Source organism: Acinetobacter sp. MF4640 (assembly GCF_002018895.1).
GTDB classification, from domain to species: Bacteria; Pseudomonadota; Gammaproteobacteria; order Pseudomonadales; family Moraxellaceae; genus Acinetobacter; species Acinetobacter johnsonii.
Genome location: NZ_MVOM01000013.1, coordinates 1 through 57671 on the forward strand (window position 1 = coordinate 1; position 57671 = coordinate 57671).

Annotated in this window: 56 protein-coding genes, 1 rRNA gene and 1 pseudogene (1 of these 58 running past the window's edge); 25 read left to right on the plus strand and 33 right to left on the minus strand. The window is 41.3% G+C overall.

Annotation, left to right across the window (positions count from 1 at the left end):
* The first annotated feature begins 303 nt into the window (after positions 1 to 303).
* Positions 304 to 418, plus strand: a 5S ribosomal RNA gene (rrf, locus tag MF4640_RS06065).
* Positions 419 to 587: 169 nt separating this feature from the next.
* Here rrf and MF4640_RS06070 read toward each other — a convergent pair.
* The 7 genes and pseudogenes from MF4640_RS06070 to MF4640_RS06100 all read right to left on the minus strand — a co-directional run bounded on the left by MF4640_RS06070 (position 588) and on the right by MF4640_RS06100 (position 5143).
* Positions 588 to 995, minus strand: a pseudogene (locus MF4640_RS06070) (roadblock/LC7 domain-containing protein).
* An 18-nt stretch (positions 996 to 1013) separates the two neighbouring features.
* Entirely contained in the window at positions 1014 to 1562 is a 549-nt protein-coding gene (locus MF4640_RS06075; RefSeq protein ID WP_005400223.1) for a GTP-binding protein, read from the minus strand.
* 53 nt (positions 1563 to 1615) lie between these two features.
* The gene (locus MF4640_RS06080; RefSeq protein ID WP_101495471.1) at positions 1616 to 2536 is read right to left on the minus strand and encodes a hypothetical protein; all 921 of its coding nucleotides are present in this window, start codon (positions 2534 to 2536) and stop codon (positions 1616 to 1618) included.
* A gap of 82 nt (positions 2537 to 2618) precedes the next feature.
* Positions 2619 to 2978 carry a hypothetical protein gene (locus MF4640_RS06085; RefSeq protein WP_004695079.1) on the minus strand — a complete coding sequence of 120 codons (360 nt, stop codon included), beginning with the start codon at positions 2976 to 2978 and terminating at the stop codon, positions 2619 to 2621.
* Between the two features lie 394 nt (positions 2979 to 3372).
* Positions 3373 to 4032: a hypothetical protein gene (locus MF4640_RS06090; protein WP_078389015.1), complete on the minus strand. Its 660-nt coding sequence runs from the start codon at positions 4030 to 4032 to the stop codon at positions 3373 to 3375.
* Between the two features lie 17 nt (positions 4033 to 4049).
* The gene (locus MF4640_RS06095) at positions 4050 to 4481 is read right to left on the minus strand and encodes a ClpXP protease specificity-enhancing factor (protein ID WP_004695084.1); all 432 of its coding nucleotides are present in this window, start codon (positions 4479 to 4481) and stop codon (positions 4050 to 4052) included.
* Between the two features lie 8 nt (positions 4482 to 4489).
* Positions 4490 to 5143, minus strand: a complete 654-nt coding sequence (locus MF4640_RS06100) for a glutathione S-transferase N-terminal domain-containing protein (RefSeq protein ID WP_004695093.1) — start codon at positions 5141 to 5143, stop codon at positions 4490 to 4492.
* A gap of 123 nt (positions 5144 to 5266) precedes the next feature.
* Here MF4640_RS06100 and MF4640_RS06105 point away from each other — a divergent pair, with 123 nt between their 5' ends.
* The gene (locus MF4640_RS06105; RefSeq protein ID WP_004695094.1) at positions 5267 to 5701 is read left to right on the plus strand and encodes a hypothetical protein; all 435 of its coding nucleotides are present in this window, start codon (positions 5267 to 5269) and stop codon (positions 5699 to 5701) included.
* Positions 5702 to 5824: 123 nt separating this feature from the next.
* Here the strand turns inward: MF4640_RS06105 and rpsI are convergent, their stop codons facing one another.
* A complete protein-coding gene (rpsI, locus tag MF4640_RS06110) occupies positions 5825 to 6211 on the minus strand; it encodes a 30S ribosomal protein S9 (protein WP_004695095.1) in 387 nt (128 codons plus the stop codon).
* Between the two features lie 12 nt (positions 6212 to 6223).
* On the minus strand, positions 6224 to 6652 hold the full coding sequence (gene rplM, locus MF4640_RS06115) for a 50S ribosomal protein L13 (protein WP_004695096.1): 429 nt from the start codon (positions 6650 to 6652) through the stop codon (positions 6224 to 6226).
* 491 nt (positions 6653 to 7143) lie between these two features.
* On the opposite strand from rplM, the gene pdxA reads away from it, so the two are divergent.
* Genes pdxA through MF4640_RS06130 form a run of 3 tightly spaced genes read left to right on the plus strand, consistent with a single transcriptional unit; the run spans position 7144 to position 9807 of the window.
* Positions 7144 to 8112 (plus strand): 4-hydroxythreonine-4-phosphate dehydrogenase PdxA, encoded by a 969-nt coding sequence (gene pdxA, locus MF4640_RS06120; protein WP_039889961.1) that lies wholly within the window; start codon positions 7144 to 7146, stop codon positions 8110 to 8112.
* A gap of 32 nt (positions 8113 to 8144) precedes the next feature.
* Positions 8145 to 8957, plus strand: coding sequence for a 16S rRNA (adenine(1518)-N(6)/adenine(1519)-N(6))-dimethyltransferase RsmA (rsmA, locus tag MF4640_RS06125; protein WP_078389016.1), 813 nt, complete (start codon positions 8145 to 8147; stop codon positions 8955 to 8957).
* Between the two features lies 1 nt (position 8958).
* Positions 8959 to 9807 (plus strand): symmetrical bis(5'-nucleosyl)-tetraphosphatase, encoded by an 849-nt coding sequence (locus MF4640_RS06130; protein ID WP_078389017.1) that lies wholly within the window; start codon positions 8959 to 8961, stop codon positions 9805 to 9807.
* A gap of 42 nt (positions 9808 to 9849) precedes the next feature.
* Here the strand turns inward: MF4640_RS06130 and MF4640_RS06135 are convergent, their stop codons facing one another.
* The 5 genes from MF4640_RS06135 to hflX form a co-directional block, all read right to left on the minus strand.
* The gene (locus MF4640_RS06135; protein WP_004695101.1) at positions 9850 to 10299 is read right to left on the minus strand and encodes a DUF2147 domain-containing protein; all 450 of its coding nucleotides are present in this window, start codon (positions 10297 to 10299) and stop codon (positions 9850 to 9852) included.
* 278 nt (positions 10300 to 10577) lie between these two features.
* A complete protein-coding gene (locus MF4640_RS06140) occupies positions 10578 to 11021 on the minus strand; it encodes a DUF2147 domain-containing protein (RefSeq protein WP_078389018.1) in 444 nt (147 codons plus the stop codon).
* Between the two features lie 87 nt (positions 11022 to 11108).
* Positions 11109 to 11783 (minus strand): LrgB family protein, encoded by a 675-nt coding sequence (locus MF4640_RS06145; RefSeq protein ID WP_004695104.1) that lies wholly within the window; start codon positions 11781 to 11783, stop codon positions 11109 to 11111.
* A 10-nt stretch (positions 11784 to 11793) separates the two neighbouring features.
* Entirely contained in the window at positions 11794 to 12165 is a 372-nt protein-coding gene (locus MF4640_RS06150) for a hypothetical protein (protein WP_004695106.1), read from the minus strand.
* Between the two features lie 43 nt (positions 12166 to 12208).
* Entirely contained in the window at positions 12209 to 13540 is a 1332-nt protein-coding gene (gene hflX, locus MF4640_RS06155) for a ribosome rescue GTPase HflX (protein WP_078389019.1), read from the minus strand.
* 387 nt (positions 13541 to 13927) lie between these two features.
* Here hflX and MF4640_RS06160 point away from each other — a divergent pair, with 387 nt between their 5' ends.
* The gene (locus MF4640_RS06160) at positions 13928 to 14752 is read left to right on the plus strand and encodes a lysophospholipid acyltransferase family protein (RefSeq protein WP_026056514.1); all 825 of its coding nucleotides are present in this window, start codon (positions 13928 to 13930) and stop codon (positions 14750 to 14752) included.
* 4 nt (positions 14753 to 14756) lie between these two features.
* Here the strand turns inward: MF4640_RS06160 and MF4640_RS06165 are convergent, their stop codons facing one another.
* Positions 14757 to 16298, minus strand: a complete 1542-nt coding sequence (locus MF4640_RS06165; protein ID WP_413772691.1) for a phospholipase D family protein — start codon at positions 16296 to 16298, stop codon at positions 14757 to 14759.
* 188 nt (positions 16299 to 16486) lie between these two features.
* Here MF4640_RS06165 and MF4640_RS06170 point away from each other — a divergent pair, with 188 nt between their 5' ends.
* A complete protein-coding gene (locus tag MF4640_RS06170) occupies positions 16487 to 17497 on the plus strand; it encodes a metallophosphoesterase (RefSeq protein ID WP_078389021.1) in 1011 nt (336 codons plus the stop codon).
* A 7-nt stretch (positions 17498 to 17504) separates the two neighbouring features.
* Here the strand turns inward: MF4640_RS06170 and MF4640_RS06175 are convergent, their stop codons facing one another.
* The 3 genes from MF4640_RS06175 to trhA form a co-directional block, all read right to left on the minus strand.
* Complete coding sequence (locus tag MF4640_RS06175; protein ID WP_078389022.1) at positions 17505 to 17927, minus strand: hypothetical protein; 423 nt, start codon at positions 17925 to 17927, stop codon at positions 17505 to 17507.
* 142 nt (positions 17928 to 18069) lie between these two features.
* Complete coding sequence (locus MF4640_RS06180; protein ID WP_078389023.1) at positions 18070 to 19386, minus strand: MFS transporter; 1317 nt, start codon at positions 19384 to 19386, stop codon at positions 18070 to 18072.
* A gap of 143 nt (positions 19387 to 19529) precedes the next feature.
* Positions 19530 to 20171, minus strand: a complete 642-nt coding sequence (gene trhA, locus MF4640_RS06185) for a PAQR family membrane homeostasis protein TrhA (protein WP_078389024.1) — start codon at positions 20169 to 20171, stop codon at positions 19530 to 19532.
* Between the two features lie 107 nt (positions 20172 to 20278).
* Between trhA and MF4640_RS06190 the strand changes: the two genes are divergently transcribed.
* The gene (locus MF4640_RS06190; RefSeq protein ID WP_005400237.1) at positions 20279 to 21493 is read left to right on the plus strand and encodes a class I SAM-dependent methyltransferase; all 1215 of its coding nucleotides are present in this window, start codon (positions 20279 to 20281) and stop codon (positions 21491 to 21493) included.
* Between the two features lie 59 nt (positions 21494 to 21552).
* Positions 21553 to 21987 carry a GNAT family N-acetyltransferase gene (locus MF4640_RS06195; protein WP_078389025.1) on the plus strand — a complete coding sequence of 145 codons (435 nt, stop codon included), beginning with the start codon at positions 21553 to 21555 and terminating at the stop codon, positions 21985 to 21987.
* A gap of 33 nt (positions 21988 to 22020) precedes the next feature.
* Here MF4640_RS06195 and MF4640_RS06200 read toward each other — a convergent pair whose 3' ends face one another.
* The 4 genes from MF4640_RS06200 to MF4640_RS06215 all read right to left on the minus strand — a co-directional run bounded on the left by MF4640_RS06200 (position 22021) and on the right by MF4640_RS06215 (position 27374).
* Positions 22021 to 22362 (minus strand): hypothetical protein, encoded by a 342-nt coding sequence (locus tag MF4640_RS06200; RefSeq protein WP_078389026.1) that lies wholly within the window; start codon positions 22360 to 22362, stop codon positions 22021 to 22023.
* A gap of 188 nt (positions 22363 to 22550) precedes the next feature.
* A complete protein-coding gene (locus MF4640_RS06205; protein WP_078389027.1) occupies positions 22551 to 24683 on the minus strand; it encodes a 3-hydroxyacyl-CoA dehydrogenase NAD-binding domain-containing protein in 2133 nt (710 codons plus the stop codon).
* Positions 24684 to 24966: 283 nt separating this feature from the next.
* Complete coding sequence (locus MF4640_RS06210; RefSeq protein WP_005400241.1) at positions 24967 to 26172, minus strand: acetyl-CoA C-acetyltransferase; 1206 nt, start codon at positions 26170 to 26172, stop codon at positions 24967 to 24969.
* 191 nt (positions 26173 to 26363) lie between these two features.
* Positions 26364 to 27374 carry an AraC family transcriptional regulator gene (locus MF4640_RS06215; RefSeq protein WP_004695134.1) on the minus strand — a complete coding sequence of 337 codons (1011 nt, stop codon included), beginning with the start codon at positions 27372 to 27374 and terminating at the stop codon, positions 26364 to 26366.
* A gap of 209 nt (positions 27375 to 27583) precedes the next feature.
* Here MF4640_RS06215 and MF4640_RS06220 point away from each other — a divergent pair, with 209 nt between their 5' ends.
* The 6 genes from MF4640_RS06220 (at position 27584) to MF4640_RS06245 (ending at position 35642) form a co-directional block, all read left to right on the plus strand.
* The gene (locus tag MF4640_RS06220) at positions 27584 to 28702 is read left to right on the plus strand and encodes a CaiB/BaiF CoA transferase family protein (protein ID WP_078389028.1); all 1119 of its coding nucleotides are present in this window, start codon (positions 27584 to 27586) and stop codon (positions 28700 to 28702) included.
* Between the two features lie 119 nt (positions 28703 to 28821).
* On the plus strand, positions 28822 to 30096 hold the full coding sequence (locus MF4640_RS06225) for a carbohydrate porin (protein ID WP_078389029.1): 1275 nt from the start codon (positions 28822 to 28824) through the stop codon (positions 30094 to 30096).
* Between the two features lie 184 nt (positions 30097 to 30280).
* Positions 30281 to 32683 (plus strand): glucose/quinate/shikimate family membrane-bound PQQ-dependent dehydrogenase, encoded by a 2403-nt coding sequence (locus MF4640_RS06230; RefSeq protein ID WP_078389030.1) that lies wholly within the window; start codon positions 30281 to 30283, stop codon positions 32681 to 32683.
* Positions 32684 to 33063: 380 nt separating this feature from the next.
* The gene (locus MF4640_RS06235) at positions 33064 to 34707 is read left to right on the plus strand and encodes a nitrite/sulfite reductase (RefSeq protein ID WP_078389031.1); all 1644 of its coding nucleotides are present in this window, start codon (positions 33064 to 33066) and stop codon (positions 34705 to 34707) included.
* Positions 34700 to 35185 (plus strand): DUF934 domain-containing protein, encoded by a 486-nt coding sequence (locus MF4640_RS06240; protein WP_078389032.1) that lies wholly within the window; start codon positions 34700 to 34702, stop codon positions 35183 to 35185. The genes MF4640_RS06235 and MF4640_RS06240 overlap by 8 nt, the downstream gene beginning before the upstream one ends.
* A gap of 103 nt (positions 35186 to 35288) precedes the next feature.
* Positions 35289 to 35642 (plus strand): DMT family transporter, encoded by a 354-nt coding sequence (locus MF4640_RS06245; protein WP_010327442.1) that lies wholly within the window; start codon positions 35289 to 35291, stop codon positions 35640 to 35642.
* Positions 35643 to 35656: 14 nt separating this feature from the next.
* On the opposite strand, the gene MF4640_RS06250 is transcribed toward MF4640_RS06245, so the two are convergent.
* From MF4640_RS06250 to MF4640_RS06260, 3 genes are all read right to left on the minus strand, one after another.
* Positions 35657 to 36109: a VOC family protein gene (locus MF4640_RS06250; protein WP_078389033.1), complete on the minus strand. Its 453-nt coding sequence runs from the start codon at positions 36107 to 36109 to the stop codon at positions 35657 to 35659.
* 183 nt (positions 36110 to 36292) lie between these two features.
* Complete coding sequence (locus tag MF4640_RS06255; RefSeq protein WP_078389034.1) at positions 36293 to 37468, minus strand: thiolase family protein; 1176 nt, start codon at positions 37466 to 37468, stop codon at positions 36293 to 36295.
* Between the two features lie 100 nt (positions 37469 to 37568).
* Positions 37569 to 38093, minus strand: a complete 525-nt coding sequence (locus MF4640_RS06260; RefSeq protein ID WP_078389035.1) for a GspH/FimT family protein — start codon at positions 38091 to 38093, stop codon at positions 37569 to 37571.
* Between the two features lie 374 nt (positions 38094 to 38467).
* On the opposite strand from MF4640_RS06260, the gene omp38 reads away from it, so the two are divergent.
* The gene (gene omp38, locus MF4640_RS06265; protein WP_078389036.1) at positions 38468 to 39478 is read left to right on the plus strand and encodes an outer membrane protein Omp38; all 1011 of its coding nucleotides are present in this window, start codon (positions 38468 to 38470) and stop codon (positions 39476 to 39478) included.
* 647 nt (positions 39479 to 40125) lie between these two features.
* On the opposite strand, the gene MF4640_RS06270 is transcribed toward omp38, so the two are convergent.
* The 3 genes from MF4640_RS06270 to MF4640_RS06280 form a co-directional block, all read right to left on the minus strand.
* On the minus strand, positions 40126 to 41589 hold the full coding sequence (locus MF4640_RS06270) for an amino acid permease (RefSeq protein ID WP_078389037.1): 1464 nt from the start codon (positions 41587 to 41589) through the stop codon (positions 40126 to 40128).
* 9 nt (positions 41590 to 41598) lie between these two features.
* A complete protein-coding gene (locus MF4640_RS06275; protein WP_004983119.1) occupies positions 41599 to 42624 on the minus strand; it encodes a class I SAM-dependent methyltransferase in 1026 nt (341 codons plus the stop codon).
* A 67-nt stretch (positions 42625 to 42691) separates the two neighbouring features.
* Entirely contained in the window at positions 42692 to 44062 is a 1371-nt protein-coding gene (locus MF4640_RS06280; RefSeq protein ID WP_078389038.1) for a uracil-xanthine permease family protein, read from the minus strand.
* A 171-nt stretch (positions 44063 to 44233) separates the two neighbouring features.
* Here MF4640_RS06280 and typA point away from each other — a divergent pair, with 171 nt between their 5' ends.
* On the plus strand, positions 44234 to 46072 hold the full coding sequence (gene typA, locus MF4640_RS06285; RefSeq protein ID WP_004695169.1) for a translational GTPase TypA: 1839 nt from the start codon (positions 44234 to 44236) through the stop codon (positions 46070 to 46072).
* Between the two features lie 201 nt (positions 46073 to 46273).
* Entirely contained in the window at positions 46274 to 46708 is a 435-nt protein-coding gene (mscL, locus tag MF4640_RS06290; protein ID WP_004695171.1) for a large conductance mechanosensitive channel protein MscL, read from the plus strand.
* A gap of 47 nt (positions 46709 to 46755) precedes the next feature.
* Here the strand turns inward: mscL and MF4640_RS06295 are convergent, their stop codons facing one another.
* Positions 46756 to 47448 carry a hypothetical protein gene (locus tag MF4640_RS06295; protein WP_078389039.1) on the minus strand — a complete coding sequence of 231 codons (693 nt, stop codon included), beginning with the start codon at positions 47446 to 47448 and terminating at the stop codon, positions 46756 to 46758.
* Positions 47449 to 47669: 221 nt separating this feature from the next.
* On the opposite strand from MF4640_RS06295, the gene MF4640_RS06300 reads away from it, so the two are divergent.
* Entirely contained in the window at positions 47670 to 47999 is a 330-nt protein-coding gene (locus tag MF4640_RS06300; RefSeq protein ID WP_078389040.1) for a gamma-glutamylcyclotransferase family protein, read from the plus strand.
* Between the two features lie 58 nt (positions 48000 to 48057).
* Here MF4640_RS06300 and MF4640_RS06305 read toward each other — a convergent pair whose 3' ends face one another.
* The gene (locus MF4640_RS06305) at positions 48058 to 48342 is read right to left on the minus strand and encodes a peptidylprolyl isomerase (protein WP_004695176.1); all 285 of its coding nucleotides are present in this window, start codon (positions 48340 to 48342) and stop codon (positions 48058 to 48060) included.
* Complete coding sequence (gene mutM, locus MF4640_RS06310; RefSeq protein WP_078389041.1) at positions 48339 to 49193, minus strand: bifunctional DNA-formamidopyrimidine glycosylase/DNA-(apurinic or apyrimidinic site) lyase; 855 nt, start codon at positions 49191 to 49193, stop codon at positions 48339 to 48341. The genes MF4640_RS06305 and mutM overlap by 4 nt, the downstream gene beginning before the upstream one ends.
* 353 nt (positions 49194 to 49546) lie before the next feature.
* On the opposite strand from mutM, the gene MF4640_RS06315 reads away from it, so the two are divergent.
* The 3 genes from MF4640_RS06315 to MF4640_RS06325 all read left to right on the plus strand — a co-directional run bounded on the left by MF4640_RS06315 (position 49547) and on the right by MF4640_RS06325 (position 53075).
* A complete protein-coding gene (locus MF4640_RS06315; protein ID WP_078389042.1) occupies positions 49547 to 50827 on the plus strand; it encodes a carbohydrate porin in 1281 nt (426 codons plus the stop codon).
* Between the two features lie 108 nt (positions 50828 to 50935).
* A complete protein-coding gene (locus MF4640_RS06320; RefSeq protein ID WP_078389043.1) occupies positions 50936 to 52051 on the plus strand; it encodes an NADH:flavin oxidoreductase/NADH oxidase in 1116 nt (371 codons plus the stop codon).
* A 100-nt stretch (positions 52052 to 52151) separates the two neighbouring features.
* Positions 52152 to 53075, plus strand: a complete 924-nt coding sequence (locus MF4640_RS06325) for an AEC family transporter (RefSeq protein WP_078389044.1) — start codon at positions 52152 to 52154, stop codon at positions 53073 to 53075.
* A 42-nt stretch (positions 53076 to 53117) separates the two neighbouring features.
* Here MF4640_RS06325 and MF4640_RS06330 read toward each other — a convergent pair whose 3' ends face one another.
* The gene (locus tag MF4640_RS06330; protein ID WP_010327429.1) at positions 53118 to 53927 is read right to left on the minus strand and encodes a tetratricopeptide repeat protein; all 810 of its coding nucleotides are present in this window, start codon (positions 53925 to 53927) and stop codon (positions 53118 to 53120) included.
* Between the two features lie 293 nt (positions 53928 to 54220).
* Between MF4640_RS06330 and MF4640_RS06335 the strand changes: the two genes are divergently transcribed.
* Both MF4640_RS06335 and MF4640_RS06340 read left to right on the plus strand, forming a co-directional pair.
* Complete coding sequence (locus MF4640_RS06335) at positions 54221 to 54466, plus strand: hypothetical protein (protein ID WP_004695190.1); 246 nt, start codon at positions 54221 to 54223, stop codon at positions 54464 to 54466.
* A 338-nt stretch (positions 54467 to 54804) separates the two neighbouring features.
* On the plus strand, positions 54805 to 55995 hold the full coding sequence (locus MF4640_RS06340) for a PQQ-dependent sugar dehydrogenase (protein ID WP_078389045.1): 1191 nt from the start codon (positions 54805 to 54807) through the stop codon (positions 55993 to 55995).
* Positions 55996 to 56062: 67 nt separating this feature from the next.
* Here the strand turns inward: MF4640_RS06340 and MF4640_RS06345 are convergent, their stop codons facing one another.
* Positions 56063 to 56785, minus strand: coding sequence for a YgfZ/GcvT domain-containing protein (locus MF4640_RS06345; protein WP_078389046.1), 723 nt, complete (start codon positions 56783 to 56785; stop codon positions 56063 to 56065).
* A 261-nt stretch (positions 56786 to 57046) separates the two neighbouring features.
* Between MF4640_RS06345 and acnD the strand changes: the two genes are divergently transcribed.
* Positions 57047 to 57671: the beginning of a Fe/S-dependent 2-methylisocitrate dehydratase AcnD gene (acnD, locus tag MF4640_RS06350; protein ID WP_078389047.1), read on the plus strand. It continues 1979 nt past the right edge of the window; only the first 625 of its 2604 coding nucleotides appear in the window; it begins with the start codon at positions 57047 to 57049; its stop codon lies beyond the right edge, outside the window.

Genomic DNA, 57671 nt, shown 5'->3' on the forward strand with positions numbered 1-57671 from the left:
TGTGGAAGCATAGTGATATGTGAAGCTGACCAATACTAATTGCTCGTGAGGCTTGACTATACAACACCCAAACAGTTGGTGTTGTGGTTCAAATCACTGCAAACAACTTGATTTAGTTATAAAGCTAGATACATGAGCGAGGAATAAACAAACATTAATTATGTTTGTCCGAGCGAAAGACATAAAGCTATGCTTTATGTTAAAATCAACTCAAATATACCTGTTAATAACTCATTTGATGAAAGTTAGGCACGAAGAGCACTGCTCTGAGGTTAGACCAAACGAATAGTCATAAACAGTTGTGCTGGCGACAATAGCAAGAGTGAACCACCTGATCCCTTCCCGAACTCAGAAGTGAAACCTCTTAGCGCTGATGGTAGTGTGGAGTTATCCATGTGAGAGTAAGTCATCGCCAGCTCATTAATTCTAAATCCCCCTCCGCTTAAAGCAGAGGGGGATTTTTTTATGCTGAATATATTAAATAATAAATGAGAGACAAGAAGAATATTAGCTAAAAATAGCCGTTAATATTTAATAGGTTTAGTTGCTATTAAAAACTAAATTTGTTTATATTTTTATCAGATGGATCAGTATTGCATGATTCGACTGCTGGCATTTTTTAGGGTATAGAGTAGCTGTCCTAAGAGTACATCTTTTTCAGTCAAGGTTACGATAATCATTGGATGATTTGAAGAAGGGATCGAGGTTAAAATGGCTTTACCATTGTCTGCATCCAAAGTAATTGATTGACAACCTTCGAGATGAATTTCATTCATAAAGGCCGCAACCATAGCTAAAATCGAGCTACTAACTGCTGCAAGCTTAGTACTGTTATAACCATCTCTCTTATAAACATGGGCTAACTCGAAGCCATCTGTGCTACACAGCATGACCTAATTGACACTGCGAACATTCATGAGAACATCTTGGATCTCATTCTTTGCAAAATCAATTAACTCTTTTGGTGCTGTGCGGCTTTGCGCTAAAGTAAACATATAGAACCTCGTTAAGGGTTAATTGGCAATATTTGAGTTGATTTCAATGGAGGTAATAAGCGCTTCTAATAATAATAAAACGTCATCTTTCTTTCTTGCGTCGATAAAGAAGAGTGGAGAAAAAAGGTCATTTTGTAATAACCAGTCTTTATAGATAGTGGTTGATTTGGTTGACTCAGAAAGAAGATCGGTATGTGTAATGCCGATCGCAATATTGTCGGTAAAGCTTTGAAAGGCTTCCAGATAACTTTCTAATTCTTGAATAGGGTTATCTGAATGATGGTCAATCAAAATCACAGCACCAATAGCACCTTTAGTAATGGCAGACCAAATAAAGTCGAAGCGGCTTTGCCCAGGTGTGCCATAGAGCCCGATGGTCAGGTTTTCATCAAGCGTGACTTCACCATAATCAATACCAACAGTGGTTTCCAATTTGGTATGACGCTGTGCATCTGTATTGAAAGCCTCCGTTTGCAGTACGATAATCTCTGAGAGTGATCGAATCGCTTCCGTTTTACCCGCGCCCATACCACCAGCAAAAACAATTTTAAAGCGTTGTAAAATCATATTATTATCCTATATACCTAGTTTTTTTCTTAGTTTCCCAAAAAAGCTTTTAATTAATCCTGCTTCTTCTGTAACTTGAGGGATTTCTGGTGGGTTAAAATGTTTATCCCAAATATTATTTTTGAGAGATTATGGGTCGCAATATTGGCCGCAATAAAGCGCTGCACAGTTTCAATGGGGAGGTTCAACTGCGTTGCAATTTTTGAAACTTTACCACCTTGAATAAAGCAGCTGGAAAGTTGAAAAATGGTTTTCCTGTCCACATTGCTTGCTGGCTTAGGCCACATATGGATCTTAAAATGCCCATCTTCAGGTGCAATTTCTTTCAAAAATATGGATGAATCCCAAAAAAACTGCCATAACCAGTCGCTAAGTATATGGGGTTGCTTACGTGAGACTTTCATGAAGTTACTGGTGCTGGCAATGTCATAATCAAAACCAGAATCTGTAAAGGCTTGTTCTCGTTCTGTATTGAGCCAAGCGATATTTTTCTGAATATCAATAATGGCAATGGTGCCCAAAGTATCAAAAAGATGTAGCTTCGAGTTACGTTCTGTATCCAGCATTTTGCTGAAATATTCTAATTTGTAGGGTGTTTTTTTATTCTGAGTTTCGATAGGAAGGATTTGTTGATTCTCAAAAGAGGGATGTAGTAGATGTTGAATAATCCAATTCGAGAAGCTTTCAATATGCGTAATTGGTAAAGAAAGTGTATTTTCGTGGAGTCGGTTTTCGTTATGGGTTTGCTTAGAAATTTTTAGCCATGGGAACTGACGACTTCGAATGATCTTTTGGATCCCTTCGGTTTCATAAAAACTTTCATGGATAAATAAACAATCAATAGTTGGGTCAGCAGCGGAGCTCCAGTTAATTTTATACTCTTGAGGAATGAGATTACGTAGCTGTGTTTTAAGTTCGTCAGAATGGTTTGAACTCAGGCCGGTAATCGCAATATTAATATATTGCTTATTCATAGTGTTTCTTTAATTTAATTAGGTTGAAGAGGACAACGCATACAACCCCTTTCCCAAAAGGATGAGAAAGGGGCAATTCAAATTAAGAAAAATCTAGGCCTTTTTCATATCCTTTGAGTTCATGGCGAGCCATGGCAAGATTTGCTTTAGAGCGTTCAAGGACAAGATATAAGAAAATTTTGTCATTGCCTTCTAAAGGACGAATAAGGTGATACTGCTTACCCAGTGTAATTAAAATATCTTCAATTGAGTCATTTAAGTTTAATGCTTGTGCAACACGTCGTTTTGAGCGAACGACTTCAGTATTACCTGCCGCCGCGAGTTCTAAATCGATGCTTCCACCGCCTTGAGTTGCTAGGGCTAAACCGCTTTCCCCATCGACCAATGCTGCTGCATAGAATCCATCGATATTTGCTAATGCTTCCAATGACACTTTAGCCATAGTTTTTCTCTTCAATTTTATGAGTTTTAAAATCCTTTTAACTTGTTGTTTCACAATTCGATTTAACTATATGGACGGTGTGAAAAAATTATCAATATAAATAAATGTAACAAAAAAAGATGAATAAATGTACAATTAAACCCGAGGCTTTTAGTCAGTTTTTGCTAGAGATTTTGTGATTAGGTTTGCGGATTTTAGAGAGGAGTGTGAAAAAGTTTATTGTTATTTGAAAAAGTGTTTAATTTATTTGCTATTGTAACAAAATGTAACTTTTACCGTTTGGACAAATAAAAGCAAAAAAGAAATTGATTTTTTTGCTTTTTAAAGATGAAATATATAATTATTTTTCATTAAAAAATAAAGGGATGCGCAAAATGAGTGCATCCCTTGGAGATTAGACAAACATTTGACTTGCTGCGCAATAAAGTCCCCATAAAATCACGATAGCCACAGCAGGCTCAATCAGTTTTGCCCATGTTGGCGTTGGATTTTGCTCTGCTACCTGTGTGTGTAGCTGATCTGAGTGGTCTGTTGCGTGTTGATTTACCATTTGATTAAACTCCTTCATCGTCTCTTCTAATGATAGCTCTTCTTCAGGCTTTGGTTTAGAGCCAATCAGTTCTGTTAGCTCACTTGTTGTCCAAATCCAGTCATCAGCCAGACCAGAGAGGTGCTCGATTTGACCGACAAGCAGCTCACGTATTCCATGTTCGCCAAAGTTTCCCGTGACATCAAGTTGTTTGAGTTCAGCAAACTGAAGACCCAACATTGTAGTCAAGCTATGTTCTAAGTCTGCCTTCGCTAACTGTGATTCATTTTGCGGAGACGTGGTGAGATGCCTTGCAAGTTCTTGAATATAGAGATGATCCTGAGTTTGAATCTCTTGATAGAGCTTGGTGCCATCTTGACGCATCAAAGTGATGAGTTTTCCAAGGGAGAGGGTGTTGGCCTCAGAAAGATATTGAAGTCGCTCCTCATCTGAATATTGACTCAGAAGCTCAGGCTTTTGAATTTTAATCTGCTCTGCAAAATATTGTACTAAATCAAAAGCCATATAATTACTCCATTTTATTAATCTAATAACCTTAAACTTGGTTTTTTCTTAGCGGGTTCAGTTTTTTCTTCATTGTCTGATTTTAAAGCATTTTGCTCACTTTGGGTATGATTGTCATACTCACTTGGATCGAAGAATAAGCCTTGTCCATTTTCACGGGCATAAATGCCAATCACAGCATTAAGTGGGACATAAATATCACGAGATACCCCACCAAAACGTGCAGAGAAGGTAATTGCATCGTTGCTCATATGTAGCGCATGTACGGCATGAGGGACAATGTTTAAGACAATTTGCCCATCTTGAATAAACTGTTCAGGAACGAGAGTATTGGGCTGGGTTGCATCGACCATTAAATGTGGTGTCAATTGGTTATCACAAATCCATTCATAAATGGCGCGAGCTAAATATGGACGAGTCGGCGTAAGGTTTAATTCTTGATCAGACATAATGTTCTCTACGGCTGTTTAAATTCAGATTGATAATGGTTTTTCTCCTGCAGAGTTAAAGACTTTAAAAATGCAGGACGACTAAAAATACGTTGACAATATAAATAGATTGGGCGGCATTGCTGTTTGGGTAAATGCACGCCCATGCTGTTTAAGCGTAGAAAGATAGGCGCAAGCATGCAATCTAAAATACTAAAGCTTTCCGACATGAAATAGGGGAAATGTTGGAACAATGGTGTTAGGGAAATGAGGGTATCTTTCAGTTTTTTTTGTGCTTTCAGCTTTGCTTGTTCATCAAGTGTATCTGGATGGCGCAGCATCATATCAGCAAGCTTTAACCAATCTTGTTCAAAGCGCCAAATATACTGACGCTGTTCCGCACGAGGCATAGGTGCGTCGGCATAGAGCTTGTTTTGACGATAACGATCGTCTAAATATTCAGAGATGATATTGGCATTAAATAGTTTTAAATCATTTTCAATCAACATCGGTAGCTGATTATAAGGGTTTAAGCTGGCGAGATCTTCGTCATCTGCATCACTTAAAACCAAATGGTATTTAATTTGCTTTTCTGCAAGTACATAACGAATCCAATGGGAGCGAAAATCATCTGCATGGCTATACAGCGTAATTCCTTGAAGCGGAGTAGTTTCGACAGACATATTTCAAGAAACTAGGTGAAGTGAATCGGTTAGAATACTAAAAATAGCCAATAAAATCATCTTAACTTTAATATGCTTATACAATCGAACAACTTGGAATAAATCAAAAAGAAGGATAGAAGCATGCAGCTTAGGCTCAGAATCACCCAATCGATTGCAGTTATTATATTAATGACTTGCATCTCAAGTAGTTATGCTCAAAATCAAGATGCAGCCGAACAGGTAGATGTAGCACAGCAGACTGCTGAATATGCAGCTTGTATTGCCGATGAAGCCTGTGATGTCGCTACTTCTGTATCTGAGGATGAGATGTATGGCGGCATTCAGCAAGAATATACAGTAAAAGGCTGTAAGGTCACTGTTTATAATGATGGGCCTGTGAAAATGGTCGATGAGAAAACCGATGAGCCGTGTAATGCACCACTTCCCAAAGATCATCAATTCTCTAAATCTAAAGAAGTACATACATATCAAGAAAATGATTGCATCGTTACCGAACAGATTAGTATGGATGGTGCTGCTGATGCGACAATGGACTGCTCAAAGAGAGGTCGGTAAAATAACATCTAAAACTAGAATTTAATCGATCTATTTGAACGTAAGTAAATAATTTTGAAGAAAAATATAGTATAAAAAAACCTCGGAAAATTCCGAGGTTTTTTGTCCGATTCGGTAAACGAATTAACGTTTAGAGAATTGAGGACGTTTACGAGCTTTACGTAAACCAAGTTTCTTACGTTCAACTTCACGAGCATCACGAGTAACGAAACCAGCTTGACGAAGAGCAGGTTTAAGTGTTTCGTCAGAAGCGATCAACGCACGAGTAATACCGTGACGGATAGCGCCAGCTTGACCACCGATACCACCACCAGCAACAGTGATGTAAAGGTCATACTTTTCAGTAACTTCAAGAAGCTCTAAAGGTTGACGAACAACCATACGAGCAGTTTCACGACCGAAGTATTGCTCAAGAGTACGGTTGTTAATTACGAGCTTGCCTGTACCAGCTGACAAGAAAACACGTGCAGTTGCGGTCTTACGGCGACCTGTACCATAATTAGTAGCCATGTGCTGTATCCCTTAGATGTCCAAAACTTGTGGCTGTTGAGCAGCATGTGGATGCTCTGTACCTGCATACACTTTCATTTTCTTGATCATTGCATAACCAAGAGGACCTTTTGGTAACATACCTTTAACAGCTTTTTCTAAAACTGCTTCAGGTTTGTGAGCGATTAACTTTTCAAAGTTAGTCTCACGGATACCACCAGGGAAGCCAGTGTGGCGATAGTATTTTTTATCAAGTGCTTTTTTACCAGTCACTTGAATTTCTTCAGCATTGATTACAACGATATAATCGCCAGTGTCAACGTGAGGAGTATAAGAAGTCTTGTGCTTACCACGTAGACGACGAGCGATTTCAGTCGCAAGGCGACCTAAAGTTTTGCCAGAAGCATCAACAACGTACCAGTCGTGTTGAACTTCAGCAGGCTTAGCGCTGAGAGTTTTCATTAAACCACTACCTATTATAGTTGGTTTGGACTATGGAATCTGTCCAAACAAAAGGAGACGCGATTCTAAACGAAGTTGCTCAGAATCACAAATGAAAATATAAAATTTCAAGAGCCGTATTTTAAGGTATTTCCCTACATAAAGGAAGAGATCAAAGTTTATTCTTTTTAAAAAACGACAAAAGAGTTCAAACTTTAAAAAATGAGGAAACAGCGATATTGAACTTTATGACTTCACTGAATGAAATGCGGGATCATCACCATAGAACCATTTTAAAATAACGGATAGTACAGGAGTTACGACTCGCAATTTCTTTGCTCATGTTTTATATGTTTGAGGCTTTATTTTTTCTTTGAAAGTCGATGGAATGTGAAAACAGGATAAGTGAGGATTTAAATATAAAAGAATAGGTTCAAGTTGAGTACGGTGAATGCGGAGATACTGGGTGAGACGTTGTATAATAGTCAAAACGCATTTTACTTGAGTTGATCATGTTGCCTTTATATGTGACCAGTGGTGAACCTGCTGGGATTGGTCCAGATATTTGTTTAAGCCTTGCTACTCGTATAGATGAGCGTCCGATCGTGGTCCTTGGTGATATGAACTTGCTACGTACACGTGCAGCATGTTTGGGATTGGACATTGAACTGATTGAATATTCAGGGCGAGAAGCATCATCAAATCAGGGTCAACTTTATGTTGAGCATGTGCCTTTAAGCGAAGCTGTTGTAATGGGTGAGCTCAATCCTGAAAATGCGCCTTATGTCTTAGAGCAGCTACGGCGTTCGGCCGATTATGCTATGTCTGGTAAAAGTGTAGGTGTTGCAACTGCACCTGTACAAAAGTCAGTCATCAATGATGCTGGGATTCACTTTAGTGGACATACCGAATACTACCAAGAGTTTGCTGGTGTTGAACGTGTGGTGATGATGCTCGCAACCAAGACCTTGCGTGTCGCGCTGGCTACTACACATTTACCTTTGAGAGCTGTACCCGATGCGATTACCAAAGAGCGACTGTATCAAGTCATTGATATTTTAATTCAGGACTTAAAAAGCAAATTTAAAAAAGAGCATCCACATATTTTAGTATGTGGCTTAAACCCACATGCAGGGGAGGATGGTTATTTGGGTATGGAAGAAATTGAGGTGATTAACCCCGTGCTGGAAAGCTACCGTGCTCAATGCATAAATATGAGCCTGAGCCTACCTGCTGACACCTTATTCACCCCAGAAAACTTAAAAGATGCCGACGCTGTTTTAGCGATGTATCACGATCAGGGCTTACCTGTGTTAAAATCGCAAGGGTTTGGTGAAGCCATTAATATTACTTTGGGCTTGCCGTTTATTCGTACCTCAGTTGATCATGGCACAGCTCTCTCCCTCGCAGGCACAGGTCTTGCGAAAAGCTCAAGCTTACAGGTCGCTGTTGATTTAGCGTTAGAATTAGCTCGTCACTAATGTTCAGTGATTAACTCACGTTGGAAAATTTTATGTATCAAATTAATGCCTTAAACCCTAAAGATGAAGGGCACCATACGCGGAAGCGTTTTGGGCAAAACTTCTTACATGACCAACGTGTGATTGCCAAGATTGTACGTTCAGTTGCACCACGCTCAGGTGATAACATTGTGGAAATTGGGCCGGGTTTGGCAGCCTTAACCTCTCCGTTGATTGGAGAGTGTGACGCACTCACGGTGGTCGAATTAGACCGTGATTTGGCGGCCGGTTTGCCGGGGCGTGTGCCACATCCTGAACGTTTAACCATTATTGAAACCGATGCACTCAAATACGACTTCACTAATTTATTTGAAGATGGTCGTCCTTTACGTGTTGTGGGGAATTTGCCGTATAACATTTCGACGCCACTTTTGTTTCATCTCTTGGAGTTTGGTGACAAAGTTAAAGACATGCATTTTATGCTACAAAAAGAAGTGGTTGACCGTATTACGGCTTCTCCAAATAGCAAAGAATATGGTCGTTTGTCGGTGATGATTCAGTATTTCTGCAAACCTACGTTCTTGTTTGAAGTACCACCGGGTTCATTTAACCCGCCACCAAAAGTGACTTCTGCGGTGTTTCGTCTAGAGCCGTATGCGGTTAAGCCGATTGTGGCAAAAAATGAAAAAGCCTTAGCACGTTTGGTCTCGCATGTCTTTACTCAGCGCCGTAAAACTTTGCGTAATAGCTTAAAAGGCATGTTGGCTGAAGATGGTTTTGAGCAAGCGGGTGTTGATCCGATGGCGCGTCCAGAGACTTTAACACTGGCTCAATTTGTGGCATTAGCAGATCAAATGGTGGCTTAAGGTGGCAGGCGCAGAGATTCGATACAATTATGTCATTGGTGATGTGCAGGGTTGTTTTGAAGCACTAAAAGCCTTGCTAAAGACCATTCAGTTTGATCCTGACCAAGATTTTATTTGGTTTGCAGGGGATTTGGTTGCCCGTGGTGAAAACTCATTGGGTGCTTTACGCTTTATTAAAAAATTAGTAGAGCGTAATGCGGCTGCAACAGTTTTAGGCAATCATGATTTAACTTTGCTGGCGGCTGCACGTGGCATTAAAGCAATTAAAGACAAAGATAACATTCGTGATGTGATTGATGCGATTGATAGTGATGATTTGATTGATTGGCTACGTAAACAACCCTTGTGTGTGTTTCCAAACGCAACCACGGTTCTGACGCATGCGGGCATTCCAACCAATTGGACAGCAGAACAAACTGCTGCTTTAGCCGCAGAAGTTGAGGCGGTCATTGCAGCGGATGATTTTGATGTTGTCGACGCCTTTTTAAAAGAAATGTATGGCAAAGAGCCCACCTTATGGTCTGATGAACTGACGGGGCATGCGCGTTTACGTTGTATCGTAAATTATTTGACTCGTATGCGTTTAACCGATAGTGCTGGGCGTTTGGAGTTTAGTTTTAAAGACTCACTCAGTGACCCAATGCCAGAAGGGTTCAAACCATGGTTTGAATTCGCTTCACAAGCGGCACAAACCCATAAAGTTGTGTTTGGTCACTGGGCCGCTTTACAAGGTAAAACCATTTCAGACTCGATTCAAAATGTAGATGGCGGTTGTGTTTGGGGGCATCAATTAATGGCCTACCGTTTAGAAGATGAGACCTTATTTGCCGTTGATAATCCAGTTCAATAGCACATGCATTAAAAAGCCACGAAGTTCGTGGCTTTTTTATTCTTAGTCGATTCTTAACCAGGTTTGGTTACGACCTAAAGCAGAAACACCGATGTATGCACGTAGCGAAAGACGCTTTCCTGTGGCATTCAGTTTCATTTTCGCATCATAAAGTTTGCCAGACAGCGGATCAATCACACGACCTTTTTCATAGTTATTGGTGCCGTCGACATGCTTTAAGCCTTTAATAATGTCCATACCCAAAATTGGTTTGTTGGTATATGGCGTAGGGCAATTCACACAAGTTTCTTTTGGCGTATAACCTGGGCGTGGTGTAATTTTTACAATTTTTCCAGTGTAAGTATTATTCGATTCTTTACGAATTTCGATAATGGCTTTTGGTGAGCCTGACTTATCATCAATTTGTTGCCATGTCCCTGTTAAGTCCTGTGCAAATGCTCCCCCGCAAAGCATGGACAATGTTAATCCCGCGATAAAAAACTTACTTTTCATATAAGGTTCTCTATAGTTTCACAAAAAGATATCCAAGACACAGAAAAATAAACAGTTTGCACAAGGCAAACTGTTTTGTGTTTAGATATGAATTAGGCAGTTGCCTTTAAAAATTGAAAAATCATACATGCTTAGCTGAAACTCTTTTATTCATTGAATTTGAAACAATCAGACTAAGTTTGATGCAATGTATGAGTGACTCGGTAGTGGTCTACAAATCTAAAATGAATCGATCAAGTGATTGCGTAGACCAAGTCTGTTCAGTAATAGAACCTAGATTATTCTCGAATCCACGTTTGACTACGACCTAGAGCAGATATACCCACGTATCCTCGCAAGGTTAAGCGTTTGCCATTCGAACTGAGTTTTGCTTTACAGCTATAAATATTACCAGACAGTGGATCAATGATTTTTCCACCCGTGTAATTGGTATCACCGCTGTGTTTCAAACCTTTCATCACATCCATGCCTAAAATAGGCTTATTGGTATACGGCGCAGGGCAATTAATACAAGTTTCTTTTGGTGTATAACCCGGACGAGGCGTCACTTTAACGATCTTAGCGGTATAGGTCCCATTTGATTCTTGGCGAATATCAAGGATGGCTTTTGACGACCCAGTTTTGTCATCAATATTTTTCCAAGTGCCGCTAATATCTTCAGCGAAAGCTGTACTACCTATAACGGTTGTAGCGAATGCGATTGCAAGTGTCAATTTGCTCATGAACAAAATCCTTTTATCATTTAATCAACGACAAACTCATCTTAAGTCGATTTTTTAAACAATACAATTGTTTATGTGAGGAACATATCACATTTTTTGCAAGTATAGAATAAACAACGGTAACCAGATTGCTGTAAATACCGCATTGACAGCCATTCCAAAGGCTGCGTAACGTCCAGCAATACTTCCCCGTTGCCATGCTTGAGCTGTACCGATGGCATGAGCTGCAAGGCCTAGCGCTAAGCCCGATGCTCGTTCGTCATTAATGTGTTTGAGAATCAGTGGTGAAAATGCAGCACCAATCACACCGGATAAAATCACGATTAAAATAGCCAGACTCACAGGGGCTTGCAGCAGTGTTGCAATGTTAATCGCAATTGGCGTTGTGACTGCGCGTGTAGCAAATGCCATAATGGTAGGATCGGACAAATGTAGTAGATAAGCCAGTCCCATCGGTAGTCCGACCGCACTGATACTGGCAAAGACCAAGATGCCCACCACTGCTTTGAGGGGGAGGTCATCATAGCGCATAGCAGCCAATGGAATAGCTAATGCAACCGTCACATAACCGAGCAGATGGTTAAACACTGGATTTACCTGTGCCATATATTGCTCATACGGAATGTTTAACAACAACAGCAGGGCAATCACAAAGCACATGCCAAAAACAATCACTGGAATTTGTGGCAGTTTTTTGTTGAGTGGCTTTGCCAGTAAGTAGGCAACGAGGGTTAGGAAAAAACCGAAAATAATGGGAATCATGTGCACACTCCTAAAGCCATTTCTTAGACATTTTTGCGTAAACCCACAGTGGAATTAGTGTGCTGACAAACAGCACCACCAAAAACATTGGGATTTCACTGCCTAAATGCGTCATCATCAGCAGGGAGCCTGCACTGATCGGTAGAAAAGCAAAGGCACTTTCTTTCATGATTTTATTGTTGGTATCGACCAAACGTGCTGGAATTTTATGAAATTTTCTCCAACCCAAAAGGACGATTAATAAACTAATCAGTCCAATTAAATTGCCCAGTTCAGGATGTCCAAAACGTCCAGTGATCCATACAGCCGCTTCACGAAAGATGATGATCAGGGCAACCGTGCCGATCCATGCTTTCCAATCAACAGTTTTTATCCATTCCATTTTGTTCTGTCATTAAAATTTTACTTATCACGTTTTAACCGATTTAGCTTTTGATTTCAAATTCTTCGAGTTCACGATGAAATTGTTTTGCTTTCAAACCTAAAATTTCATCAATCGGTAAATGTGCTTGTTTAATCAATTGTTCAAGTTTATGTGGTGCAATATACACTTGTAGGTGTAGGTTGCCCTCATCATCATAATTTTCAGATTGAATCACATTTAGGGCGTACAGTTGATTACGTAATTTGCCATAGGCAGGTTTGAGTAAGACGTCAAAGTTTTGAATTTGACCCATCAAACACTCTTGTACCGATTGGCGTAGTAGATCAAATCCTTCGCCTGTATATGCTGAGACATAGACACGCTCAGGTACATTTGGTTCAGCGTAAATGATTTTGGCTTGTTCGCCACTTTGATCGATCTTGTTATACACCCGTAGAATTGGAATATCTGCGCCAATTTCTTTGAGCACTTTTTCAACAGCTTCAATTTGTTCCATATGGTCAGGACTGCTCGAGTCAATCACATGCAACAGCAAACTGGCTTCTAATGTTTCCTCTAGCGTCGCTTTAAACGATTCCACTAAAGCATGCGCAAGATTACGCACAAAACCAACCGTGTCGGCTAGAACCAGCGGACCAATACCATCCCATTCCAAACGTCTTAAGGTTGGATCTAAGGTTGCAAATAGCTGATCTGCGGCATAAACATCAGATTTGGCAAGGGTGTTAAACAGGGTTGATTTACCCGCATTGGTATAACCAACCAAAGAAACGGTTGGAATGGCAGCTTTTTGACGTGCGGCACGCCCTTGGATACGGGTCTGACGGACTTTTTCTAATTTATCTTTAAGTTGTCCAACCCGGACACGGAGTAAACGGCGGTCAGTTTCGAGTTGCGTTTCACCTGGACCACGGAGTCCAATCCCGCCTTTTTGGCTATCGAGGCTAATGCCTGTACCGACCAGTCGAGAAGACAAGTGATCCAATTGAGCCAATTCGACTTGAAGTTTCCCTTCATGGGTACGGGCACGTTGTGCAAAGATATCTAGAATAAGGCGTGTACGGTCAATAACGCGGCACTTGATAATGCGACTCAGATTACGTTCCTGACTGGGTGTCAGGGCATGGTCAATAATCACCAGCGTGGCTTCAAGTTCCTCAACACGAGCAGCAATTTCTTCTGCTTTGCCTGAACCAATGAAATATTTAGCATCGGGTTTGAATCTTTGAGCGTGAATATGCTCCAGAATTTCTGCACCTGCCGACTTAGCAAGCAAACGAAATTCTTCTGCATCAAGGTCTTCCAGAATATGGATGGCAACACTGACTAAAATGGTTTTTTCGCCACCTTGCTTCTGCTCAAAATATTCCACTAAATTCGATCTCACATTGAAAACTCTAGTGTAGATGAATTTGTTGAGATTGAGCGAAATAGTTATGCTGTTGCCTTACATTGAGCGAAATAAGTGAACCAAAAGCAGCAAGGTGCCAAAGTATAAAATACTGAGCCCTATAATAAATTTCAGTGCCTGAACAGGATTTAACGGCGGAGCTGGAGGATTCATTTGATCGTTCATGTGCGCACCATGTTTTGGTATTTCGATTGATTTATTTTAATTAATTTGTTTAAACGATTAAAATTGAAAATAATCATCTGGGCCTTCGGTTTTTATGATCAATGCAAGTTAGTTAAGATCAGTATAGAATGAGCCGAAATCAATGATTAAATGTTGAATGAAGCTGTGCCAAGTGAACCGTCTATGCAATCGAATACTGAAATAAAAACAACATCAATAAAAGGTGTCTCTAAGCTTTTTCTGTATGGTAAAAAGCTGGCTTCAGGGCTTGGCGCCGTGTCCGAAGGTTTTTATTTGGTCTATCGACATGGCTTGTATAAAGACATTAACAATCCACAAAATACCCGTTACGTGCAGTATTTCTGTCGTCGACTGTGCAAGGTTTTTAACATTGATGTGCATGTCCACGGGGATATTCCACGTAAGCCTGCACTTTGGGTCAGCAATCATATTTCGTGGTTAGATGTAGCAGTTTTAGGTTCAGGCGCACGAGTTTTCTTTTTGGCCAAGGCTGAAATTGAAAAATGGCCTGTGTTTGGCAAATTAGCAAAAAGTGGTGGAACCTTGTTTATTCAACGTGGTTCAGGCGATTCCATCAAAATTCGAGAGCAAATTACAGCGTTTTTAAAACAAGATATTCCTGTGTTGTTTTTCCCAGAAGCGACCACGACCGATGGTTCTAAAGTGAAAAAAGTTCATGGACGTATATTAGGCGCAGCAATTGAGGCCCAGCGTGATGTGCAAATTTGTTTGATTTGCTATGTGAATCAACAAGGCGGACTTGACCAAGTCTCTCCGTTTATCGGTAACATTAGTTTTGCCGAGCATGTTAAAAAAGTACTAGAAATGCCACAAGTGACGGCACATTTAGTTGCGCTCCCGGCCATTTGTACCGCAGGACATACGGTTGAGAGTTTAACTGCATTGGTCCAACAAAAAATGGTGCAAGGTTTGGCTGATTTACATCAGAAAGTTTTGAAGTCCCAGCCCAACATGCAACAAGCTTGAAGGCTTACATAAAGCCTTCAATCGGGAGCCAAGAGACGACTTTGAGACCAGCACGTTTGAACCAATTCATTTTGGGTTCAGTGGTATAGGTTTTGGTAGAGCCATCAGCTTGTTTGATTTGCCAGTTAATGTTTTTATTTGCATCTAGGACCAGCTTATAGGCATATTTACTGAGGTTTTGGTCCATGGTGTAGTGTACCGCTTTGGCCAGCGGCGGACTGTTCAGTAAAACCCCAATTTCTGTATTTAGGTTGGCAGAGCGGGGATCAAAATTAAATGAACCAATAAAAACCTGTTTCTCATCAATGGCCATGAGTTTGGCATGCAGACTCGAGCGGCTTAATCCTTTGATGCTGACTTTGGCTTTTTTCGAAATTTCTTCATTGTTTTCGTTTAGGGCTTCGGCCGCAGGCGTGGCTAAAAACTCATAGAGTTGAACACCACTTTCCAGCAAGTCTTCACGATATTTTCCATAGAAGGCATGGACCAACGGCACATCATTGGCTTTAAATGAGTTGGTCAGTACGCGAACTTGAATGTCACTTTGAGCGAGGTTTGCCAGATGTTTTTTGCCTTTACGTTCAGGCACAAAATAGGCCGAAATAATGTCGATGCTTTCCATTGGCTTTTCTAAATGGGTTTGCAACTGGAAGTTTAAATGTTCTTCTTTTTTCGCACGAGACTTGGTTTTGCTTGGCGAGTCTTTCACCACTTCGGCTTTGACCCAATCGAACTGGATACTATCATTTAGCCAGTGTTCAAAGGCCTGCGAACGATTGGCCAGATCCAAATAATTTTGTACGGTCACTTCCTGATAGTGCTGCTCTAACTGGGTTTTTAAACCTTCATAACGCAAGCTGTAATGGTTAGCGTTGACAATTTGACGCACTGGAAAGGCATAGTCGTCATTCCAGTATTCATCGAAGGAATGCACAATTTCATCTGAGGCAGAGCCGACCAACATCACATCAACATCAGAAAATTGATAACTGTCGCTGACGTTATAATATTGATTGCTCATGTTACGCCCACCAATCAACGAAATTTGATTATCGGCAATGAAGCTTTTGTTGTGCATACGACGGTTGATGCGTTTTAGATTTAAGACCATATCCATCGCACGATAGTGACGGAAGCGGTAGGGGTTATACAGTTTGATATCAATATTGGCGTGTTGATCGAGCGCCAAATAAATGCCTTCCATTTTCTTGGCATTGTTATCATCGATTAGTAATCGAACCTTCACCCCGCGATCAGCGGCTTTCAAAATAGAATAAAGCGCTAAAGAACCAATACGATCGTTGTCCCAAATATAGTATTGTAGATCTAAGGTCTTTTCTGCCTTATCAATAAGATGGATACGCGCGGCCAATGCTTCGAGTGGATTATAGAGAATATGGAAACCTGTAAGGCCTGGATTTTGTTCACGTAAAGGCAGTACGATTTTGCCTAAACTGGTTTGATCGGTTGGCAAATCAAAGGCATAGACGGGCGTCTGTGGGATCTGTTTGGGTAAGGTATTACACGCTGGGACAGTCAAAACCATACAGCTCAACAACAACAGTTTGGCACCTTGCTGAGTCGAAGATGAGCGGAATAAAGTTTGTTTCGCTAAGCCGTGAGGTTTTTCCATCGTCATAAAGTCTATAAATTTGGTTTGAGTATAATTCTGAGCTGTGAAAAGATAAACAGAAGATTATGTGTTCTTGATGAACAATTTGTGAGTAAAAGTCTATGATGAATATACACTCCGTCGTGTTCTATTTTTATATTGCGATGGCCTTGCTTGCGGGGTGGGCGGTGTATCAGGCATGGATCAGTCAAACCAATACGGAGACTATTCATCCGTTTAAGGCCTTTGTGCATTTGTTGGCTTTTTATCTCTCTTATTTACTCATTCCTTTGTTTTTCTTTAGCTTATATGCAGGTTTTCAGGGTTATTATTCATGGCATGAAGCTATTTTTGTGTTTTTGGTCAGTGGTGTGCTGTGTTATGCACGTTTCATTGAACCGCATTTTGTACATGTCAAAACTACTCAATATCAAATCCAAGAAGATTATAAATTACTTAAACCCGTTCGGATTGCGTTAATTGCCGATCTACACATTGGTCTATTTTCAGGGCATGAGCGACAACTGAAAACCATCGTCAAACGACTGAATGAACAAAAACCTGATTTGGTGGTGGTTGCAGGGGACTGGACTTATGAACCTGAAAATACACTGGCAGAAGAATTAGAAGTATTGCAAGAAATTAATGCGCCAGTCTATTCGGTCAATGGCAATCATGATGAACAATATCCAGGCCCGCCGATTCAAAATTTGTTAAGACATGCTTTGAAGGTGAATAATGTGATTGATATTGAAGGTCAGATTGTTGAATTTGAAGAGTTTCGTCTGATTGGAGTCGGGGATTTGTGGGCAGGCAAGGCGGATATGCGTTTTATGCCGCATTTACCGCAGGACAAACCGTGGGTCATCCTATCGCACAATCCAGACACGATCGATATGGTACCCGCTTTACCTAGCCGTCCTTTAATGCTTTCAGGTCATACGCATGGTGGTCAAGTTGAACTGCCATGGCTCACAGACTATGTAATGAAAAAAGTGTCTATATTAGGACACAAAAAAGGCTTGTACCGACATGAACATGCGGATGTGTTTGTTACGGTTGGAACAGGCATGGTGGGTGTGCCGTTTCGTTTTCGTGTACCACCGACGATCGATATTATTGAACTGATTTAAGTTGGGTTTAGAACCAATAAAAAATAAAGCTTAAAACCAAAATGACCACAGCCAAGACGATCCAAAGGTTGTGATTTTTTGTATGAAGCGCTTGTAGGTCTTGTATTGCATCGAGGTTATTCACTGCTGTGCTATGCGGGCTTTGTGGCTGCTGTTGTGTAAAGCCCCGTCCTTCAGACACAAGGGAGCTGTGGTGTCTTAATTCAGCGGTTGATATGCGTTGCTGTTGATGTCGTTTATGGCGATACATGCTTTTTAGCGCAGCATCATGCCGCTTCGTGAGTTCAGTCACGATCTCTTGTGCATCATCGTATTGAAAAGCGGTATGTGTGGCGATGTATTGAATGGCTTGAATAATTTTATTTTCTTCAACTAATACGATGACATCAAGGAGTTGTTCATTGGTGAGTTGTTGTATTTTTTCATCCATTTTTCGGTCCTATTCATCTGTATCTCTCTCTATTTTTGAAGTAAAACTACAGATTTTAAATATGGTTTTTGTAGCGTTTGTTAAAGCATTGGTATAAAAAAACCAGCATCATTGTGCTGGTTTTTAGACATCAAATTCAGGGTTAAATTTGATTGTTTACATCATCATTTTTGGTTTCACGAATCATTAAGAACGCACATAATGACAGAAGCGATGCCGCCGTGAGGTAGTAACCCACTGCGTGTAAACCGTAGGTGGTTGCAAGTTTGGTGGCAATGAGAGGCGCAAATGATGCTCCAAAGATCCCCGCAAGGTTAAAGGTCAGCGCTGAACCTGTATAGCGAACAGATATTGGAAAAATTTCAGAGAGCACGGTACCAATCGGTCCATAGGTTAAACCCATGATGGATAAACCAATACACAGGAACAAGAACACAACAAGGGTATTGCCTGATTCCAACATGCTTGAGAATACTAAACCAAATAATGCCGCAGCAATACAGACTGCAATAGAGGTGGTTTTACGACCAAATTTTTCCGCAAAAACCGCCGACAAGGGGATGAATGCAGCAAAGCAGAGGGTTGCGACCAGTTGAAGTTGTAAGAACTGTTCACGGGTGTAACCGAGCTGTTTGGTACCCCATTGTAAAGCGAATACGGTTGTGAGGTAGAACACCACAAAAGTGCAGATGGCTGCAATGGTACCTAAAATCAACATGCCCCAGTGCTTGGTGATCACTTCTTTAAATGGAATGTTAACTTCTTTTTGCTTGTCTAAAACTTTCTGGAACGCGGGGGTTTCATGGAGTTGTAAACGAATCCACAGACCTACAATCACCAGTAAAGCACTTGAGATAAAGGGAATACGCCAGCCCCAAGTCATGAACGCTTCTTCAGTCATAAAATGACCCAGCGTTAAGAATGAACCAGTTGCTAAGATAAAGCCAATCGGCGCGCCCAGTTGGGGAAACATGCCATACCAAGCACGTTTACCTTCAGGTGCATTTTCCGTGGCAAGCAATACAGCACCCGACCATTCACCACCTAAGCCGAGTCCTTGACCTAAACGACACAGCGCAAGCAGTAATGGCGCGGCAATTCCAATTTGTGCATAGGTGGGTAATAAGCCGATACACACGGTTGAAAGTCCCATGGTCAGCAAAGCTGCAACCAAGGTCGCCTTTCGGCCGATACGATCACCTAAATGTCCAAACAGTGCAGCACCAATCGGGCGTGCAATAAAGGCAATCGCAAAGGTTGCTAATGACTGAATTGTAGCGGTCATCGGGTCGGTACTTGCTGGAAAGAACAAATACGGAAAAATGATGACTGCAGCAGTCGCATAAATATAAAAATCGAAGAATTCGATTGTGGTACCTACGAGACTGGCTGTAAGTACGCGAAATTTTGAGTTTACAGGCTGCTGTTGTTCTGCAACAGCAGTATTTAATGACGCCATGGTAGACCTTACACTTAAAAAATAGTCGAACTGAGTTTTAAAAGCGTCATCTTTTTAAAAAAGGCGTAATTTTTTAAAAAAATACGAATGTTCCTCGGGCAGACTACGGAATTAGGGTTACTAAAAAATGTAGTGTGCGCGGGTTATATGACGTAAAGATAGATGGACAGGAAATGTGATCCTGCACCAATCAATACAAAAATATGCCAGATAGCGTGCGTATATCTTACCTTTTTTAGCGCATAAAACAATGCACCGATGGTATAGGAAAGTCCACCAATGATTAAAAAAGTCAAAGCTGGTTTAGATAAAAAGCGTTGCATATCATCCATTACCAGTACAGCCAGCCAACCCATAAGCAGATAAGCAATCAGTGAAACTTTTTCAAAGCGATGAATGAAAACTAACTTGAATAGTGTACCAATGAGTGCAATCACCCAAAGTGCAATGAGTAGGTAATGGGCTTTTTGCGTGGGCAGTGCGATAGACAAAAATGGAGTGTAGGTTCCCGCAATCAGATAATAAATGGCAGTGTGATCTAATTTTTTATACCAGCCGCGACGCTCTGGAGATTCCGCAAAATGATACAAGCTTGATGCGGCAAATAATAAAAATAGGCTCAAAGCATAGACCCATAGCCCGATCCACTGCGCTGTTTCTAAGTAAGACCCTTTGATAATCAATAAAATACCTGCTATGAGTGCAAGAGCTGCACCAATAGCATGGCTAATGAAATTGATTCTTTCTTCAGCAGGATCGTAGTTGACAACAGGGTGAGTGCTCATAAGTCGTGTGCATTTTTATAAAATATACAACTGTATCGTAATTCAAATTTGCATTTAGTGTAAGACGCTTTAAAATTTAATCGCAATTCTTTTTTTTGGTTTCTATTATGACCGTTTCGGTATCGTCCTCTGCGCAAGAGCAGCAATTCCTTCAAGCCTTCCAGCAAGCGCTTGAATCTCAAAGTTTTGATCGGATGATTCTGAGTCAATATCAGGGTGAACTAGAGAAACTCGAGAAGATGACTTTTCGGGTGGTGATGTTGCAAGGACAGCCTGTATTGAGCTGTTTATATCGTTATAAAACCCAAGACGTCACCAAAAACTATTCATTAGACACAGCACTTGATACGGTAACTGCACTTTTGGCGCAGTGTAAACAAGCCAATTTGATGACAACTGAACAAGAGTTGCAACTGAAGAAGAACAAGAAGAAAGCCATGCTGACGCAAAGTAAAAATAAAACGGTAACCAAAGCTGTTGAGCAGCAAGGTCATGACCGTGTCAAACAGCGTTTTGTCGATCAAGACAGTTATTTCTTACAGCCGCTTGGTATTACCGATGCAAAAGCGCACATCATTCCCAGTATGGCGCGTAAGTGGAAGCAGATTAATAAGTTTGTCGAAATTTTCTCAGGAGCACTAAGTCATATTCAGCTGCCTGAACAACTGCGCGTGGTCGATTTTGGCTCAGGAAAGGGCTACTTAACCTTTGCTTTGTATGATTATTTGCTGAAGCAAGGACTGAATCCTTTTGTGACTGGGGTGGAGCTAAACAGCAAGATGGTACAATTCTGTCAGGAGGTTGCGAACAAGTCAGATTTTCAGCAACTTGATTTTTTTCAGGGTGATGTTCGGACGTACCAACCTGAACGCCTCGATGTGATGATTGCGTTGCATGCATGTGATGTCGCGACGGACTTTGCGATTCATACCGGCATTCGTTTAAATGCTGAAATGATCATGTGTGCGCCGTGTTGTCATAAAGAATTACGTCCACAGCTGAAAGCTCCACTCGTGTTGCAACCGATGTTGCAGTTTGGCATTCATGCAGGACAGCAAGCTGAAATGCTGACGGATACTATTCGTGCCTTATTACTCAAAGCCTATGGCTATGAAACCAAAGTGTTTGAGTTTGTAGCACTTGAGCATACCAGTAAGAATAAAATGATTTTGGCAACCAAGCGTAAGGATTATCAAGCGCCAGATGTTGCAGTCTTGGCACAAATTCAAGCCTTGAAAGAGATGTATGGTATTCAAAAACACTCACTGGAATTGCTATTGAATAATCAATGGGATCAGCAAGATGTAGGCTGTAAATGCTGATCTGAACATCACTTTTTAGTGCAATGACCAATATAGAGATGATTTATAGGGAAATGAAAATGCCAAGCTTGAGAATTACGCACGGAACATGGGAAGAGTTGCAACAGGCTGCGAAAATGATTCGTGAACAGGTCTTTATTCAAGAGCAAAACATTGCTGCTGAAGATGAATGGGATGAGCAAGATGAAATCGCAGTTCATTTTGTGGTCTATGAACAAGATCAAGCCATCGCCACCGCACGACTTTTGCAAAATCATAGTATTGGACGTGTTGCAGTTTTAAAGTCACATCGTGGTTTGGGCGTAGGCAAAGTTCTGATGCAGGCGGTGATTGCATATGCTCAACAGCAACAGCATCCATTTTTAGTCTTATCCTCTCAAGTACATGCGCAAGCGTTTTATCAGGCTTTGGGCTTTACGCAAGAGGGTGAGGAGTATTTGGATTGTGGTATTCCACATATCCATATGCGTTTATCATCCATAAAAAAGCCCTGATCTTTCAGGGCTTTTTTTATTAGTCACAGCATATTAGTGACCATGTTCAGATGACATTTTCGCGTGTTCATCGGCATTCATACTGTGCTCATCAGCGGTTGCATGTTCTGTGGTATCTTCAGAAGCTGCTTGAGCTCTTGCTTCACGTGCTTCTTTATCCGCTTGTGCTTTGGCCATGGCTTCTTCAGACATCGCAGGCGCATTTTTAAAAGCATGTTGCTGAGAGTTTTGCTGCATTTGCTGACTTGGCATATAGTCAGGCTCATTGGTGATCGCAAGGTAGAAGATACCTAAGAAAATTCCACTTAAAATGAAAGCAATAATCAGTGCTTTCCAACCCCATGGTGATTTTTCAGGAGAAGTATTGTCAGTCATGTGCAACAGCCCAATTGAATAAAAATAAATCTAAAACTATGTAACTTTATAACACAAAAAACTGCATCGGGCTTGAAAAGAATGCACTAAAATAAGTCAAAATTAGATGCTGAATCAGCAGGTTAATTTTGTTGTGTGCTGCGAGCGCAAAAAAGGGATCTGCTGATCCCTTTTTTAAGATTGAAGTTTTAGCGAATCTGACCCGATGGCACTGATTCAACCAGACGTTGTGGTGCCTTAAAACGCTCACCGTATTTCGCTTCAAGTTCATTGGCACGTTGTACAGCTTGGTCTAAACCATATTGATTTAAAAACTGAATCGCTCCACCTGTCCACGGCGCAAAACCAATCCCAAAGATCGAACCGATATTGGCGTCAATTACAGACTCAAGAACATTTTCTTCATAACAACGTAAAGTATCTAGTGATTGTACAAACAGGAAGCGGTCTATCATTTCTTGTTCAGAAATATCTACATCTTGCTTCCAATGGTTCAAACCCTCCCAAAGATGTTTTTTACCACCTTCTGGATAATCATAGAAACCTGCACCAGCAGCTTTACCTTTACGGTCAAAAGTATGAATCATGGTTTGAATCACATCATCTGCACCTGAACGAGGTAAATCTTTACCTTCAGCCTGAAGCGCCTTACGTGTTTCATTGGCAACATGTTCAGAAAGTGTTAATGCAACTTCATCTTGAATGGCTAATGGGCCAACTGGCATACCTGCTTTGAGTGCTGCCATTTCAATACGAGCTGGATGTACACCTTCATGCAGTAAACGTAAACCTTCTTGAACAAAAGTACCAAATACACGACTGGTGAAGAAGCCACGGCTATCATTCACAACAATCGGAATTTTGCCAATTTGCTGTACATAATCATATGCTTTTGCCAAAGTTTCAGCAGAGGTATTTTTACCTTTAATGATTTCAACCAATTGCATTTTATCGACTGGGCTAAAGAAATGCAGACCAATGAAGTTTGCTTGATCTTTCGATGCATTTGCCAAACCAGTAATTGGTAATGTCGAAGTATTTGAAGCCATCACACCACCTTCTACAAGGAATGCTTCGGCTTCTTGAGTGACTTTCGCTTTGAGTTCTTGATTTTCAAATACAGCTTCGATAATTAAATCACAGCCTTTTAAATCTTCCGCAGATGCTGTAGCTGTAATTAAACTTAAAACCTGATCACGTTTTTCAGCCGTCATACGACCTTGGGAGACCTTTTTATCCAGTAATTTTTGGCTATAGGCTTTACCTTTTTCTGCATTTTCTACAGAAACATCTTTCAGTACAACGGGAACCCCTTTAATTGCTGTTGAATAAGCAATGCCTGCACCCATCATCCCTGCACCAAGCACACCAACTTTGGTCGCTTGCCATTTTTCAACATCTTTAGGACGGCTTGCCCCTGCTTTAATGGCATTCATCCCATGCCAAAAAGTACCGATCATATTTTTTGAAATTTGACCTGTCGCAAGATAGGTAAAATAACGAGATTCAATGGTTAGTGCCGTATCCACATTGACTTGTGCACCTTCAACCGCAGCCGCCATGATCGCTTCAGGTGCAGGATAGCAACCTTTAGTTTTATCACGGAGCATCGCTGGAGCAATTGCCAGCATTTGCGCAACCGCAGGTGTTTTAGGATCACCACCCGGAATTTTATAACCTTTTACATCAAACGGTTGTTGTGATTTCGGATTGGCTTTTACCCAAGCAATCGCCTTATCCATCAACTCTTCAGCTGTTTCAGCAGTATCTTGAATTAAGCCGAGAGATTTTGCTTTATCTACACCAAACTGCTTACCTTCCATTAAGAATGGAAAAGCATTTTGCAGACCTAAAAGACGTACCATGCGCACGATACCACCACCACCTGGCAGTAGACCTAAAGTTACTTCTGGAAGTCCAAATTTAGTTTTAGGATCATTCAATGCAATACGTGCATGACAGCCTAAAGCGATTTCCCAACCACCACCTAAAGCCGTACCGTTCAATGCTGCAACAACAGGAACACCTAAAGTTTCGATATAACGGAACTCTGCTTTCATTTTCTGAATCATTTCAAAAAAAGGTGTGGCATCTTCCAAACGTGCTTGGATTAATTCATCCAAATCACCGCCTGCAAAAAAGGTTTTCTTCGCTGAACGGAGAATAATCCCAGTAATCGATGTTTCAGATTTCAGTTTAGAAACAACATTTTCCAAAGCCACACGGAAATCTGCATTCATGGTGTTTGCAGATTGGTTTGGAGAATCTAAAGTCAGAATAATAATGCCATCGTCATTTTTTAAATATTGAATTGCGCTCATAAAGTTTTTATCCAAATGATTTTTTGAACTTGGAATGTATACTTCTGCATAATTGTATGAATATTCAGCATCGCAGAGTCATTCCAAATTTATTTTAATTTCGGGTTTAACCTTCGGTTCGACCTACTTTTGTTTCGTCAAAAGTAGGCAAAACCATTGTCATACGCAAAACCTGTTTTAATGACTATTCCTATCGAAAGGATTGCAAAAACATTAGATTCAAAAAATGGGTAGGTTGCGTATGACTGATTTGTGTATCAAATGCTCAATAAAATTTAGGTGGTTATACCAACTCAATAATGGTCGCAATACCCATGCCACCACCCACACATAATGTTGCCAAGCCACGCTTTTTGCCTTGACGTTCTAATTCATCCAGTAAAGTTCCGAGAATCATCGCACCTGTCGCACCCAATGGATGCCCCATTGCAATTGCGCCACCATTCACATTGACTTTCTCAGCAGGAACTTTTAATTCCGTCATAAAACGCATCACCACTGATGCAAATGCTTCATTGACTTCCAATAGATCAATATCGTCAATCGTTAAGCCTGCTTTTGCCAATGCTTTACGAGCAGCAGGTGCAGGCCCTGTCAGCATAATGGTTGGATCTGAACCCACCAATGCGGTCGCCAATACTTTGGCACGTGGTTTTAAACCTTGTTCTTTGACCGCTTTCTCGGAAGCAAGTAATACAAGTGCCGCACCATCGACAATACCCGATGAGTTTCCTGCATGATGCACATGGTTAATTTTTTGCGCTTCTGGATATTGTTGTAATGCAATCGCATCAAAACCCATTGCACCCATCATTTCAAAACTTGGATTGAGTTTTGCTAAACCATCTGCTGTTGTTGACGGTTTGATAAATTCATCTTGATCTAAAATGGTCACGCCGGCTTTGTCTTTAATAGCAACCACTGATTGATTGAAATAACCCGCAGCTTGTGCAGCTGCTGCTTTGCGTTGCGAATTTGCTGCAAATGCGTCGACATCTGAACGGGTATAACCATCCAATGTTGCAATTAAATCTGCGCCAATCCCTTGCGGAACAAAGTGTGATTTTAAATTTGTTTCAGGGTCTAATGCCCATGGCCCACCATCTGAACCCATTGCAATACGTGACATCGACTCGACACCACCTGCAACAACCACATCTTCCCAACCTGAACGTACTTTTTGTGCAGCCATATTGACAGCTTCAAGACCTGAAGCACAGAAACGGTTGATTTGCACACCGGCAACATCATTATCCCACCCTGCCGCAATTGCAGCAGTTTTAGCAATATCACCACCTTGGTCTGCAATAGGCGTGACACACCCCAAGACAATATCGTCTACTTTAGACGTATCTAAGTGATGACGATCTTTGAGTTCATTCAATAATGTTGTCAGTAAAGTAATCGGCTTCACTTCATGCAATGAACCATCTTTCTTTCCTTTTCCGCGTGGTGTGCGAATGGCGTCAATAATATAAGCCTCGCTCATAGCTGTTCCTTTTTATGACTTTTAAGTTGTTATGTATTTCGAGTGTACAAATTAATGGCTGTGTTGCAATGACTAGAACGGGTCAGGTCAGATGAGTCTTTTTGCCAATAGACTGAAGAGTTGAGCATAAAAAAACCCAAGATCGAAATCTTGGGTTTAGCAATGTGCCGAACCGTCGTTAAACTAGAAAATTAGTGATAGCCGTGTAGTTGGCGATATAAACCGGGTGTGACCCCAGTCCACTTTTTAAATGCACGGTGGAAGGTACTGGTTTCACTAAAGCCCACTTGTTGTGCCACATCTTCTAAAGTCAAACCTGGGTTCAATAGTAGGTGGATCGCGGCATCACGACGTAATGCATCTTTCACGCCTTGGTAACTTTTACCTTCAGCGGCTAAGCGGCGACGCAACGTTTGTGGAGATAAATACAGCATAGAAGCCACATCATTCAGAGTTGGCATTTCCTCACCAATTTGGCTCTTCAATACATCACGAATACGTGAAGTGAGTGAGTTGGTGTTTTTAAATTTCACCAACAACTGTGCAGGCGCGGCTTTTAAAAACTCTTCTAACGTTTCTTCATTTTGACGAATTGGTAAGTCCAAATAATCTGCCGCAAAAGTGATTTCGGTACGCGGCATGTCGAACTGCATCACAGGTGCGAAGAACAGGGCATCATACTCATCTGCATGAGTCGGACGTTCATAACCAAAGTGCACACGTTCCAGCGGTAAACGACGTTCAATCAACCAAGACGCGAGACCATGCCAAATCATCAGCATACTTTCGGTAATGAAGTGATCTGGGTCCATCGATTTCGGAATCTGAGGAACAAGACGAGCTTCATGCTTGTCGCGCTCTAATGTCACCGACCACTCATCACCAAACAATTTATAAAACTGTGACGACAGTTCTAAAGCATCACCTAAGGTTTTGGCATGAATAATCAGCTGACACATGATGGCAAACGTACCTAAACGGCGTGGTTGCTTATCGAAGCCAACATGTTCGTCTTGGGTCACCATCCATAACATTTTAACGAAGCGAGTATATTGTTCTGGAGAAATACGGGCTTTAGGTTGACGCAGTAGTTCTGCCTCAATCCCTACGTGAGAAAGTAATGTTTCGACATCCATGCCGAGACGTTTTACGCCAGTTAAAGCCGCATTGACGAAATGGATACTAATGGTATCGCGGCTCATATTTAATCCTTCAGTCTCTTTTATATTCACTTGCGTTTGACCTAAATGACGCTAAAAAAAGTATTTTAGGCAATTTACACTAAAGTTTTTTGCCTTTTTACATGTTAAATTGCCGAAATGATCAAGGTAAATGGCTGAACATGACATTGTTTTGTTGCTTTTATATTTCTAAAATAGCTAAAAAATCAACATAAAAAGAGAAAATAAACATGGATATGGCATTGAAAGGATTGAAAGTTCTCGATTTTTCTACACTTTTACCTGGACCTTTTGCAACAATGTACTTAGCAGACCTAGGTGCAGAAGTGATCCACATCGAGTCTCCAACCCGCCCCGATCTGATCCGTTTAATGCCACCTTATGCCAATGGACAGGCCACTGCACATAGTTATCTCAACCGAAATAAACATGCTGTCGCTCTTGATTTGAAAGATCCTGCCAATATTGAACTGATCAAATCGAAAATTTCAGACTATGACATTGTGATTGAACAATTCCGTCCAGGCGTGATGCAAAGATTGGGACTCGATTATCAGATCTTATCTGAAATTAATCCGCGCTTGATCTATTGTTCCATTACGGGTTATGGGCAAACAGGAGGGTATCAAAATAAAGCAGGACACGATATCAACTATGTGGCTTTGTCAGGTATCGCGGGACATAGTGGCCGACAGCACAGTGGACCACCACCAATGGGGATTCAAATTGCGGATATTGCAGGCGGCTCTTTGCATAGTGTGATTGGAATTTTAGCCGCAGTAATTGAAAGACAGCGGAGTGGTTTGGGACAGTATATTGATATTTCCATGACCGACTGTGTGGTGGGACTCAGTAGTATGGCCGCAGCTGCGAGCTTAGCAGGGCAGGAAAAACAAGGGCCCGAGCAAAGCTATCTCAATGGTGCGACTTTTTATGACTATTATGAAACGCAAGATGGGCGTTATTTATCGATTGGGAGTTTAGAGCCACAGTTTTTATATGGGTTGGCCCAGATTTTAGAATTGCCGATTGTGGCTGAAAAAGGAGCCTCACTGGCAACCGAAGACCGTCAGGTGGTGAAACAAGCAATAAAAGACAAAATTAAAACCCAAGATTTTGCCACGTGGAATGCAATTTTTCAGCAGCAAGATGTCTGCGTTGAGCCTGTATTTAAGTTGGATGAAGCACTCGATTCGCAGTTGGCCAAAGATCGTGCATGGGTGGTTTCTGTACCTTTACAAGAGGGGAGTACAAAAAGCGAACAACAATTAGCTTGTCCAATTAAGTTTTCACGTTCAAAAATAAGATATGAATTTATAGGCAAACCACTTGGTTTTGATTCTTTGTGAATATCATATAGCGATAATTTGAATAGATTTAAAACAACAAAACGTCATAAAATGGGTTTTTATACAAATAAAGCGTATCATATCGATTAGTTGTAATTTTGTAAGAAAGGTCACCAATTATGAATAAATGTAAAAGAAGTTGGTGTTTTAACCTCAGTCTCTTAGCGCTCAGTTGCTGCTTTCAAAGTGTGTATGCTGCAAATGCCTTTGAGGCAGAAAGCCCTTGGATGCTGGGTGACTGGAATGGTCAGCGCAGTGCATTGCAGCAAAAAGGCTACGACTTTAGCTTTGGCTATACGGGTGAAATGGCAACGTTGCTCGATGCCTCACATTCTTCAAGTCATGGTACCGAATATGCAGACCAGTTTGCATTCGGTACGCACTTCGATTTAGACAAGATTTTGGGCTGGCAGGATACTGAGGCTCAAATCACCATTACCCAACGCAATGGGCGTTCACTTTCTCAAACATCCGATGCTTTAGATGGACATCTAAGTTCCACTCAAGAAGTGTGGGGACGTGGACAAACGTGGCGTTTAACGGATTTGTGGATTAAGAAAAAGTTCATGGATCAAAAGTTAGACATCAAAGTCGGTCGTTTTGGTGAAGGTGAAGACTTCAACAGTTTCGACTGTGATTTCCAAAACCTTGCGCTCTGTGGCTCTCAAGTTGGTAACTGGGTCGGTGACCAGTGGTACAACTGGCCTGTCAGCCAATGGGCTGCACGAGTCAAATATAACCTTCGGCCAGACCTGTATGCACAAGTCGGGGTGTATGAATATAACCCTGAAAACTTAGAACGTGGCAAAGGCTGGAACTTAAGTACCGATGGTTCGCATGGTGCCATTATTCCTGCTGAAGTGGTGTGGCAACCTGCTGTAGGTATAAATAAGTTACCTGGCGAATATCGTGCGGGTTATTACTACAGTTCGGCAGATGCCACAGACATTCAAAACCCACAGCAAACCTCACATAAACAAGGCGGCTGGGTGGTTGCCAAGCAGCAACTCACAGCACATCACGGTGATGCCGCGCGCGGTTTAACAGGTTTTGTGAATCTCACGCTAAATGATTCAGATACCAATAAGATTCGTGACATGCAGAACATTGGTTTGGTCTATAAAGGCGCTTTTGATACCCGCCCTCAAGATGAAATCGCGATTGGCCTAGCCCGTATTAATATCAATGATGATGTCAATGACGCGAATATTGTCAATAACAGCGTCAAAGCCCGTTTACAAAGTGAAGAGTATGATGCCGAGATTTACTACGGTATACATGCAGCTAACTGGTTAACCATTCGTCCCAATATCCAATATATCCGCCATGTAGGCGCGTATAAAAATGGTGAAAATGCATGGGTCGGCGGAATTAAATTCCAGACCGCATTTTAGTTTCTAGATCGATAAGTATTTGTCCAACAAGGTTGATAAATACTTTTTACGGTTGTTTAAAGCATAAAACTGTTCGAAATAAGTCGTTTGGACAGATACTTAAAATCTAAAAACTGTCTAGGTGCTCATATCGATATTAAAACGATATGAGCTTTTAACAGAATCTAAGAAAAAGGTGGTCAATATGAGTACTCCGTCTTCAGGTTCAGGGCTTAAAACTTTTACAGCTGTGATTGCTGTAATCTTTGGTTTAGTCCTGCTGATAGGAGGGGTTTATCTTGCAGTACTTGGTGGGTCTTGGTACTACATCATTGCAGGTTTACTCTTCATCGCGACTGCAGTTCTACTGCAAAAATTAAAAAGTACGGCATTAATCGTTTATGCGTTGCTGGTCTTGGGTACGGTGGTTTGGGGCTTATGGGAAGTGGGTTCAGACTTCTTTGCCTTGGCACCACGTTTAGATATCCTTGGTTTATTTGGCTTATGGCTACTCATTCCAGCGGTTACACGCGGTTTTGACAACGCTAAAAGTGCAAAACTGGTTTTAACAGGTTCACTGGCAATTACTATTGCAGTGATGATCTATGCTGTATTTAATGACCCTCAAGAAATTCGAGGTGAACTAAGCAGCAAGCAGCCTGCAACCGCGCAGTCCATTCCAGGTGTTGCTGATGGCGACTGGCCTGCATATGGCCGTACTCAATCGGGCTTGCGCTATTCTCCTTTAACGCAAATTAATTCTGAGAATGTTAAAGATTTAAAAGTCGCTTGGACCTATAACACAGGCGACTTTAAAACAGAAAATGACTCTGGTGAAACCACCAATCAGGTCACCCCAATTAAAGTTGGGGACAATATGTATATCTGTACCACGCACCAAAAACTTGTTGCACTTGACCCTGCTACAGGTAAGGCGAAATGGACTTTTGATCCGAAACTTAAAGCGGACAATACTTTTCAGCACTTAACCTGTCGTGGTGTGTCTTATTATGATGCGAACAATACGGCTGGTTTTGAAGCCAGCTTGCAGCATAAAAAATCATCGTCTGAGCTATGTCCACGTAAAGTAATCCTACCTGTGAATGATGGCCGTTTAGTTGCCATCAACGCTGATACTGGTGAGCGTTGTACTGACTTTGGTAAAAATGGTGAAGTCGATTTACAAAAAGATATGCCGTTCCCTTATCCAGGCGGTTATATCCCAACGTCGCCACCTGTGGTCACAGGAACGACGATTATTATTGCGGGTTCAACCACAGATAACTATTCAACTGAAGAACCTTCAGGTGTGATCCGTGGTTATGATGTGAATACTGGTGCATTGTTGTGGGTCTTTGACACAGGTGCAGAAGATCCGAACGCGATTCCAGCTCCAGGTCAAAAGTATGTTCAAAACTCACCGAATGCTTGGGCACCATTAGCCTATGATGCAGCTTTGGATATGGTTTACATTCCAACGGGTGTGGGTACGCCAGATATTTGGGGCGGTAACCGTACCGAGTTGCATGAGCGTTATGCCAACTCAATGCTGGCACTGAATGCCTCAACAGGTAAGTTGGTGTGGAATTTCCAAACCACGCATCATGATTTGTGGGATATGGATGTACCATCGCAACCGACATTGACTGACATTAAAGACAAGTCGGGCAAAATGGTTCCTGCCATTTACGTGTTAACGAAAACGGGTAATGCTTTTGTTCTAGACCGTCGTACTGGTGCAGCCATTGTTCCAATTACGGAAAAACCTGTACCACAAACAGTGAAACGTGGGCCGCAAACCAAAGGTGAGCGTTACTCTGCGACACAACCTTTCTCAGACTTTGACCTTGCGCCAAAAGAGAAATTGACAGATAAGCAAATGTGGGGCGCAACCATGTTTGACCAGTTGATGTGCCGTGTATCTTTCCACAAACTGAATTATGACGGTATTTATACCCCGCCTTCAGAAAATGGAACTTTGGTTTTCCCAGGCAACTTGGGTGTATTTGAATGGGGTGGTATGTCCGTTAACCCTGATCGTCAAATTGCGGTGATGAATCCAATCGGTTTACCGTTTGTATCTCGACTCATTCCAGCCGATCCAAACCGTCCGAAAACAGCCAAAGGTGCAGGCACTGAAGCAGGTGTACAACCGATGTATGGTGTGCCTTACGGTGTAGAAATCAGTGCGTTCTTATCTCCATTTGGTTTGCCATGTAAACAGCCTGCTTGGGGCTTTGTGGCGGGTGTAGATTTAAATACCCATGAAGTTGCATGGAAGCGTCGCATTGGTACGATCCGTGATAGCTTACCAGGAATTCAATTACCACCATTTAAAATGGGGGTGCCTATGCTTGGTGGTTCAATCTCAACTGCGGGGAATGTGATGTTTGTCGGTGGTACGCAGGATAATTATATCCGTGCCATCAACGTGACCAATGGTGATGAACTTTGGAAAGGTCGTCTACCAGCGGGCGGTCAAGCAACACCAATGACCTATGAAGCCAATGGCAAACAATATGTGGTCATTATGGCGGGTGGTCATGGTTCATTTGGGACCAAGATGGGAGATGCTTTGGTGGCATATGCCTTACCCGATGCAAAATAATCTGCTGTAGTCATTTAAACTTTCAAATAGCCTGATTCGTCAGGCTATTTTTATGTCCAGTCGGTTTAAAAGGGCAAAATAAGAACGAGGAAGAAATAGAAAAATTGAGATTTGCCCAGAAAGCTGGGTTTAAAATTTATGCGGTAGCAATGCATTGCTTAGTGTGTATATCATAGGCTGAAAGGGGTTAGCTGAATAATGTATAAGTATCTAATAAAAAATACTTTAATCAGAAAAAACCTTTAGGATTAGGGACAAACAGTGCATCTACTTATCCTTATCAATAAAACAGCTATGAAATATGTAAAAAACGCATTTTGTTGATAGTTTAAATCTCGTTATGCTGTCAGCCGTTATAATGAAACTACTAGCTGTACGCCATGTATTTATATACTGATTTCGATCAGCAACTGATCAATGAACGTGTTGCACAGTTCCGTGACCAAACGGAACGTTATTTAGCTGGAAAACTCACTGAAGATGAGTACCGCCCATTACGTCTTCAAAACGGTCTCTATGTACAACGCTATGCACCAATGTTACGTATTGCTGTGCCTTATGGCTTAATGAACTCAACGCAATTGCGCAAAGTTGCAGAACTTGCAACTGAGTTTGACCGTGGTTATGCACACGTTTCAACGCGTCAGAATATTCAGTTTAACTGGCCTGCGCTAGAAAATGTTCCAGACATGCTTCAAGAGCTAGCTTCTGTACAAATGCATGCGATCCAAACTTCGGGTAACTGTATTCGTAACACGACTACAGACCAATATGCGGGTGTGGTTGCTGGTGAAGTGGCTGACCCACGTCCAACGTGTGAATTGATCCGTCAATGGTCAACCTTCCACCCAGAGTTTGCCTTCTTGCCACGTAAGTTCAAGATTGCTGTATCAGCACTTGAAGAAACTGATCGTGCAGCGACATCATTCCATGATATTGGGGTGTATATCGTTAAAAATGCAGCAGGCGAGATCGGCTATAAAATTAAAGTCGGTGGTGGCTTAGGTCGTACCCCTGTGATTGGTAGTTTCATTCGTGACTTCTTGCCACGTGAAGACCTGATTGCTTACTTAGAAGCAGTACTGCGTGTTTATAACTTACACGGTCGCCGTGATAATAAATACAAAGCACGTATTAAGATTTTGGTGAAAGCGTTGACGCCTCAAGTTTTTGCTGAAAAAGTCGAAGCTGAGTTTGCGCACACCATTAAAACTTTAAAAATTCAGCCTGAAATTTTGCAGAAATTAGACGAAGAATTTATACCGTTTGATTATCAAGATTATGCAGATGAAGATTTTTCTGAACAGTTTGCTGCACATCCGAAATTTAAACAGTGGTTCAATATCAATACCAATGCGCATAAAGTGAAGGGCTATCGTATTGTAACGATTTCGTTGAAGCGTACGGGTATTGCACCAGGTGACGTGACCACGGAAGAGATGAATTTGATTGCAGACCTTGCAGACAAATACACCTTTGGTGAACTGCGGACCACGCATGAGCAAAATATTTCTTTGGTGGATGTTCCGCAAAAAGATTTGTTTGAACTGTGGACTATTCTTGAGAAAAACAATCTAGCACGTGCGCACATCGGTTTCTTAACCGACATTATTTGCTGCCCAGGCGGTGACTTCTGTTCACTGGCAAATGCGAAATCGATTCCTATTTCAGAAGCGATTTCACGCCGTTTTGATGATTTAGATACCATTTATAACCTTGGCAAACTGGATCTGAATATCTCAGGTTGTATGAATGCCTGTGGTCATCACCATGTGGGCAACATTGGTATTTTAGGTGTGGACAAAAAAGGCGCTGAATTCTACCAAATCACTTTGGGTGGTAATGCCGATCATGATGCTTCAATTGGTGACATCTTAGGCCCATCATTTGCAGCTGAAGTTGTGCCAGATATCGTTGAAGAAATTTTAAATACCTATCTTGACCTTCGTGCTGAGGGTGAAGAATTCATCGACACTTATCGCCGTGTGGGCATTCAACCCTTTAAGGAGCGTGCATATGCTTAATACAGCACTACAAGTCCTCTCTAAAGATGGCTCGATTGCAGACAATACTTATCAGGTGATTGGTGAAGATGGTGTTTTACCGCAAGGTGATGTGGTTTTAACGGTTGAGCAGTTAGATCAATTGGCTCAAGTTTCAGGTAAAAAAGCACTCCTTGTTACAGTCGATGCTTCTCCTGAAACGCATGAGTTCCCTTTAGATCAGTTAGATGCCATCTTTATTGATTTTGCGGGTTTTAACGATGGTCGTGGCTATTCATTTGCAGCGCTATTACGTCGCCAAGGTTTCCAAGGTGAACTACGCGCAACAGGTGATGTGTTTAAAGATGTCTTGAATTACATGAAACGTTCAGGCTTTGATACCTTTGTTATTAAAGAAGGTAAAGACATTCTTGAAGCTGCTGCGGGTTTAAATGATTTTAGAAATCCGTATCAAGCATCAACAGCCGTTGCTCAAGCCAGTTATCAAACAGGCGCTTAAATTTTCAAGTGAATAAAAAGCTGGACTTCGGTTCAGCTTTTTTGTATTTATACGCAGCATTTTTGATGCACAAATTGAAGAAAAAGAAGCAGGTAGATTGGACATGATGGCACTTTTTGCAAAAATTAATCCTGGTGTCATTTGGCTACTCATTGCTATTGCTACAGATGTGCTTTCGACTTTTTATTCCGCAAAAGGTAATGGCTTGGTCAATAAATTGGATCAAGGTATTGCACTGGTGCTTTACATGATTTCTTTTGCGTGTGCCGCCTATGCCTTGAAATTTATGCAAGCGGGAATTTTATATGTGCTGTGGTCTGGCATTGGTGTCATCGCCACAGCACTTCTTGCTAAAGCATTTTTAGGACAGAGCATCGATTTGGCTGGATGGCTCGGTATCGGTTTTATTACCGTGGGGCTCACCATTATTGCGCAATTCTCAAATATTGATGTTTAAAAAGAAGATACATTTTATCCTTCTTCTAATTGACAATTTACCATCCATTTCACTCCAAATTGATCGGTAAATGCACCATAGAGTGCACCCCAAAAGGTTTTCTCTAGAGGCATCTCTATTTTTCCATTGACTGAAAGCGCATCAAATAAGCGTTTTGCATCGGCTTGTTCATGGGCATCCAAGTTAATCGAAATATAATGGTTGTTGCCTACAGTAAAGACAGTATTGCTTTGGGCGCAAAACTGATCATTGGTATCCGAAGCCATCAGAATCGTGCTGGCATTGATGGGAAGTGAAACATGCATGATTTTTTGTTGGTCAGCTTCGGAAAGGGCGACTGAACTTTCATCTGAAGGTAAGTCTCCATAACGCATGAACGTTGCAAACTCTCCACCAAAGACAGATTTGTAAAAATTAAAAGCGGCTTCAGTTTGACCATCAAAGTTGAGGTAGTGATTCAGTTGCATTATCTTATCCTTGTTGTTTTTTTCGACGTTATTTTAACAAGTCGTTGAGATCGCCCCTAATACAATCTTGTAATAAAAAATCCCTCGCAGTCGAGGGATTTTCATAAATATCGCTTTTATATCAGCTAATCATCCAATCTTTTATTGTATAAAATATGTCAATAAAAGAGGGCTACTTGCATCTTAAAGTAATTCAATCGCTACAGCAGTTGCTTCACCACCGCCGATGCAGAGTGCCGCAATCCCTTTTTTACCCCCTGTGCGTTTAAGCGCATGAATCAAAGTCAGGATAATACGTGAGCCTGTTGAACCGACAGGGTGACCCAGTGCGCAAGCTCCACCATTGATGTTCACTTTTGCAGGATCAAGTTTGAATTCATCGATTGGACACATAGTTACCATCGCAAAAGCTTCATTGATTTCCCAAAGGTCTACGTCCTGCGCATTCCAACCTGTTTTCTTAAGCACTTTTTCAATTGCACCGACTGGTGCAATGGTGAACTCTGATGGATGTTGTGAGTTCGATGCATAAGCCACAATTTTGGCTAATGGTGCTAAACCTTTGTTCGATGCATTTTCTGCTGAAGTTAAAACCAGTGCGGATGCGCCATCCGAGATTGAGCTTGCATTTGCTGCAGTGATGGTGCCGTCTTTAGCAAAAGCAGGGCGAAGGCTTGGAATTTTTGCAATGTTGGCGTTGAACGGTTGTTCATCTTTATCAACGACAACATCACCTTTGCGAGATGAAACGGTCACAGGCACGATTTCATCTGCAAAGTAACCTTCGTTGACCGCTGTTTGTGCACGCTCTAAAGAACGAATCGCGAAGGCATCCATTTGCTCACGCGTATAGCCACGGGTATTGGCCATATCTTGTGCAAAAGAACCCATCAATCGACCTGTTTCTGCATCTTCTAAGCCATCAAGGAACATGTGGTCTTTGACATCGCCATGTCCCATACGGTAGCCCGCACGCGCTTTGGTTAAAATATAAGGAGCATTGGTCATCGACTCCATGCCACCTGCAACCACGATATTTGCTGAACCTGCTTTGATCATATCCGCAGCTTGCATTACTGCTTTCATGCCAGAACCACATAATTTATTGATGGTCACGGCACCTGTTGAATCAGGTAAACCTGCTTGGCGCATAGCTTGACGTGCTGGACCTTGCTTTAATCCAGCAGGTAGAACACAGCCCATGATTACTTCTTCTACATCGTTTGCGTGTAGGCCAGCACGAGCAATCGCTTCTTTAATCGTCACAGCACCGAGCTCTGGAGCGGTTACACTGGCTAAACTGCCTTGAAAACCGCCCATTGCTGTACGAGCACCATTCACAATTACGATGTCTGTCATTTTCTTCTCCGAATCACTTATACGTTTTGTTGGAAACTTAAGCAGTATATGCAAATTTGCTAACGAGAAAAGCTGAAAACGTGATTATGGACTCATGGGTCTAGTTACAGGTATTGATGAGTTCAGTTCGGATCTGCCCCATTTTGCTCATGACCAGTTTAAAGTGATCCTGACTTTGTATAGAGCAGTAATAGAAGGTTCCATTTGAGCCAAGGGGGAGGCCATTTTCAGCTTTGAAGCTTAAAGATGGAAGATTGAGTGTGCCACGCCAATCAAGATTGCCATATTTGAGCTGCTGTTGTTCTGTCCGAATAATCGTTTCATTGATATCTACTCGTCGGTTTTTATTATTATCGATAAATACAATAAAGCCTGTGTTCCATTGGTGATTCTGACATTGAACGAGGTCTTGACTTGGACAAATGGTGATATTTTGACGTTGCAGGTTGGCCATATTTTTGGCTGCCTGAATACTATTTCGTAATGTATTCAGTGTTTTGCTGCGTTCTTGTGAGGCCATATACTGATGAAAGTGAGGAAGCGCGATTGTACAAATGATCATAATAATGCTAATAGTGATCATGAGTTCGAATAAAGTGAACCCTTTTTTATTTATATAAAACATATGGTTATCCAGTTTTGTTGTTATGGGCTATTTTTTATTTATTAAAGCTTTGTTTATCAAACAAATTTTATACATAATTAGTAGTACTCAACTTGTTTAAAAAGCTGTTAAAATGTAAGACAAGTGAAAATAAGCTATTCGCAAGTAAAAATTGAGTAAAAAATTACCGAATTACAACGGAAATTGTAAGTAATTTTGTCAATAATTTACTTGATTAAAGTTATCAAGCACTTGGAAAAAAAATAAAGTGTTTGTATGATTCATTGCGAATAGCTTAAAAATAAAACTGGGGTATAAAAAAGCCTATCTCAGAATGGTTAAATAATTTTAAGCTTAAGCTTGAAAAACAATTGTTATCTCTGGAGGATAAATCCATGAAAATGAGTCGTATTGCATTAGCAATGCTCGTAGCTGCTCCTTTAGCTGCTGCAAACGCGGGCGTAACTGTTACTCCATTAATGCTTGGTTACACTTTCCAAGACAGTAAACACAACAATGGTGGTGATCATTTAACAAATGGTCCTGAGCTACAAGACGATTTATTCGTTGGTGCAGCACTTGGCGTTGAATTGACTCCTTGGTTAGGTTTTGAAGCTGAATATAACCAAGTTAAGGGTGATATTGATTCGGCTGTTGCTAACTCAGAATACAAACAAACTCAAATCAACGGTAACTTCTACGCTACTTCTGATTTGATTACTAAAAACTACGACAGCAAAATTAAGCCATACGTACTATTAGGTGCTGGTCATTACAAATATGACTTAGGTGATATTGGTCTTAAAGATGACGAAGGCACTCTAGGTAATGCTGGTTTCGGTGCTTTCTGGCGCTTGAACGATGCTTTATCTCTACGTACTGAAGCTCGTGCTACTTACAACATCGATGAAGATTTCTGGAACTACACAGCGCTTGCTGGTCTTAATGTCGTTCTTGGTGGTCACTTGAAACCTGCTGCTCCAGTAGTAGAAGTTGCTCCAGTTGAGCCAGTTGCTCCAGTTCAACCACAAGAGTTAACTGAAGACCTTAACATGGAACTTCGTGTGTTCTTTGATACAAACAAATCAAACATCAAAGACCAATACAAGCCAGAAATCGCTAAAGTTGCTGAGAAGTTAGTGGAATATCCAAACGCTACTGCTCGCATCGAAGGTCACACAGACAATACTGGTCCACGTGCATTGAACGAACGTTTATCTTTAGCTCGTGCTAACTCTGTTAAATCGTCTCTAGTAAACGAATACAACGTTGACCCAGCTCGTTTGTCTACTCAAGGTTTCGCTTGGGACCAACCGATTGCTGACAACAAAACTAAAGAAGGTCGTGCTATGAACCGTCGTGTATTCGCGACAATTTCTGGCAGCCGTACAGTTCAAGCTCAATAATCTGAGTTTTAACTAAAAAACGACTCTTCGGAGTCGTTTTTTTATGTCTAAAATAATGAAATTTATGTTAACTCACATCGTTGAAAATAAACTCAAGCTCAATACAAGAGCCTTTAAGGCTTACGGTGTTCATGTTTATTTACGTATAGGATATTAAATACAGTTAGAAGTATTTCATTTTAGAGGATGAATATAAGAAGAATGAAGAGTGGATTTTAGTCACTCATGCTTCACGACATCGATCATAACTTTTGCCTTTAGAATGAATGGATATTTATAATTATTTTTATAAAGATTTGTTTGCCAGCGAGATAATATTTCTGGCTTGATATTTAGGGGGCTAGGAATTTGATAGAGATCAGTACTCAATGAACCGTAACATTTAGTTATTGCTGTGCGAATTGAGAGGCTAAATTTTTACAACCTAGATATGTAAATTGTTAATCGTATAAGTGAGCGGATGCTGGTTGCAGAATATTAACTAAGTTTAGGCTAGATCCGAGTCATAACTATCGATTCTATGTAACTTCAATAATTAAACTGTCTTATTGAAAATTGCGTTATTAATTTATGCTTTACGGCTTTAGCAAATGGATAAATGATAATAAAAAAACAGCCCGAAGGCTGTCTTTTATGATGAAAGGATTTTATTCGCGATCAGGATTCATTGGACTGACATCCATTTCTTGGTAAGAAACCAGTTTGGTTTTGTATTTCCATTTATAACCAAGCCAAATTGTCAAGAATAAGAAAATACCAATATAGGTCGATAAAACAGAGAGCCATTCGCCATCAAGTACTGCTTGGTAGTTTTGACCTAAAACAACAATGGCACATAGAATAAAGGCAAACCACGGTGCAAATGGGAAGAATTTTGCACGATAAGCTAAGTCTTCAACCTTATGACCTTGGGCAACATAGCCTTTACGGAAACGATAATGTGAAACAGCAATTCCTAACCAAACAATAAAGCCACACATACCTGACATGTTGAGCAGCCAATTAAAGACCTGTTCTTCTCCAATGAAAGTAGTTAAGAAGCAAAGTGCAGCAATTGCTGTTGTCGCATAAAGCGCATTCATAGGTACGCCGCGAGGGTCTAATTTGGCAAACACTTTAGGTGCACTGCCATTTTGAGCCATATTGAACAGCATGCGCGTCGATGAATACATCCCCGAGTTACCTGCCGATAGAATCGCGGTTAAAATCACGGCATTCATCACGCTGGCTGCAAAGGCAAACCCCGCTTTTTCATAGAGTAAGGTAAATGGAGAGAGTGCAATATTCTCTGATGAAGCCGCTTGTAACAAAAGTGGATCATCATATGAAATGAGTGTGCCGATAATGAAAATACACACCACATAAAACAGTAGAATACGCCAAAAAATCTGTTTGATGGCAATCGGAATCGTCTTTTGTGGATCTTTCGATTCACCTGCAGCAACACCGACCATTTCGGTACCTTGGAACGAGAACCCTGCAATCATCGCCACACCAATCAGTGCAGATAAGCCACCAACGAAGGGCGCTTCACCTTTGCTCCAGTTGGCAAAAGTTGCGACACCAGGCGTCATCATGATTTTACCAATCATGAAAATACCAATGATGATAAATACAATGATGGCAAGGACTTTAACCAAGGAGAAGAAGAATTCACTTTCACCAAAGCCTTTGACTGTCAGTGCATTGATCCCAAAGACAACAGCTAAGAAGAGAGCACTCCAGTAGAAACCGGGCAGGTCGGGAAACCAGAATTTCATGATGAATTGGACTGCAACCAATTCAAATGCAACCGTAATGGCCCAGTTATACCAATAGTTCCAGCCAAGGGCGAAACCAAAACCGCCTTCAACATACTTGGTGCCATAGGTGAAAAATGCACCCGATGTTGGGTTGTGTGTTGCCAACTCACCCAGACTGGTCATGAGAAAGTAAATCATCACACCAATTAGGCAGTAAGCTAATAACGCCCCGCCAGGACCAGCATTTGCAATGGTCGCACCTGAGGCAAGGAATAAACCTGTACCAATTGAACCACCAATCGCGATCATATTCAGATGGCGAGCTCCAAGCTTCCGCTTGAGTTGAGCTGGTTGAGTCGTTTCGCTCATCATTGTTCCTTAAGATTTCTTTTGTGTGCTAGCAAACAGCACTTTAAAGCCTTGTTGATCGGCTTTGGTTGTACATTGGCCAAAACTTTGCTCAATGAGTAATGGATAATTCAGAAAGCGGTTGGCAACAATCCACAACTCGCCATCCGATTTAAGATGGCGACGGGATGTTTTGCATAAATTTTCGCTGGCATTGTAATCTGTATGAATGCCTTGATGGAATGGGGGATTGCTGACGATTGCGTGTAAAAACAGAGGGGCATCCTCAATTCCGTGTACCGCTTTAATCTCAAGTTGTTCTGGTAAAAGGTTATTTTTCTCAAAAGTCATTTTTGTTGAAGCGAGTGCAAAGGCATCGACATCGAGTGCAAAAATGCGATTTTTCGGATTTAACTTGGCCAAATAAGCACTGATCACGCCTGCACCACAGCCAAAGTCTGCAATTTTTCCAGAAGTGACCTGTGAAAGGTGAGGCAATAACACGGCTGTACCCACGTCCAGACGATTTTGACTAAACACACCCGGTAATGCGCAAATCTGTAATTCACCTTTCGGGGTGGGCACGGTATAGAGTTGTGCCCAATCGGCCAAAGGTTTTGCGGTTACGGTTTTTTCGGTGACTAACTGCCACATTTGACAATGTCGAGCGCTGTCTAATTTGAGGGTTTTACCAAAAGGTTGCAGCTGTTTAGACGCGCGTTCTACACCGCCTTTCTTTTCACCGACTAAAAAGATCGATGCGCCTACGGCCAAACGACTCACCAGTTGGTGTAGGACATAATTGAGTAGTTCTTTTGACTTTGGAACAAACACGATGGCTTGATCAAAAGCGACATCAGGTAAATCTGTACCAAAATGCACATCACTTTGTTGGTTTTGGAAATATTGTAATTCGTTAAAATTCCATGTCCAAAAATGTGGTTCTACAGTACCAATTAGCTGTGTGTTTAATTCGTCACACGGTGCATTGACCAGTAAGACTGAACCAGAGAGAAATTCCTGCTGGCGAAGAACAACTTCACTTCGTGGATCCATTTTATATACTCCATTGTAAAAACGATGCCCAGACAGTGCTGGGCAAAGTGCATACTGAAATGAACAATTATTTCTTCGTTTCAGGAAGAATAATATTTAATAACAAGGCTGTAATACCACCTGTCGCAACACCCGAGCTAAAGATGTTACGGAATAATTCAGGTAAATGTTCCAAAATTTGTGGAACTTGTGCAACACCCAAGCCAAGCGCCAATGAAATGGCAATAATCAGTAGTGCGCGGCGGTCAAGATGAATACCTGACAGAATGTTAATTCCAGAAGCTGCTACAGCACCAAACATCACCATCACAGCACCGCCTAAAACAGCTTGGGGCACTGCCTGAATCACGCCTGCAACAGCAGGGAATAAACCTAAAATCACCAATAATGTAGCAATCCAGATGCCGACATAACGGCTCGCAACGCCAGTAAGTTGAATCACGCCATTGTTTTGTGCAAAGACCGAGCTAGGGAATGTATTGAAAATACCCGCAAGGAAAGAATTTGCACCATTTACCAAGACACCACCTTTAATACGCTCCATCCATGTTGCACCGTCGACAGGTTGGTTCGAGAGTTTAGAGGTTGCTGTAATATCACCAATCGCCTCTAAAGAGGTCACAAGGTAAATAAAGGCCATTGGAATAAACAAACTCCAAGAGAAGTCTAAACCAAAGTGCATTGGGGTTGGGATTTGAACCAGAGGTGCATCCTCAAGACCGGAAAAGTCGAGATGCCCCATAAACCCTGCCAATACATAACCGACAATCAGTGCGATTAAAATAGCCGAGCTTTTTACCCATGTAATACGGATGCGATTCAGCAAGATAATTAAGCCTAAAACCGTACACGACATGATTAAGTTGTCTGGATTGGCAAAGGTATTGTTTGACATGGCTTGATAGCCACCACCCATGCTGATCAGACCTTCTTTAATGAGAGTCAAACCAATCAATAACACCACAATGCCTGTGACCAACGGGGTAATGAGCATTTTCACCCAAGGCAGAATACGTGACACGCCCATTTCAATAAATGAACCTGCGATTACTACACCAAAAATTGCAGCCATGACGGATTCTACTGGAGTACCTGCAGCAACCATGGCAGAGCCAATTCCAATAATCGGGCCGATAAAGTTAAAACTGGTGCCCTGAACAATCAATAAGCCTGCACCAAAAGGTCCAACTTTTTTACATTGTAAGAAGGTTGCAATCCCTGAAATGACCAAAGACATGGATAAAATCATGTTGGTGTCTTCTTTCGACACACCAAGCGCTAGACAGATGAGTAAGCCCGGAGTAACAATTGGGACAATAATTGCAAGGAGATGTTGAAAGGCAGCAAGAAAAGCAATGATTGGGCGAGGGCGGTCGTTTAAACCATAGACCAAATCGAGTTGATCTGTTTGATTGGGAGAGAGTTTCTGATCAGACATATGTCAAAGGGTGTTAGCAAGGTGGCGCTATTCTAATCGCTTTACACAGCTTTACAAAATTAATTACACACCACTTATCAAAAAAAATGAGTCTGTCAATAAACTGTCACTACTAAATTCTATTATTTTTCTGTATAATTTGCCCTCAAACTTTAGGCGTATCGAATTTACATGTCAGATATCAAAACTCTCCGCAACATTGCCATCATTGCGCACGTTGACCACGGTAAAACCACTCTAGTAGACAAACTTTTACAGCAATCAGGTGCACTTGGCGATCGTGCAGGCGAGATTGAGCGTGTCATGGATTCAGGCGCGATTGAAAGTGAACGTGGTATTACCATTCTTGCAAAAAACACTGCAATCAAATGGTTAGATGCACGTACGAATACAGAATACCGTATTAACATCGTCGACACCCCAGGGCACGCGGACTTCGGTGGTGAAGTTGAACGTGTAATGTCGATGGTTGACTGTGTACTTCTTCTTGTTGACTCTCAAGAAGGCCCAATGCCACAAACTCGTTTCGTAACGCAAAAAGCGTTCGCACGTGGTTTGAAGCCAATCGTAATTATCAACAAAGTCGACAAGCCAAGCGCGCGTCCAGATTGGGTTATTGACCAAGTATTTGATTTGTTTGATAACCTTGGTGGTTCTGACGAACAGTTAGACTTCCCAGTTGTTTACGCTTCAGGTCTTCGTGGTGTTGCTGGTCCATCTCCAGAAGAACTTGCTGAAGATATGACTCCATTGTTCCAAACCATCGTAGACATTGTTGAGCCACCAGCAGTTGATGTTGATGGTCCATTCCAAATGCAGATTTCTTCACTTGACTATAACAGCTTCGTAGGTGTTATCGGTGTTGGTCGTATTCAACGTGGTTCAGTTGGTCTGAACACTCAAGTTACTGTAATTGATAAAGAAGGTAAGACTCGTAACGGTCGTATCTTAAAAATCATGGGTTACCACGGTTTAGAACGTGTTGATGTTGATTCTGCTCAAGCAGGCGATATCGTATGTATCACAGGTATTGATGAACTTCATATCTCTGACACAATTTGTGATCCGAAAAATGTTGAAGCTTTACCACCATTGTCTGTAGATGAGCCTACAGTAACGATGACTTTCCAAGTAAACAACTCACCGTTTGCTGGTAAAGAAGGTAAATTCGTAACTTCACGTAACATCCGTGAGCGTTTAGACCGCGAATTGATTCATAACGTAGCGTTACGTGTTGAAGACACAGACAGTCCAGACCGTTTCAAAGTTTCTGGTCGTGGTGAACTTCACCTTTCAGTTCTCATTGAAAACATGCGTCGTGAAGGCTTCGAGATGGGCGTATCTCGTCCACAAGTAATCTTGAAAGAAGTTGATGGCGAAAAGCAAGAGCCATACGAAAACGTAACATTTGACGTTGAAGAACAGCACCAAGGTTCTGTAATGGAGCAAATGGGTCACCGTAAAGGCGAAATGACGAATATGGAAGTTGACGGTAAAGGCCGTATTCGTATTGAAGCAACTGTTCCTTCACGTGGCTTAATTGGTTTCCGTTCAGAATTCTTGACCATGACTTCTGGTACAGGAATCATGACTTCAAGCTTCTCGCACTACGGTCCAATGAAACAAGGTACTGTTGCGAAACGTCAAAACGGTGTGTTGATTTCTATGGTTCAAGGTACTTGCCTGGGCTATGCATTGTTCACATTGCAGGACCGTGGTCGTCTATTTGCTAAACCTCAGTTAGAAGTTTACGAAGGTATGATCATTGGTATTAACTCTCGTTCAGATGACATGACAGTTAACCCAACTAAAGCAAAACAGTTAACAAACGTACGTGCTTCTGGTACTGATGATGCGTTGACTCTTGTTCCTGCTGTTGAATATACGCTTGAACAAGCGCTTGAATTCATTGAAGATGATGAATTAGTTGAAGTAACACCTAAGTCAATCCGTATCCGTAAGCGTTACTTGACTGAAAACGAACGTAAACGTAACCGTTCTGGTAAATAAGTTTTAAAAATGATGTTGCCCTATGCGGGGCCGTGACATTTAAAAATGCCATCAATTTATTGATGGCATTTTTTTGTTTAAAATTAGCAAACCAATATATAAAAGCAGATGATTTCCGAGTAAATTACATGGAAATGAAGCTATAAAATTAATGTATACTTCGTCACATAAATTAAAGTCAAAAAATAACTGGAGATTTAGATGAGTATTGTTCAAGAGTTCCGCGAATTTGCGGTAAAAGGCAACATGATTGATTTGGCTGTCGGTGTAATCATCGGTGGTGCATTTGGTAAAATTGTCGATTCATTGGTGAAAGACATCATCATGCCATTGATCACGGTTGTGACTGGTGGTGGTGTAGATTTCACACAGAAATTCTTTGTTTTAGGGGATAACCCAAACAATTTACAGTCTTTAGATGAGTTAACCAAAGCTGGGGTAAACGTCCTGACTTATGGTAACTTCCTTACGATTTTAATTAACTTCATCATTTTGGCATGGGTGGTGTTCTTAATGGTGAAAATGATTAATCGTATGCGCCGTAAACAAGAAGAAGCAGCGCCAGAACCAGCAGCAACGCCAGAAGATATCGAGTTGCTACGTGAAATTCGTGATGAATTGAAAAAACGTCAGTAATCGAACGGTTAAAATAAAACGGCACATCAAGTGCCGTTCGGCCTTTGTCAGATACATAAACCTGATTCAAAAATATGTGTTTCAGCAGCATTTAGGAATAATGCAAAGTGATCTGATGGAAATGTAACTTTTAATGCGACAACAATATTTTCGAATTCAGGAAATAATGTATCCAGGTGATCAAAAATCACTTCGCTGTTTATAAAAACTGTATTTCTATCAAGCCCTGTTTTCGCATCGTCTAAAGAATCGTAATGTTTAAATGGAATGGTGATGATTGTATTGTTGTCATACTGCTGTTGAGTCACCTGGGCTAAAAAATCATTTTTATCTTTAAAAAGAATGACAGCATCGGATAGAAATAAATACCATGTATTCGTCTTTAAATGTCCGATGACAATATCATCTGTACCTTGTTCCCGTTCCAGATATTGATTTGCTCCTCGATGAAACAGAATAAAATTTTCATTGCGTTGATATCGGTCATTTACTTCAGACAATCCTAAAACAAACTTTAACTCAGGATATTTTTTACTGAAAGCTGTTAAGTGTGGTATGAAATCGTACCATTTGGTTTCCTGATTAGTTTGACCGTCATTTGTCAGTGCCTTGATCATTTCATTCTCTGGATCAATATCAGGATCATCAAACATTTGTTGGATTATTTTTTGTTTTTCTCTAACGCTGATAGGATATTGATCTCTGATAATCCCTAAGCGATAATTAGAATATGCCCCCATGATTATTTCCTTGATATCAGTTGGTTTTATTAGTTTGAAAATAAACTTATTTAGCTGAAAATTTATTAAAATTCATTATCTTATTTAGTAAAATAGCATTTTTTTATTAGCCGGAATAGCAATAAAGACTTAATTTTTACAGTATAGAATGATCAGAAATTTATTTTAAACGTCAGTTTTTGATGTGTTGAAATCATGGAAAAAGTATAGAGCAGAAAATAATGAATCGTTTGTTTGTCTATGGGACACTTCGTCCAAATCATGAAAATGCCCATCTTTTAGAGCACATAGGTGGGACATGGCAAAAAGGCTATGTGCATGGCGTGGTACATATTTTGGATTGGGGACCCGACAAAGGCTTATTCGCCATCGTCTTAGATCCGCAAGCAGCAGCAGTTGAAGGATATTTTTTTAGCAGTGAAAAATTAACCGAACATTGGGATGCGTTGGATGAATTTGAAGGGATACAGTATCAACGGGTGAGGGTACAAGGGACGTTGGAATCTGGCGAACACGTTGATGCTTGGATATATGAGATGAAAGAGGCTTAATCAAATACAGTGTTCGTGATGTGTTTAGGCTTAAACACATCACACAACGCGCATCCTTTTAAAAATCCATACGGAATTTAATTTCTAGTAAATGAAAACCAAATTGGCTCTTGATGGGACCATGTAGTACTTTTTCAGCTGCACTAAAGACCAATTTATCAATCACAGGCACCAGTTGGCCTTTTTTGACTTCACCTAGTTCACCACCGCGTTTAGCTGAATTACAGGTGGAATATTGCTTGGCAATTTTGGCGAAATCGGCGCCATCGTGGATTTTCTTTTTCAGTTGTTCAGCGAGGTCTTTATCTTTGACCAAAATATGACGAACAATGGCAGTTTTCATTTGGTTTTTCCTCGAGCTGTGGCTTTGGGCTTAGGTTGCACTTTTTTCAGCGGTTGGCATTCGGGACAAAATACAGAAGCACGCTGTCCCAGTTTGATGTTTTCAAGCGTGGTTTCGCAGTTCACACACATTTCACCTGCTCGGCCATAAGCCAATAAAGTTTGTTGAAAGTAACCATTTTCACCCATTGCGTTGGAATAGTCCCGCAGGGTAGAACCACCTAAATCGATAGCCTGCTGCAAGATACGTTTAATCTCGACCACCAATTTTTCAATTTGGCTTGGCGTTAAACTAGACGCCACTTGCGCAGGGTGTATGCCCAAATTAAACAAACTCTCTGTGGCATAGATATTTCCAACACCAACCACCACATGGTTATCCATGATTGCAATTTTTATGCCGACCTGTTTGTTTTTCAACTTTTGACTTAAATATTCAGCGTTAAAATCAGCACTCAGTGGTTCAGGCCCAAGTGTATCGATTAACTTGGTTTGCGAATATTCATCCAACCATAAAATACATCCGAAGCGGCGCGGGTCATGGTAGCGTAGCTCGACATCTTCAAAACGAATAATCAAATGATCGTGTTTACGCAGGGTTTCACCCACCTCACAAATACGGAAACTACCAGACATACCCAAATGCCAAAGCATCGTGTCTTGTTCAAAAACGGCCAAAATGTATTTAGAACGGCGTTTGAGTTGAATTAAACGCTGTCCCACCAGTTTGCTGAGATCGGCGGGAATCGGCCAGCGCAGGCTCGACTGGCGAACTTCAATACTGAGTACTTGTTGATCTAATAACGGCGCTAAACTGGCTTTGGTGGTTTCAACTTCGGGTAATTCTGGCATGGCAACATGAGCTGATAAAACTTGAGGCTAATATTGCGGTGTACACGCAAGATTGCAAGTGATTTCAGCAAGAGGCTTGGCTTTAGCACATTTTTAGAAAGCTAAACTGCGGGATTGCTTGCTGTGATCAGGAATTATCCTCTTTAAATTGCGTTCTCGAATCGTGTGAAAACTGCCATGAATCACCCAAATCAAATCTTCTATTTATCACTGTGGGTGATATTGATAACTTTTTTTTGACTTAATGATAAAAATTTTGCTGAGATCTTTGTTTAAAAATTATGTACTTTTCATTAAATTTTTCATTTAAATGAAATGAATTGTTCTTCATTTTAGTTTGGGGCTTAGGTTTTATGCGACAGTTTTCTTTCTCTTTATTTGCAACAGCAATGTGTGCCTGGGCGACAGTGAGTCATGCGGAGCAGATGTTAGATGTACAGGGTCAGTATTTGTTTGGTGACTGGCAGGGAAAACGAACTGAATTGGCGCAAAAAGGCATTAAGTTTGAAGCCAATGCTTTAACAGATACCAACTATTTGGCGGATGGCGGCCGCAATGCAGGTGCAAGCCCAAGTACCGCTTCGCAGTTTTGGTTAGGTACACAATTTGATTTAGAAAAGCTAGCCGGCTGGGAAGGGGTCACCATTCGTTTTGTTGCGACTGCGCGTCAAGGACAAAGTACCTCAATTCGAGATTTGCAAGATCCTTCTGCACCGCAATTAGCCAATGTGCAAGCCACCTATGGCCGTGGAAACCAAGACAGCCGTTTATCTGAGCTTTCGATTGAAAAGCGATTTAAAGAACAAGGGCTCAGTGTCAAAGTTGGGCGACTGGGTTTGGGTTCTGATTTTGATGTGATGGCGTGTGATTTTGTCAGTAATGCCTTTTGCGCCGCGCAAATGGGGAAATGGCAGGGTAATATCTGGATGAATACGCCGGTTTCACAATGGGGTGGTCGCATTAAGTATCAACTGACCCCTGAAGTGGCAACTCAAGTGGGTGTTTATGAATTCAATCCAGATAATGGCAATGGAAAAGCCGAAGGACAAGGTTGGAGCTTAGACACAGAGCATGCCGATGGTGTGACTATTCCTGTGGAAGTGATTTGGACACCGAAAGCACTGTTCAATGGTTTGGCGGGGAGCTATCGGGTTGGTGGGATATATAACACCGCAGATGATCCAAATAACCAATATGATGTGGCTTATGGCAAAGGTGTGGTTGGCGAAGACCGGACATTTGCAGGATGGATTGCCATCGAACAGCAACTGACTTCAACGGGTGCAGGGCGCCAAGGTTTGCATAGTTTTGCCAACTTTACATGGCATGACCGCATCACCAATAAAGTAGACAACTCGCAACAAGTGGGGCTGAAATATATTGGGGTATTTGAGCAGCATCCGACGGATATTGTAGGTTTGGGGGTGAATCGTGTACATCTGAATGAGCGATTCACTGCGGGTAAAGCACAGTTTGATGCGAGTGCGGAATACAATATTGAACTGAACTATAGCTATAACGCTACGCCGTGGTTAATGTTACGTCCCAACATTCAGTATGTGGTCAACTCAGGTTCAAGCCATGTGGTGGATAATGCACTGGTCTTGGGGCTCGGAAGCCGCATTATTTTCTAAATGGATAGCCATAAAAGTGCAAAGGTTTGACAGCAGATTTGCACTTTTAGCGTTGAATGCAAGGTGCTTTATTTGTTATAGATCATAGTGAGTACAGGGAGAGCTGTGATGCCATTATTATTTCAACCCATTCAATTTGGGGATTTAAAATTAACAAATAAAATCGTGATTGCGCCGATGTGCCAATACTCAGCCAATGATGCGGGTGAGCTGAGCTATTGGCATGAGCAACAATGGGCCAATTATGCTTTGTCAGGTGCGGGCTTATGTATTGTTGAAGCGACAGCCGTACAAGCGGTAGGACGGATCAGTTTTGCGGACTTAGGACTGTGGAATGATTTGCAACGTGCACAAATGAAAGCCTTGCTCAGAAAAGTCAAAACACTCTCTCCAATGCCTTTTGCCATTCAACTGGCACATGCGGGGCGTAAAGCATCGACCGATCGACCTTGGTCGGGAAAAGGTCAGATGAAACCAAATGAACCCCATGGTTGGCAAACGGTGTCTGCCAGTGACGTCCCCTTTAAGCCCGAAGAGCATGCACCACATGCTTTGAGTGTGCCGGAGATGCAAGACATTATCGATGACTTTGCCAGTGCTGCAGTACGCGCAGTAGATGTAGGTTTTGAACTGATCGAGCTACATGCAGCCCATGGCTATTTGTTGCATCAGTTCATGTCACCGCTGTCGAACCAACGTACCGATGAATATGGCGGAAGTTTTGAAAACCGCATTCGATTTACCTTAGAAGTCTTCCAAGCCATTAAACAAGCTGTTCCTGAAAACTATCCTGTGGGTATACGTTTATCTGCGACCGATTGGATGGAGTCGACCGCAACAGAAAGTTGGGATATTGATTCAACAGTGGGGCTATCGAAAGCGTTGGAGCAACTCGGTGCGGCTTATATTCATGTTTCAAGTGGTGGCTTGCATGTGGAACAAGACATTCAGATTAAGGCCAAATATCAAGTGCCTTTTGCCCACGCAGTGAAACAAGCGGTGAAAATTCCAGTCATTGCGGTGGGATTGATTACAGAAGCCAAGCAGGCTGAACATATTTTAGAAGCGCAAGAAGCCGATGCAATTGGTCTGGCGCGCGCCATGTTGTATGACCCACGATGGCCGTGGCATGCAGCAGCAGAACTGGGTGGGAAAGTCTCTATCGCACCGCAGTATTTACGGTGTCAGCCACATGGGATCAAAGATTTGTTTTCTGCGTTTTAATCACATATTCGCCAATTGGTCTTTTAAAATATTTCAACTGAGTAAAGGTGTATCCTAGGATAGGTCTTTACTTACATCATCTGGAAAAGGAACAGCTTGAATGATTTTTTCGGTAATTTTTCCAGTATTTTTCCTGCTCTTCCTTGGTTCTGCCTCTGTCAAAATCCAATTACTCGCTAAAGAGCAAATGACTGCAATCAGTGCTTTTGTCATCAAAATTGCGTTACCTGCTTTATTGTTGCATGCCTTAGCTTCAAAAGATTTGCATGAAATTTGGTATCCGTCATATTTTTATGTTTATGCAGCTGTGACCTTTGGCTTATTTCTTACGGCTTTTATTTTAGGTCAAAAGTTGTTTAAGAATCACTTTACCCACGCTGCAGTCTTTTCACTGGGTGCATCCATGTCCAATACGGGGTTATTGGGAGCAGCAATTTTGACGCTGCTGATGGGAAGCGAAGCAATGATTTATATTTCATTGGTGGTGATCATTGAAAGTGTATTTCTTGTACCGCTGATGCTCACTCTGGCAGAAATAGGGCGACAAAGACAAGTCAATTTAGCCTCCATTTTAAAAACTACATTTCTCACGCTACTCAAAAATCCACTGTTTTTGTCGGTGATGATTGGTATGGGTTGTGCGATTTTCGAACTTCAAATTCCACATTTAATCGACCAAGTATTTGCGATGCTAGGCCTGACTGCTGCACCTTTAGCGCTCTTTATTATTGGTGGGGGAATGGTCGGGCTAACCATTCAATCGTTTAACCTGCAAACGGTTTATCTGGTGGTATCTAAAAATATTTGTATGCCGCTATTGGTTTATTTAGGACTGACCTATTTGACTGCATTGGACCCAAAGATGATTTATGCAGGGACCTTGATTGCGGCTTTGCCGATGCCGTCTTTGTTTGGAATTTTTGGGCAAGTGTATGGCTTAAATGAAAAAGCACTCACCCCATTGATGATCAGCACGTTATTGAGTTTTGTGGTGGTCAGTGTCTTGATTGGTCTTTGGTGGTGAAAAAAATACTCTCAATTGAGAGTATTTTTTTGAAGAAGAGATTTATTTTTTGACCGCAGCTGTTGCAGCAGGGGCTTTGGCTTGATCGGCAATCATTTTATCAACCATCGCCAAAGATTCTTTGGCTTGCGGTACATTTTCTTTAGCTAAAGCGGTGAAAATTTTCTTCGCTTCAGGCAAGTTCTGCGGAATGATATTGCCATTGGCAAACATATTGCCTACGGCCATCAGGGCAGGAATGTAACCTTTTTTGGCTAAGTCTTGAATGCTGTTGAGACCTTTTTGAATGGGTGCTTCTTGTTTGTTTTTAAAGCCTGTGCTGATGTCGTACAGGGCTTGTGCATGAATGGCTTGATAGTTGCCTTTTTTCACCAAAGGCTCAAGTTTCTTAAGGGCTAACTTTTCAGACTCTGGTTTATTTTCAGAAAATAACAGCACGGCATATTCAACGGTTGCATCATCAAAGCCTAGTTTAGATGCGGCTTCAAAGTGTTGTTTGGCTTTGTTAATGTCTTGAGGCAAGCCTAAAGTACCAGTGACATAGTTTTTCGCAAGCACATAATGCGCAACAGGGTAGCCTTTGTTTGCAGCATCTTGATAGAGCTGAATGGCTTTCTTCTCATTCTTCGCTGTGCCTTGGCCAGTCTGAGTCAAATAAGCCAAGTTATACATGGCTTGTGGGTTGCCAGACTTTGCCAGTTTTTCTAAAGCCTGATATGCCCCCGCCATATTGTTGGCTTTAACCATTTCCTCAATCTTGGCAAATTCGGGGTTGATGGTATCTTGAGTGGAGGCTGCAAGTGCAAGCTGGCTAGAGAGTGCAATTAAGCTTGCAAGTACGATTTTCTTCATGTTTTATAAACCTTTTTCTTACACATAAGTCCATCTATGTGTGTATTTGTTTTTAGTCATTTCACATCATAAGTTGAATTGTGTGAATGTAAATATCTGAATTGTGTCTTGGTCTTACAAATTTCCGTTGATTGTGTTGATCGGTATATATTTTTCCAATACAAACCGCGTGCTGTAGGGTGGAAAGGACCGAAACGTGTTATTGCTATTTGCAGCTGATGGCTTCGGGTTTTATTAGGATTCTGGCTTAGATTCTGTTTAAATAGCGCTGAAAAATGAGAAACGAGTTCATCATGTTTATTAAGTCAATTAAGCGAAATTATTTAAAAGTTTTGGCCGATGAGTCGATTCCAGATGGCGAAAAAATTGATGCCTTATTGATGAAATTGGGTGGTGAGTTTTTAGTGAGCAAAGATGACCGCGTGTATATCTTTGAAAAAGACGGTGTGACCGCAAAATTTGATGCTAAACATGCACGAGATTTTTCATTTAAAGACTATCTCTGCAAAGACATGAATAAGCTGTTTCATGATTTTTGATATTTAATATTCATTGAAAATGAGTGAACTATTAAATAAGGCTCTAAAAATAGTTTAAGTCCTTGGATGAGCCTTTTACCCAAGGACTGATGCTTGCTATAGAGTTAAAGCAATATTTTTTATGTTCTGTTTATAGCCGCAGAACGAGTGTGAATGGATTTACCCACTGCAAAGATACTTGCAGTGGTCAGGCTAAAAGATAATATAAAATAATAGTTTGTATATGAAGAGCCTATACGATTTTCTAGCAAAAGCGTTTGACTATGCACTCATCATTCAAGTTATATCCTATAAAAAAGAAGATTACTTTTCATAAGATGAATCGAGACGTATCTAAAATGATAAAAATATTCTCAATCTTATTCATATGTTTAGCTGGCTCAATGGTAGTTTTAGCTGGGCAGCCAAATCTTGTGCCTCATCAAATTAACTTGAAAAATGGGAAGCGCTTTTCTCTAAACCTTCCAGTAAATTACGACATCATTCCTGCGGCTGAGGGTTTAAAACGTGTTCGTTTTTTTAGCAAAGCACCTGACGGTAGAATGTTTGTCACGGATATGCACGATTTGACTGACAATAAAAAAGGCATTGTTTATATTTTGGATGAATGGAATGCTGAAACGGGAAAATTTGGTAAAATTATTCCTTATATGACAGGTCTGAAAAATCCAAATTCAGTTCAATTTTATACAGACTCTTCTGGGCAAGTCTGGTTATATTTGGCTGAAACGCATCAGCTCACCCGACAGAAATTTACCCGAGGTGAAATTAAACCCACGGGCAAAGCTGAAGTTCTAGCAACGTTTCCTGATTATGGTTTAAGTTATAAATATGGGGGCTGGCATCTAACGCGAACCGTTGCCGTAGGTGGAAACGGAAAAATTTATGTTTCAGTCGGCTCAAGTTGTAATGCTTGTGCCGAAAAAGAAACAGTCAGAGCGACTGTTTTAGAAATGAATCCCGATGGCTCGGAACAAAAGATTTATGCCAAAGGCTTACGCAATGCCGTCGGTTTGAAATGGGTAGGTAAATTTTTATTTGCCACGAATCAAGGTGCGGACCATTTAGGTAAACATAAACCTGATGAAACTTTTTATGCACTTAAACGTGATGTCGATTATGGTTGGGCTTCATGCTATTCGTCCAATGGTCAAATTTTTGCAGACCCAAAATTTAAACTTCCAACTGGATGTAAAAATGTACCGTCTCCTTATGCCTATTTCCCATCGCATTCGTCTGCACTTGGCTTTGATTATTTTGACCATCCAGACACAGATGAAGTCATCAAAAATTCTTTTTTAGTGGCATTGCATGGTTCTACGGATGCCACAATTGGTCATGGTTATAAAATTGTGATTATGCGTAAAGGGCAAAAATTACAGACCTTTATTGATGGGTTTTTAGTGGGTAAAAATGTCTATGGTCGACCTGCGGATATTTACCGTATAGATGCAAATTCCTTTTATTTTTCGGATGATAAGGGCGGTGTGGTTTATTATGTGAGGCGGAAAGAGTTCTCATCATTTTAAGTTTAAAAAAGCCCCAAAACCAAGAATAAGTTTTAGAGGCTAATTTATCAGTAAACAATTAAAACAATTACTGCGGTCTCGCCACATCACCATTTAAACGTTCTGGTAAGTCTAAAACTGTCACATCCAGTTCGGTCAAAGACTCAGGACGTGCCACCACCAACGCGACATAACCGCCATCAATCGCAGCGCTATTCACCACTTGAATACCTTTATTCAACTGTTCAGCTTGCGCAGGCGCACTGCCTGTACCCTGAATTAAATGCAACCATGCTTTTGGTTTGGCTTTAAACCATAAACGTGCAATCACTTCCTGACCCAAGTAACACCCTTTGTCATAGTGCACGCCTTCACGTTGGTGTAAACGAAGCTCTTGGGGTTGAAATACATGCTCAATGGCTTGAGTGATAAACGCTTCACCATGGGTAATGGCTTGTACTTTCCATGCCGAAATATCGGTAGGCTCAGCAGAAAAGGTGGTACGGTCTTGCGTAAAGGTTGGGAAAACTGAACCCATAGGTTCAAGTTTCATTTTAGAGAAAGCACCAAACTTTTTAATGTGCTTGGCAAACTCTTCCGACTGGTCTTGAGTGGTGACAATTTCAAAATGTTCAGGGTTACGTTTTGTCAGCCACAAACCAAAGTGAATACGGCCTTTCAAGTCGCAAATGGCGGTGTATTGCGTTGTATTTTCAGCTAAAGTTTCAACCTTGACCGTCACTTGGCCTTGTAAAAATTTGAGTGCATCTACACCAATTAAAGTGAAAGAGGAGAAAGCTAGATCGCTCATGAATTGCTCGCCTACCTTAAAATCTAATACTAAAGAATTAGGGCTATTTTCCGCTATTTTTCAGAAAAAATCATATTTAGAGTAAATATTTAAAAGTTAATGTAACTAAATATTTCAAAAACCCCTGTTTTTATATCTAAGTTCATGAAATATAAACGATTTGGGAAATGGGTTTTCGACAGTGTAGTATGCCTAGCAGACAAAGATGAATGGTCTAGTAAAGACAGTGAAGAAAAATGAAACACCAAAGGCAGGAACGCTATGAACAATAATCACCGCAAACCACTGCAAGGCACCCAGCTAGAATACTTTGATGTGCGAGAAGCCGTTGAACAGATTCAGCCAGGCGCTTATGCAAAACTTCCATACACTTCAAAGGTATTGGCTGAACAGTTAGTGCGTCGTTGTGATCCTGCCATTTTGGAGCAGTCACTAAAAGAACTGATTTTCTCAAAACAAGATCACGATTTCCCTTGGTATCCTGCGCGTGTGGTGTGCCATGACATTCTTGGACAAACGGCATTGGTTGACCTTGCGGGTTTACGTGATGCGATTGCTGACCAAGGTGGCGACCCATCGAAAGTGAATCCTGTGGTGCCGACTCAGTTGATTGTCGATCACTCTTTAGCTGTGGAATACGGTGGTTTTGATCCAGAGGCGTTTGAGAAAAACCGTGCTATTGAAGACCGCCGTAACGAGGACCGTTTCCACTTCATTGAATGGACCAAGACAGCATTTGAAAATGTTGATGTGATTCCTGCGGGTAATGGCATCATGCACCAAATCAACTTGGAGAAAATGTCTCCTGTGGTGCAAAGCCGTGAAGGCGTGGCATTCCCAGATACGTGTGTCGGTACAGATTCACACACACCGCATACCGATGCAC

Coding starts and splice junctions, on each gene's coding strand:
- MF4640_RS06275 (WP_004983119.1), bottom strand. CDS start 42,624: ATGGATCCACGAAGTGAAGTTGTTCTTCGCCAGCAGGAATTTCTCTCT.
- MF4640_RS06295 (WP_078389039.1), bottom strand. CDS start 47,448: ATGGGGGCATATTCTAATTATCGCTTAGGGATTATCAGAGATCAATAT.
- mutM (WP_078389041.1), bottom strand. CDS start 49,193: ATGCCAGAATTACCCGAAGTTGAAACCACCAAAGCCAGTTTAGCGCCG.
- typA (WP_004695169.1), top strand. CDS start 44,234: ATGTCAGATATCAAAACTCTCCGCAACATTGCCATCATTGCGCACGTT.
- MF4640_RS06210 (WP_005400241.1), bottom strand. CDS start 26,172: ATGAGCGAGGCTTATATTATTGACGCCATTCGCACACCACGCGGAAAA.
- MF4640_RS06165 (WP_413772691.1), bottom strand. CDS start 16,298: ATGGTTTTGACTGTCCCAGCGTGTAATACCTTACCCAAACAGATCCCA.
- MF4640_RS06225 (WP_078389029.1), top strand. CDS start 28,822: ATGAATAAATGTAAAAGAAGTTGGTGTTTTAACCTCAGTCTCTTAGCG.
- MF4640_RS06150 (WP_004695106.1), bottom strand. CDS start 12,165: ATGGAATGGATAAAAACTGTTGATTGGAAAGCATGGATCGGCACGGTT.
- MF4640_RS06270 (WP_078389037.1), bottom strand. CDS start 41,589: ATGAGCGAAACGACTCAACCAGCTCAACTCAAGCGGAAGCTTGGAGCT.
- MF4640_RS06105 (WP_004695094.1), top strand. CDS start 5,267: ATGCAGCTTAGGCTCAGAATCACCCAATCGATTGCAGTTATTATATTA.
- MF4640_RS06325 (WP_078389044.1), top strand. CDS start 52,152: ATGATTTTTTCGGTAATTTTTCCAGTATTTTTCCTGCTCTTCCTTGGT.
- omp38 (WP_078389036.1), top strand. CDS start 38,468: ATGAAAATGAGTCGTATTGCATTAGCAATGCTCGTAGCTGCTCCTTTA.
- MF4640_RS06145 (WP_004695104.1), bottom strand. CDS start 11,783: ATGATTCCCATTATTTTCGGTTTTTTCCTAACCCTCGTTGCCTACTTA.
- MF4640_RS06305 (WP_004695176.1), bottom strand. CDS start 48,342: ATGAAAACTGCCATTGTTCGTCATATTTTGGTCAAAGATAAAGACCTC.
- rplM (WP_004695096.1), bottom strand. CDS start 6,652: ATGAAAACTCTCAGCGCTAAGCCTGCTGAAGTTCAACACGACTGGTAC.
- MF4640_RS06135 (WP_004695101.1), bottom strand. CDS start 10,299: ATGAAAAGTAAGTTTTTTATCGCGGGATTAACATTGTCCATGCTTTGC.
- trhA (WP_078389024.1), bottom strand. CDS start 20,171: ATGAGCACTCACCCTGTTGTCAACTACGATCCTGCTGAAGAAAGAATC.
- MF4640_RS06140 (WP_078389018.1), bottom strand. CDS start 11,021: ATGAGCAAATTGACACTTGCAATCGCATTCGCTACAACCGTTATAGGT.
- MF4640_RS06345 (WP_078389046.1), bottom strand. CDS start 56,785: ATGAGCGATCTAGCTTTCTCCTCTTTCACTTTAATTGGTGTAGATGCA.
- MF4640_RS06085 (WP_004695079.1), bottom strand. CDS start 2,978: ATGGCTAAAGTGTCATTGGAAGCATTAGCAAATATCGATGGATTCTAT.
- MF4640_RS06090 (WP_078389015.1), bottom strand. CDS start 4,032: ATGGCTTTTGATTTAGTACAATATTTTGCAGAGCAGATTAAAATTCAA.
- MF4640_RS06190 (WP_005400237.1), top strand. CDS start 20,279: ATGACCGTTTCGGTATCGTCCTCTGCGCAAGAGCAGCAATTCCTTCAA.
- MF4640_RS06340 (WP_078389045.1), top strand. CDS start 54,805: ATGATAAAAATATTCTCAATCTTATTCATATGTTTAGCTGGCTCAATG.
- MF4640_RS06320 (WP_078389043.1), top strand. CDS start 50,936: ATGCCATTATTATTTCAACCCATTCAATTTGGGGATTTAAAATTAACA.
- MF4640_RS06300 (WP_078389040.1), top strand. CDS start 47,670: ATGAATCGTTTGTTTGTCTATGGGACACTTCGTCCAAATCATGAAAAT.
- mscL (WP_004695171.1), top strand. CDS start 46,274: ATGAGTATTGTTCAAGAGTTCCGCGAATTTGCGGTAAAAGGCAACATG.
- MF4640_RS06175 (WP_078389022.1), bottom strand. CDS start 17,927: ATGGATGAAAAAATACAACAACTCACCAATGAACAACTCCTTGATGTC.
- MF4640_RS06170 (WP_078389021.1), top strand. CDS start 16,487: ATGATGAATATACACTCCGTCGTGTTCTATTTTTATATTGCGATGGCC.
- MF4640_RS06335 (WP_004695190.1), top strand. CDS start 54,221: ATGTTTATTAAGTCAATTAAGCGAAATTATTTAAAAGTTTTGGCCGAT.
- MF4640_RS06200 (WP_078389026.1), bottom strand. CDS start 22,362: ATGACTGACAATACTTCTCCTGAAAAATCACCATGGGGTTGGAAAGCA.
- MF4640_RS06260 (WP_078389035.1), bottom strand. CDS start 38,093: ATGTTTTATATAAATAAAAAAGGGTTCACTTTATTCGAACTCATGATC.
- MF4640_RS06180 (WP_078389023.1), bottom strand. CDS start 19,386: ATGGCGTCATTAAATACTGCTGTTGCAGAACAACAGCAGCCTGTAAAC.
- MF4640_RS06095 (WP_004695084.1), bottom strand. CDS start 4,481: ATGTCTGATCAAGAATTAAACCTTACGCCGACTCGTCCATATTTAGCT.
- MF4640_RS06235 (WP_078389031.1), top strand. CDS start 33,064: ATGTATTTATATACTGATTTCGATCAGCAACTGATCAATGAACGTGTT.
- MF4640_RS06215 (WP_004695134.1), bottom strand. CDS start 27,374: ATGAGCCGCGATACCATTAGTATCCATTTCGTCAATGCGGCTTTAACT.
- MF4640_RS06255 (WP_078389034.1), bottom strand. CDS start 37,468: ATGACAGACATCGTAATTGTGAATGGTGCTCGTACAGCAATGGGCGGT.
- MF4640_RS06250 (WP_078389033.1), bottom strand. CDS start 36,109: ATGCAACTGAATCACTACCTCAACTTTGATGGTCAAACTGAAGCCGCT.
- MF4640_RS06330 (WP_010327429.1), bottom strand. CDS start 53,927: ATGAAGAAAATCGTACTTGCAAGCTTAATTGCACTCTCTAGCCAGCTT.
- MF4640_RS06315 (WP_078389042.1), top strand. CDS start 49,547: ATGCGACAGTTTTCTTTCTCTTTATTTGCAACAGCAATGTGTGCCTGG.
- MF4640_RS06280 (WP_078389038.1), bottom strand. CDS start 44,062: ATGTCTGATCAGAAACTCTCTCCCAATCAAACAGATCAACTCGATTTG.
- MF4640_RS06220 (WP_078389028.1), top strand. CDS start 27,584: ATGGATATGGCATTGAAAGGATTGAAAGTTCTCGATTTTTCTACACTT.
- MF4640_RS06080 (WP_101495471.1), bottom strand. CDS start 2,536: ATGAATAAGCAATATATTAATATTGCGATTACCGGCCTGAGTTCAAAC.
- rsmA (WP_078389016.1), top strand. CDS start 8,145: ATGTATCAAATTAATGCCTTAAACCCTAAAGATGAAGGGCACCATACG.
- MF4640_RS06100 (WP_004695093.1), bottom strand. CDS start 5,143: ATGTCTGTCGAAACTACTCCGCTTCAAGGAATTACGCTGTATAGCCAT.
- MF4640_RS06075 (WP_005400223.1), bottom strand. CDS start 1,562: ATGATTTTACAACGCTTTAAAATTGTTTTTGCTGGTGGTATGGGCGCG.
- MF4640_RS06160 (WP_026056514.1), top strand. CDS start 13,928: ATGCAATCGAATACTGAAATAAAAACAACATCAATAAAAGGTGTCTCT.
- MF4640_RS06245 (WP_010327442.1), top strand. CDS start 35,289: ATGATGGCACTTTTTGCAAAAATTAATCCTGGTGTCATTTGGCTACTC.
- rpsI (WP_004695095.1), bottom strand. CDS start 6,211: ATGGCTACTAATTATGGTACAGGTCGCCGTAAGACCGCAACTGCACGT.
- pdxA (WP_039889961.1), top strand. CDS start 7,144: ATGTTGCCTTTATATGTGACCAGTGGTGAACCTGCTGGGATTGGTCCA.
- MF4640_RS06205 (WP_078389027.1), bottom strand. CDS start 24,683: ATGAGCGCAATTCAATATTTAAAAAATGACGATGGCATTATTATTCTG.
- MF4640_RS06230 (WP_078389030.1), top strand. CDS start 30,281: ATGAGTACTCCGTCTTCAGGTTCAGGGCTTAAAACTTTTACAGCTGTG.
- MF4640_RS06195 (WP_078389025.1), top strand. CDS start 21,553: ATGCCAAGCTTGAGAATTACGCACGGAACATGGGAAGAGTTGCAACAG.
- MF4640_RS06240 (WP_078389032.1), top strand. CDS start 34,700: ATGCTTAATACAGCACTACAAGTCCTCTCTAAAGATGGCTCGATTGCA.